Source organism: Lacibacter sp. (assembly GCF_057361365.1).
The window spans coordinates 173,015-230,685 of the sequence record NZ_JBMQSG010000015.1; the positions used below are offsets into that span (position 1 = coordinate 173,015).

The 57,671-nt window shown below is 39.8% G+C and carries 48 protein-coding genes, 2 tRNA genes and 1 riboswitch (1 of these 51 cut by a window edge); of the genes, 19 read left to right on the forward strand and 31 right to left on the reverse strand.

Going from position 1 to position 57,671, the window contains the following annotated elements:
- A protein-coding gene (locus tag ACO1QW_RS14540) for a hypothetical protein (RefSeq protein ID WP_486259721.1) crosses the window boundary here: on the forward strand, positions 1–1,236 show its end. It extends 1,800 nt beyond the left edge of the window; 1,236 of the gene's 3,036 nt are visible here — the last part of the coding sequence; its start codon lies beyond the left edge, outside the window; its stop codon occupies positions 1,234–1,236.
- 332 nt (positions 1,237–1,568) lie between these two features.
- On the opposite strand, the gene ACO1QW_RS14545 is transcribed toward ACO1QW_RS14540, so the two are convergent.
- On the reverse strand, positions 1,569–2,399 hold the full coding sequence (locus ACO1QW_RS14545; RefSeq protein WP_486259723.1) for a sugar phosphate isomerase/epimerase family protein: 831 nt from the start codon (positions 2,397–2,399) through the stop codon (positions 1,569–1,571).
- 185 nt (positions 2,400–2,584) lie between these two features.
- On the opposite strand from ACO1QW_RS14545, the gene ACO1QW_RS14550 reads away from it, so the two are divergent.
- The 3 genes from ACO1QW_RS14550 (at position 2,585) to ACO1QW_RS14560 (ending at position 4,146) form a co-directional block, all read left to right on the forward strand.
- Positions 2,585–3,139 carry an RNA polymerase sigma factor gene (locus ACO1QW_RS14550; RefSeq protein ID WP_486259725.1) on the forward strand — a complete coding sequence of 185 codons (555 nt, stop codon included), beginning with the start codon at positions 2,585–2,587 and terminating at the stop codon, positions 3,137–3,139.
- A gap of 11 nt (positions 3,140–3,150) precedes the next feature.
- Complete coding sequence (locus ACO1QW_RS14555; protein ID WP_486259727.1) at positions 3,151–3,513, forward strand: hypothetical protein; 363 nt, start codon at positions 3,151–3,153, stop codon at positions 3,511–3,513.
- A 237-nt stretch (positions 3,514–3,750) separates the two neighbouring features.
- Complete coding sequence (locus ACO1QW_RS14560) at positions 3,751–4,146, forward strand: Hsp20/alpha crystallin family protein (protein ID WP_486259729.1); 396 nt, start codon at positions 3,751–3,753, stop codon at positions 4,144–4,146.
- 77 nt (positions 4,147–4,223) lie between these two features.
- On the opposite strand, the gene ACO1QW_RS14565 is transcribed toward ACO1QW_RS14560, so the two are convergent.
- From ACO1QW_RS14565 to ACO1QW_RS14595, 7 genes are all read right to left on the reverse strand, one after another.
- Positions 4,224–5,333 carry a BamA/TamA family outer membrane protein gene (locus tag ACO1QW_RS14565; RefSeq protein WP_486259731.1) on the reverse strand — a complete coding sequence of 370 codons (1,110 nt, stop codon included), beginning with the start codon at positions 5,331–5,333 and terminating at the stop codon, positions 4,224–4,226.
- Complete coding sequence (locus tag ACO1QW_RS14570) at positions 5,334–6,848, reverse strand: NAD(P)H-hydrate dehydratase (protein ID WP_486259733.1); 1,515 nt, start codon at positions 6,846–6,848, stop codon at positions 5,334–5,336.
- An 81-nt stretch (positions 6,849–6,929) separates the two neighbouring features.
- On the reverse strand, positions 6,930–7,388 hold the full coding sequence (locus ACO1QW_RS14575) for a hypothetical protein (protein ID WP_486259735.1): 459 nt from the start codon (positions 7,386–7,388) through the stop codon (positions 6,930–6,932).
- Positions 7,389–7,432: 44 nt separating this feature from the next.
- On the reverse strand, positions 7,433–8,590 hold the full coding sequence (gene nhaA / locus ACO1QW_RS14580; protein ID WP_486259737.1) for a Na+/H+ antiporter NhaA: 1,158 nt from the start codon (positions 8,588–8,590) through the stop codon (positions 7,433–7,435).
- 64 nt (positions 8,591–8,654) lie between these two features.
- Positions 8,655–10,553 carry an OstA-like protein gene (locus ACO1QW_RS14585; RefSeq protein ID WP_486259739.1) on the reverse strand — a complete coding sequence of 633 codons (1,899 nt, stop codon included), beginning with the start codon at positions 10,551–10,553 and terminating at the stop codon, positions 8,655–8,657.
- A 6-nt stretch (positions 10,554–10,559) separates the two neighbouring features.
- On the reverse strand, positions 10,560–11,552 hold the full coding sequence (locus ACO1QW_RS14590; RefSeq protein WP_486259740.1) for an MlaD family protein: 993 nt from the start codon (positions 11,550–11,552) through the stop codon (positions 10,560–10,562).
- A gap of 219 nt (positions 11,553–11,771) precedes the next feature.
- Positions 11,772–12,740: an N-acetylmuramoyl-L-alanine amidase family protein gene (locus tag ACO1QW_RS14595; protein WP_486259741.1), complete on the reverse strand. Its 969-nt coding sequence runs from the start codon at positions 12,738–12,740 to the stop codon at positions 11,772–11,774.
- A gap of 55 nt (positions 12,741–12,795) precedes the next feature.
- Here ACO1QW_RS14595 and ACO1QW_RS14600 point away from each other — a divergent pair, with 55 nt between their 5' ends.
- On the forward strand, positions 12,796–15,624 hold the full coding sequence (locus ACO1QW_RS14600) for a putative LPS assembly protein LptD (protein ID WP_486259743.1): 2,829 nt from the start codon (positions 12,796–12,798) through the stop codon (positions 15,622–15,624).
- A gap of 5 nt (positions 15,625–15,629) precedes the next feature.
- On the opposite strand, the gene ACO1QW_RS14605 is transcribed toward ACO1QW_RS14600, so the two are convergent.
- Entirely contained in the window at positions 15,630–16,373 is a 744-nt protein-coding gene (locus tag ACO1QW_RS14605; RefSeq protein WP_486259745.1) for a lysophospholipid acyltransferase family protein, read from the reverse strand.
- Entirely contained in the window at positions 16,370–17,047 is a 678-nt protein-coding gene (gene ung / locus ACO1QW_RS14610; RefSeq protein WP_486259747.1) for a uracil-DNA glycosylase, read from the reverse strand. Before ung ends, ACO1QW_RS14605 begins: the two co-directional genes overlap by 4 nt.
- A 76-nt stretch (positions 17,048–17,123) precedes the next feature.
- Between ung and ACO1QW_RS14615 the strand changes: the two genes are divergently transcribed.
- The 8 genes from ACO1QW_RS14615 to ACO1QW_RS14650 all read left to right on the forward strand — a co-directional run bounded on the left by ACO1QW_RS14615 (position 17,124) and on the right by ACO1QW_RS14650 (position 24,422).
- Positions 17,124–17,197: transfer RNA gene (locus tag ACO1QW_RS14615), tRNA-Arg, on the forward strand.
- A gap of 16 nt (positions 17,198–17,213) precedes the next feature.
- The gene (locus ACO1QW_RS14620; RefSeq protein ID WP_486259749.1) at positions 17,214–17,459 is read left to right on the forward strand and encodes a GIY-YIG nuclease family protein; all 246 of its coding nucleotides are present in this window, start codon (positions 17,214–17,216) and stop codon (positions 17,457–17,459) included.
- Positions 17,441–17,512, forward strand: a tRNA-OTHER gene (locus ACO1QW_RS14625). Before ACO1QW_RS14620 ends, ACO1QW_RS14625 begins: the two co-directional genes overlap by 19 nt.
- A gap of 107 nt (positions 17,513–17,619) precedes the next feature.
- On the forward strand, positions 17,620–18,354 hold the full coding sequence (locus tag ACO1QW_RS14630) for an ImuA family protein (protein ID WP_486259751.1): 735 nt from the start codon (positions 17,620–17,622) through the stop codon (positions 18,352–18,354).
- 3 nt (positions 18,355–18,357) lie between these two features.
- On the forward strand, positions 18,358–19,860 hold the full coding sequence (locus ACO1QW_RS14635; RefSeq protein ID WP_486259753.1) for a Y-family DNA polymerase: 1,503 nt from the start codon (positions 18,358–18,360) through the stop codon (positions 19,858–19,860).
- Between the two features lie 15 nt (positions 19,861–19,875).
- Entirely contained in the window at positions 19,876–23,058 is a 3,183-nt protein-coding gene (locus tag ACO1QW_RS14640) for an error-prone DNA polymerase (protein ID WP_486259755.1), read from the forward strand.
- 304 nt (positions 23,059–23,362) lie between these two features.
- Positions 23,363–23,785: a hypothetical protein gene (locus ACO1QW_RS14645; protein WP_486259756.1), complete on the forward strand. Its 423-nt coding sequence runs from the start codon at positions 23,363–23,365 to the stop codon at positions 23,783–23,785.
- Positions 23,786–24,047: 262 nt separating this feature from the next.
- A complete protein-coding gene (locus ACO1QW_RS14650) occupies positions 24,048–24,422 on the forward strand; it encodes a hypothetical protein (protein ID WP_486259758.1) in 375 nt (124 codons plus the stop codon).
- Between the two features lie 240 nt (positions 24,423–24,662).
- Here ACO1QW_RS14650 and abc-f read toward each other — a convergent pair whose 3' ends face one another.
- The gene (gene abc-f / locus ACO1QW_RS14655) at positions 24,663–26,639 is read right to left on the reverse strand and encodes a ribosomal protection-like ABC-F family protein (protein WP_486259759.1); all 1,977 of its coding nucleotides are present in this window, start codon (positions 26,637–26,639) and stop codon (positions 24,663–24,665) included.
- 267 nt (positions 26,640–26,906) lie between these two features.
- Here abc-f and ACO1QW_RS14660 point away from each other — a divergent pair, with 267 nt between their 5' ends.
- Positions 26,907–27,488, forward strand: coding sequence for a DUF3347 domain-containing protein (locus tag ACO1QW_RS14660; RefSeq protein ID WP_486259761.1), 582 nt, complete (start codon positions 26,907–26,909; stop codon positions 27,486–27,488).
- 206 nt (positions 27,489–27,694) lie between these two features.
- The gene (locus tag ACO1QW_RS14665) at positions 27,695–30,058 is read left to right on the forward strand and encodes a TonB-dependent receptor (protein ID WP_486259763.1); all 2,364 of its coding nucleotides are present in this window, start codon (positions 27,695–27,697) and stop codon (positions 30,056–30,058) included.
- Positions 30,059–30,156: 98 nt separating this feature from the next.
- On the opposite strand, the gene ACO1QW_RS14670 is transcribed toward ACO1QW_RS14665, so the two are convergent.
- The gene (locus ACO1QW_RS14670; protein ID WP_486259765.1) at positions 30,157–30,948 is read right to left on the reverse strand and encodes a glucose 1-dehydrogenase; all 792 of its coding nucleotides are present in this window, start codon (positions 30,946–30,948) and stop codon (positions 30,157–30,159) included.
- A 362-nt stretch (positions 30,949–31,310) separates the two neighbouring features.
- Between ACO1QW_RS14670 and ACO1QW_RS14675 the strand changes: the two genes are divergently transcribed.
- Entirely contained in the window at positions 31,311–31,703 is a 393-nt protein-coding gene (locus tag ACO1QW_RS14675; RefSeq protein ID WP_486259767.1) for a GreA/GreB family elongation factor, read from the forward strand.
- 90 nt (positions 31,704–31,793) lie between these two features.
- On the opposite strand, the gene ACO1QW_RS14680 is transcribed toward ACO1QW_RS14675, so the two are convergent.
- The 3 genes from ACO1QW_RS14680 to ACO1QW_RS14690 form a co-directional block, all read right to left on the reverse strand.
- On the reverse strand, positions 31,794–32,765 hold the full coding sequence (locus ACO1QW_RS14680) for a 5,10-methylenetetrahydrofolate reductase (protein WP_486259769.1): 972 nt from the start codon (positions 32,763–32,765) through the stop codon (positions 31,794–31,796).
- Between the two features lie 103 nt (positions 32,766–32,868).
- Positions 32,869–33,246, reverse strand: a complete 378-nt coding sequence (locus tag ACO1QW_RS14685; RefSeq protein WP_486259771.1) for a VOC family protein — start codon at positions 33,244–33,246, stop codon at positions 32,869–32,871.
- 108 nt (positions 33,247–33,354) lie between these two features.
- Positions 33,355–33,639 (reverse strand): hypothetical protein, encoded by a 285-nt coding sequence (locus ACO1QW_RS14690; protein ID WP_486259773.1) that lies wholly within the window; start codon positions 33,637–33,639, stop codon positions 33,355–33,357.
- A gap of 94 nt (positions 33,640–33,733) precedes the next feature.
- On the opposite strand from ACO1QW_RS14690, the gene ACO1QW_RS14695 reads away from it, so the two are divergent.
- Both ACO1QW_RS14695 and ACO1QW_RS14700 read left to right on the forward strand, forming a co-directional pair.
- A complete protein-coding gene (locus ACO1QW_RS14695) occupies positions 33,734–34,423 on the forward strand; it encodes a hypothetical protein (protein WP_486259775.1) in 690 nt (229 codons plus the stop codon).
- 112 nt (positions 34,424–34,535) lie between these two features.
- On the forward strand, positions 34,536–35,726 hold the full coding sequence (locus tag ACO1QW_RS14700; RefSeq protein WP_486259777.1) for an MFS transporter: 1,191 nt from the start codon (positions 34,536–34,538) through the stop codon (positions 35,724–35,726).
- A gap of 76 nt (positions 35,727–35,802) precedes the next feature.
- Here ACO1QW_RS14700 and ACO1QW_RS14705 read toward each other — a convergent pair whose 3' ends face one another.
- From ACO1QW_RS14705 to ACO1QW_RS14745, 9 genes are all read right to left on the reverse strand, one after another.
- Positions 35,803–36,117, reverse strand: a complete 315-nt coding sequence (locus ACO1QW_RS14705) for a hypothetical protein (RefSeq protein WP_486259779.1) — start codon at positions 36,115–36,117, stop codon at positions 35,803–35,805.
- A 76-nt stretch (positions 36,118–36,193) separates the two neighbouring features.
- Positions 36,194–36,823, reverse strand: a complete 630-nt coding sequence (locus ACO1QW_RS14710) for a hypothetical protein (protein ID WP_486259781.1) — start codon at positions 36,821–36,823, stop codon at positions 36,194–36,196.
- Between the two features lie 102 nt (positions 36,824–36,925).
- The gene (locus ACO1QW_RS14715) at positions 36,926–37,486 is read right to left on the reverse strand and encodes a restriction endonuclease (protein WP_486259783.1); all 561 of its coding nucleotides are present in this window, start codon (positions 37,484–37,486) and stop codon (positions 36,926–36,928) included.
- 131 nt (positions 37,487–37,617) lie between these two features.
- Positions 37,618–38,058, reverse strand: coding sequence for a hypothetical protein (locus ACO1QW_RS14720; protein WP_486259784.1), 441 nt, complete (start codon positions 38,056–38,058; stop codon positions 37,618–37,620).
- Positions 38,059–38,185: 127 nt separating this feature from the next.
- Entirely contained in the window at positions 38,186–40,582 is a 2,397-nt protein-coding gene (locus tag ACO1QW_RS14725; RefSeq protein WP_486259786.1) for a ribonucleoside-diphosphate reductase subunit alpha, read from the reverse strand.
- 31 nt (positions 40,583–40,613) lie between these two features.
- The gene (locus tag ACO1QW_RS14730) at positions 40,614–40,976 is read right to left on the reverse strand and encodes a four helix bundle protein (RefSeq protein ID WP_486259788.1); all 363 of its coding nucleotides are present in this window, start codon (positions 40,974–40,976) and stop codon (positions 40,614–40,616) included.
- A 69-nt stretch (positions 40,977–41,045) separates the two neighbouring features.
- Entirely contained in the window at positions 41,046–42,017 is a 972-nt protein-coding gene (locus ACO1QW_RS14735) for a ribonucleoside-diphosphate reductase small subunit (protein ID WP_486259790.1), read from the reverse strand.
- 115 nt (positions 42,018–42,132) lie between these two features.
- Positions 42,133–42,408, reverse strand: a riboswitch (cobalamin riboswitch).
- Positions 42,409–42,527: 119 nt separating this feature from the next.
- A complete protein-coding gene (locus tag ACO1QW_RS14740) occupies positions 42,528–43,799 on the reverse strand; it encodes an NRAMP family divalent metal transporter (RefSeq protein WP_486259791.1) in 1,272 nt (423 codons plus the stop codon).
- Between the two features lie 127 nt (positions 43,800–43,926).
- Positions 43,927–45,024, reverse strand: a complete 1,098-nt coding sequence (locus ACO1QW_RS14745; RefSeq protein WP_486259793.1) for a D-TA family PLP-dependent enzyme — start codon at positions 45,022–45,024, stop codon at positions 43,927–43,929.
- A gap of 208 nt (positions 45,025–45,232) precedes the next feature.
- Between ACO1QW_RS14745 and ACO1QW_RS14750 the strand changes: the two genes are divergently transcribed.
- A complete protein-coding gene (locus ACO1QW_RS14750; protein WP_486259795.1) occupies positions 45,233–45,700 on the forward strand; it encodes a hypothetical protein in 468 nt (155 codons plus the stop codon).
- Positions 45,701–45,755: 55 nt separating this feature from the next.
- On the opposite strand, the gene ACO1QW_RS14755 is transcribed toward ACO1QW_RS14750, so the two are convergent.
- The 7 genes from ACO1QW_RS14755 to ACO1QW_RS14785 form a co-directional block, all read right to left on the reverse strand.
- The gene (locus ACO1QW_RS14755) at positions 45,756–47,408 is read right to left on the reverse strand and encodes an ATP-dependent DNA ligase (RefSeq protein WP_486259797.1); all 1,653 of its coding nucleotides are present in this window, start codon (positions 47,406–47,408) and stop codon (positions 45,756–45,758) included.
- Positions 47,401–48,438, reverse strand: coding sequence for a ligase-associated DNA damage response exonuclease (locus tag ACO1QW_RS14760; protein WP_486259798.1), 1,038 nt, complete (start codon positions 48,436–48,438; stop codon positions 47,401–47,403). The genes ACO1QW_RS14755 and ACO1QW_RS14760 overlap by 8 nt, the downstream gene beginning before the upstream one ends.
- Positions 48,439–48,579: 141 nt before the next feature.
- Positions 48,580–48,711: a hypothetical protein gene (locus ACO1QW_RS14765; protein WP_486259800.1), complete on the reverse strand. Its 132-nt coding sequence runs from the start codon at positions 48,709–48,711 to the stop codon at positions 48,580–48,582.
- Positions 48,712–48,714: 3 nt separating this feature from the next.
- Positions 48,715–49,242, reverse strand: coding sequence for a hypothetical protein (locus ACO1QW_RS14770; RefSeq protein ID WP_486259802.1), 528 nt, complete (start codon positions 49,240–49,242; stop codon positions 48,715–48,717).
- Positions 49,243–49,442: 200 nt separating this feature from the next.
- Positions 49,443–50,024, reverse strand: a complete 582-nt coding sequence (locus ACO1QW_RS14775; RefSeq protein ID WP_486259804.1) for a hypothetical protein — start codon at positions 50,022–50,024, stop codon at positions 49,443–49,445.
- A 40-nt stretch (positions 50,025–50,064) separates the two neighbouring features.
- Positions 50,065–52,362, reverse strand: coding sequence for a translocation and assembly module lipoprotein TamL (tamL, locus tag ACO1QW_RS14780; protein ID WP_486259805.1), 2,298 nt, complete (start codon positions 52,360–52,362; stop codon positions 50,065–50,067).
- Positions 52,359–57,395, reverse strand: coding sequence for a translocation/assembly module TamB domain-containing protein (locus ACO1QW_RS14785; protein ID WP_486259807.1), 5,037 nt, complete (start codon positions 57,393–57,395; stop codon positions 52,359–52,361). Before ACO1QW_RS14785 ends, tamL begins: the two co-directional genes overlap by 4 nt.
- Between the last annotated feature and the right edge of the window lie 276 nt (positions 57,396–57,671).

Consider the following 57,671-nt stretch of genomic DNA (forward strand, 5'->3'; position numbering starts at 1 on the left):
GCATATTCTCCGACTGGGGCTTTGCCTTTGGATGGTGCGCCTGGTGGAACGGTCGATGTCGCAAAAAGGTTAGGGGATAAAAATTCACGTAATCTCGTTGTGCCTTTAGGATTAAGTATTACCAATGTGAACTATACACTGCAAGAAAAAATTTGTTTTGTTCCCATTACGAGTTCATTGGACATTACAACAGCTGATAATACCTCATTGTTTGCAACCTATAGTGGGGGAGTAAGTCCTGGTAATCCTTCCCGTGCACAAACATTTAAAGCACAAGAATCTTATCCAGGGCCCGGGAGCACAACATTGTATAACAAAGAACATCGCTTCTTTACAGCAAGAAATGCCAATTGGGTATTTAATGAAATGGAGGGCATTACTCCAAACGATTTAAACTGTTCCAGCCAATGTCAGCCTTCTGGATTTACAATAAATGGGCCGAGTTCATTTTGCAATAGCGACAATTATTATTTTGAACAACTTCCATCAAATGGAGCAGTTACAATTACATGGTCGGCCTCTCCATCTGGTATAGTTACGCTCACCACAAATCCTGATAAAAGTGTTACCCTTACAAAAATAGCCGACGGAAATGTAACACTTACTGCCACACTCACAGGTTGTAATTTTACAAATAATGTTTTCACTAAAGCAATTCATGTTGGATCATATACTGGTTCAGATTATCGGTTAGATGCTAATGGCTCTATAAGCGGTTATTTGCCGTGGTGTCCAAATAAGAGTTATGGTTTTGCAGTTACTAATATGACGCCTGGAGCCACTGGATCTAATTATGTATGGTCAATACCCCAAGGGTTTACACAAAATTATATAAGCGATTATCTGTGCGTGGTAAATTCTCCAAATGGAACAAGTCCTTCCACAGGAACGATGAATGTTTCCTTTACAGATGGATGCGGCGGCACTATTACTAAGTCTATGTTTGTTGCGTATTCTTCAAGTGCCTGCAATACAACTAATCCTTGCTTTATTGTTTCACCCAACCCTGCACCATATTATGTGAATGTGAATGTAGCTTCAAGTTGCAGTGGTAGTACATACATCAAGCAAATAGAATTAGTTCAGGCTTCTACCGGAACATCAGTCTTTTACCAAAATTATAGTTACACAAATCTTACTTCCACAACAATAAATCTCTATAGCTTTATTGCAGGAACTTATTATGTGAGAATATATGATGGAACCAGTTGGAGTTCTTATACGATAATACACTAAACCTTACAACAAGTATCAGGGCAGCGAGCCATTGTGCATGTTGCCCTGATTTTTCTTCATCCCAGAGCTTACTCATTTCTGCCGCCTTTCAAGGAAATTACAACAGTAGGCCTTATCCCCTTCGTGATTGATAATCGGAAGCTGGCGTAGAGATGGGGGTAGGTAGTAAAGTGTGCTGGCTTCTTGCGGCTGTATATAATTTTATATAAACGCTGGCAATATGCAGGTCAGACAAAGAAGCCAACGATCATTTTGCGTCGCACAATTGCGCAGCTCAGTTTATAACCTGCGGTTTTGCTAAACCCCGGAGGTTTGGCCACAAAGGCGAAAGCTTATTTTTTAGTTGTCCTTATAACTGCTCTTATATATCCAATAGATTCAGCAATACCCATAAACGGGTTCTTCATATCTCTTTCATGTTCCAGGCTCAGCATTCCTGAATAACCTGTTTCCCGCATCATTCTTACAAAAGAAGGATAGTCGATAATGCCACGGCCAACTTCTACAGAATAGCCTTGTTTCGTTGGTGCAGTTACATCCTTTAAGTGCATATCAAATATCCTGCTGTGATATTTTTTCAGATCGGCAACCGGATCTTTTCCATTGCGGGTATCGTGGCCGATATCAAGGCAAATACCCATACGTGGATCGAGATCTTTAATATGATTCCAGGCATCTTCTGCATCGGGATAGGTTTTTATGTCGGGCCAATGAATATGGATGGCGTACTTCATATCATATTCCTGCACTTTTTTATTTACGTAAGGCAATAACTCATAATTCGGAACACCAACGATCAATTTTACACCAACACGTTTTGCATAGTCGAATGCCCGGTCAACTTCTGCTTCAGTTTTCATATAAATGGGACCAACAGCGTATGCAGTAACAGCTTTTTCTTTCAGCTTTGCATGAAAGGCAGCAATTTGTTCGGCGGTACTATTCAATGGTAAATGAAAATCTTTCACACAGAGGTAATGGACATCGGTCCGTTGCATGGTAGCAAGAGCTGTATCAATTCCAAAATTGACAAATGTATAGCCTGCAAATGCCAGTTTAAACTTTTCGTAGGTATCAATGGCAGGCTGCGGATCGGGTCGGTTTTGAGCACTGATGAAACCGCAGGAAAAGTAAACAATTAATAAAAGGAAATTTTTCTTCATTTGCCCTAAAACTAAAAAACATTTGCCGATAGCAGAAGCTTTTACAACCTAGTTCATAATTTTTTGGCGTCGAACCGGGCTATGTCGGTCTGAAAGTTTGCCTTTCATCCGGTTTCCAATTTTTCCTGCATCTTTAAAGTAAAATCAATCAGCCTTCGTTCTTTCTTAAACAAATGTACGATGGCATGGAGTCAATGGCTCATCAGCAAACGATCATATCAACCATAAGCAACTACAGCAGGCAGTTGTTTGGTTTTATACGCAGCCGTGTAAAAACGAACGAAGATGCCGAAGACATTCTGCAAGATGTGTGGTACCAGTTCAGCAATTTGCCGGCTGTGGATGATATCAATAATATTGGAGGATGGTTATACCGGGTAGCCCGCAACCGTATTATTGATAAATCACGAAAGAAGAAAGATGCGTTGCTGGATGATTACAGTTATGAAGATGATGAAGGTGTCAGTTTCTTTTCATCCATACTCCGGAGTGATGATGAAGATGCTGAAACGCAAAGTATGCAGCGATTGTTTTGGGATGAATTGATGGATGCGCTGCAGGAGCTTCCGGAAAAACAACGAAACGTATTTGTCTGGAACGAACTGGAAGATATGACGCTGCAGGAAATAGCCGACCGTGAAAATGAAAATATTAAAACCATTATCTCCCGCAAGCGGTATGCAGTATTGCACCTGCGCACCAGGCTTGAAACATTGTACAACGATTTTTTAAACAATTAATATTATTAACGATGATGAGGAATAAGAATAAAAAATGGATGGCCTTTATACCAGTGCTGATCGTAGCAGCGGTATTTGTGTTTGGTTGGCTCGTGATGTTTTTGTGGAATACGGCATTGGTGCCGGCCACAGGTTTTCATGTGATCACATTCTGGCAGGCAATAGGCATACTTGTATTGAGCAAAATATTGTTCAGTGGTTTTGGTGGAAAAGGAAGGCATAGAGGCGGCCCAGGCTGGAAACAGAACTGGAGCAATATGACTGATGAAGAAAAAGCAAAGTTCAAACAGGAGTGGTGGAAGCGTTGTGGTCATTATCCAACAGAAAAAGAAATAAAACCGGAAAGTAAACCCACACAGGAACAAAGTTTATAAAAGCATTTATCACGGTGAAGCCCGAACAAACTGTTCGGGCTTTTTTATTGTTATGAAGTGTCATGGTTACAGCCGTCGAAATGTTTTCTTTAACCCGGTTCTTACAAACCGGGTTATACAATGAAGAAGTGTTGGTTTTAGCCATGAATAATTTTTAGACATTAATGAGTAAAGTATTTTTTTTAACTGACCGTCTTTTTTAGAGTAAACATTTTTTCTAACAAAAAAGAAATGACTATGTATCACCAGTCACACGCCGCAAAAGGCGATCATTACGGAAGCAGCAAACGGCACCTGCTTTACCGTTCAATGCAACGAGCCGCAGTTAATATTTACAAAACCGAAACCAGTTATGAAATGCTGGTATTTGCACCAGGCAGAATTAAAGAACATTTTGCGGTGAATGTAAAAGGAAATGAATTAACAATTTCCTACACACCGCCAGATGGTTTTCCAAAATTTGATTGGGTCTTGCGTGAATACAGCCGTGGTGGTTTTGTACGTACGTTTACGTTAGATGAAACCATTGATGCTTCTGCTATTTCAGCTAAGTATGAAGATGGTGTATTGCAGGTGAGCTTACCTGTTATTGCAGGAACACAAACAAAACAACAGGAAATCAAGATTAGTTAAGTTGGTTGGTTTTTCCCGCCTGCTGTCGGGCAGGGGTTAAGTTCAAAGGCAGTTCGTTTATACGGGCTGCCTTTGTTTTAAAACGCTTCTCCAAACTGAAGGTAAAAACCATTGTTGCCTTTACCATTTCCAAAACCATAGTCGAAACGGATATGCAGTTTTTCGTTTTTGTTTACGGCAAAACGAAGTCCGCCACCATAGGAATATTTTATACGTTGCAATGAAAGTTTGCTGAAACGCCCAGCCACATCGCCCATGCCGGCAAAGCCAACAGCACTAAAACGTTTGTATAAATGGATGCGGTATTCTGTTTGTAAACTCAGCAAATGATCATCCCTGTAACGACCGCTGTAAAATCCACGCATACGATCGGCGCCGCCAAGTGATGCAATACTTCGTATGGGAACATCGGCGCCTGTATTTAAAAAGATATATCCTTGCAATGCAAGAACCTGTTTTCTTGCAATCTGCTTAAACCATCTTGCATCGGCAATGATATTGTTGAAACGATGATCAGAAAATAAAAGGGAAGAATAATGCGTGCCTTGTAATGAAAATAAATGTCCTTTGTTTGGCCAGAATGTATTGTTGCGTGTATCCCAAGAAAAACTTAATCCCACACCTGATACCTGGTAGGGATTGCGTCCTGCAACATCCTGCTGATCGAACAAACCTCCCGGCTTTGTATTAATGTTGATGACACGTTGAAAATCGTAGATCAATCCTGCAAATAATTTTTGTGCGAGTAAACGTTCACCATGCAGTCGCACATAGAATTGTTTGAAAATATATTCTTCTTCGTTGCTGTTGGGCGTATGATTTCCCACTCCCCAAAAACGATCAGGAAAAGAACTGAATGAAAAATGGCTGTTGAGAATATATTTGTCTCCGGGGAAGAAAACGGGTCCGCTTACAGTAAACAAAAATTGTTTACGCAATGAATAACTTCCAAGAAAACGAATAGATGAAGTGCGTGTGGTGGAATCTTTTTTTCTGGTTGTATAAAAGGTATAACTGCCGCCTGCGCCAAACGACCAATCTGTTTCAATGGAACGGGAAATAACCGGCAATGCAATTAAATGACTTTTGTTTATTGATGAATCATTTTTTGTTTGTGATAAAGAATCAAACATTAACAGTAGAAATAGCAGCAGATATTTAATTTTCAATACATACTTCAGCTGCATCTATAAAATTGTTTGAGACAGTTGAAGAAATACATTGCCGAGATGTTGGGTGATATCGCTTGCCAGCATTGCTTCCTGCGATAATTGTTGAGCGGCCATATCACCTGCTGCACCGTGAATATATACGCCAAGTATGGCTGCATCCTCCGCATTATATCCTTGTGCCAGCAAACCGGTTAAAATGCCCGTTAATACATCACCACTTCCGGCAGTTGCCATGCCTGCATTGCCGGTACTATTAAACCATGCATCGCCGTTAGGGCTAGCAATAAATGTATGATGACCTTTCAGCACAATTACACAATTTAACTCTTCTGCTTTTTGCAGTGCCAGTTCTTTGCGTTCAAAATCATTATTTGTTTTGCCAAATAAACGTTCAAATTCTTTCGGGTGAGGAGTGAGGATGCATTCTTCGTGCAAATGTGCAGTAAGATCTTTTTTGATCGATAAAAGATTCAATGCATCTGCATCAAGCACGATTGGCTGATGTGCGGTGTGCAACAGGTTCATCAATACTTCAGCTGTTTGTTCATGCAACCCAATGCCCGGGCCAATACCTATGGAAGTATACTTCGACATGTCGGCCGGCATTGTTGAAAGATGTTGCTCTTCATGATCCAGTTCAAGCATTGCTTCAGGCACCGTCGATTGCAAAACAGTATAACCACACTTTGGTGAATGCGTTGTAACTAACCCTGCACCACTACGTAACGCTGCTTTTGTACATAGAACTGCTGCGCCGTTTTTTCCATAGCTACCAGCCATGATCAACGCATGCCCATGCACACCTTTGTGTGAAAACGTTTTTCTTTTCTTATAAACAGAATGAATGATCTGCGGATCGATGAGTTGATGGTAGGCAATTGTTTCGTGATAGTATGCCGGGTGCAAACCAATATCAAGCAAATGAACTTCACCAAACCAATCGGCATTTTCCTGCATCATGAAACAGAGTTTATACAGCTGGAAGCTCAGTGTATGATCGGCTCTCATGCATGTATGTTCTTTGCAACTTTTGTCTGCAAACATTCCCGTTGGTATATCAATAGAAATTACAGATGCAGGGGAGTTGCTGATATGTTGCACGAGTTGAAGCATCAAACCATCGATTGGTTTGTTGAGCCCTGTGCCCAGCAAAGCATCAATGGCTACATCATCGGCAGTTAATGCAGGAAAGAAAACAGCTGATTGAATAAAATGAATATCGGAAGTGTAACTATGCAGTCGTTCAAGATTCTGTTGGAAATCATCCGTGCCCTTTGCACCGGTTTCAAAAATGTAAACTGATACAGCAATGCCTTCCTGTAATAAGATTCTTGCAATGGCCAAACCATCGCCGCCATTATTTCCTTTGCCACAGAAAATATGCAGTTTCTTTTTTGAATACTGATGCTGCAGTATCCATTTACTACAGGCTGTTGCAGCACGTTCCATCAGATCAATGGAAGCGACCGGTTCATTTGCAATCGTAAATGCATCCCAGGCCCTGACCTGGTCGGCAGTAAACATTTTCATCGTCTAAAGTTACAATAGCGTTCATGAAAAAGAAAAGGCCCGATGAAGATCAGACCTTTTACCGAAACCAAGAGAACGAAATTATTTTTTGAGAAACGAGAATCGAACCGATACTGCAACGGTTGCTGCACGAAAACGAACCGATTGAATAAAGTTTAATTCAGGTTTCCAGTCGATAGATAAATTAATTGGAACGTCAGTAAACTGGTAATCGACACCTGCAATGCCTGCTATACCTAAGTTATCGTCGCCTTTAAAACCCACATACGCACCGCCGCCATAAAACCAATGCATGTTAGGCACTGCGTTAATAGGTTTAAACACTTCATACAAGGCGCCAAGTGCAATAGGATCAGTAAGGTTCACGATAGCTTCTACTGCCTTACCATTATTGAAATGATAACGATAAGTAAAACCGGTTGATACAACCTGGTCGGCACTACCTAAGCGAACACCGACCTGGTGACGGTATTGCGCAGACGCAGATAAACCAACCACTGAAAGCAAAAGAATAAAGAGAAGCTTGCGTAACGACATCATATTTTAAACGTTGAACACAATCACCGAAAATGATGCCAATGATGTTATTGTTTTTCTTTTATGAAAAATTTAAACCAGGCATATCCAAGAATGATTGCAATGACTGACGCTACCATAACGGCCATCTTACTAATATCCTGTGTGAAAGAATCCTTAAATGCAAGCATTGAAATAAAAATACTCATGGTAAAACCAATGGCTGCAAGCAAACCCAGACCGATCATGTGTCTCCAGCTGATACCTTCTGCTAACTCGCCCAGTTTGAATTTCACCAATAACCAACAGAAGGAAACAATTCCTACAGGTTTGCCAATCAGCAAACCGAACATCACTCCAAGACTCAACGAATTAGTTAAGTGGCCAACGAAACCCGACGGAATGAGTATAGCCGTATTAGCCAAGGCAAATATGGGTATGATGAGAAAGTTGACATAGTTATGAAGCGCATGCTCAATACCGTTCAATCGTTTAACAGGGATAGTAAATGCAAACAATACACCGGCTATTGTTGCATGTACTCCCGAATTGAAAAAGCAAAACCACATGACAATCCCCAATAAAAAATGCAGGGGGCCAAAAGGCAGTTTAAACCTCGTCCATAAAAGGAGTGCTGTAAAAATGAACACACCTATAAATAAATAGAGCAAATGAATAGTGCTGGTATAAAAAACAGCGATGGCAACAATGGCGCCCAGGTCATCGATGATGGCGAGTGCAGTCAAAAATATTTTCAACGCAACAGGTACACGTTTACCCAATAACGAAGCAATGCCTAGTGAAAAAGCGATATCGGTTGCCATTGGTACACCCCATCCATTTGCATAGTTTGTTCCGCTGTTAAACAAGGTGAAGATGAGAGCGGGTACAATCATACCACCCAAAGCGCCAACAACAGGCAATATCGATTGTTTTAAAGAAGATAATTCTCCATTCACCAGTTCACGTTTTATTTCCATGCCCACCTGGAAAAAGAAGATGGCCATGAGTCCATCATTTATCCAATGCAAAACTGAATGTGGCAGAAAAGATGATACATGCACTTCAGTATTCCAAAATGAAAGATAACCCGTGCCCCAAATACTATTGCTGACGATCAATGATATAATTGTACAGACCAGCAACATAATGCCAACGGCCCGACTGTCGTGAATAAATTCGAGTAGGGGAGAAATGAAAGCCCGCTTCAGGAAATGGAAAGGCATTCACGAAGATAACCCAACGAAGTGAAGAACTTGTAAGTTTTAAGTTCTAAAGTTTTGAGTTTTCTTATAGAAACAATTCCAATTTCGTTTTTGGTCGTTTACTTTCGAACCATTGAAAGTTCTGTAATTTTTTCTGATCCTCGGGTAACTGTCGAATGGGGTAGGTGGTGCCTTTTACTGAACTGGTGAATTTAACTTTCTGCGGACTTCGTTCTTTAAAATACATATCGATCATATCGGCAGTGGTGCGATTCATACCAACATAAGCACTGTCATCGTCCTGTGCGTAATAAATACTTTCGGCGCTTCCTTTTGCTTTAACAAAATCAAGTTCACCATTAATGAAATAACCATTGATGGTGCGTCCTTTGATCTGATTAAAGAAGTTTGCATTTTCTCTTACATTCTGCACCAATAAACCATTTTCAAAAACGTAAAGTCGTTTTGGCTTTTTGTTTTCCGTGAAAATAAAAATCGTATCGCCGCTTACCTGGCTGCCTTTACTCCATGCAATAGGATCATGAAAGAGTTGAAATATGCTATCCACTCCAGAATAAAATAAACTATCGGCAACAGCTTGCAATGAATCATTAAAAATACGCACATGCCTGAATGCAGTAATAAATCGCAGCGTATCTGTTTCCTCTTTCGGTCGTATTTTTTTGATCGTTGATGAATCAATAACAGCAATAACGCTACTGTCGGCAACCGGCATTTTTGTTGAATCACCTAATACAAGTACTGGCTTTACTTTTAACGTTGGGGGAGGATTAGTGATGTTATCTTTTTGTGCAACGATCACTGGTTTTTTAACAACGGCTGCAATTGTATCTTTTGTATTTACAACAGCAAAGCTATCGGTAATAATAACAGCAGAATCTTTAATGATATTGTTTGAATCGTTGGTTAAGATTGAATCAACCTGGATAATTTGTTTTCCTTTTAAAGTGTCAAAAGCACTGATATACCCGCTTTTCATACCGGCGAGATCTCTCATCAATCCCGAGTAAATGGTATCGGCAGCAATAAATACGGAATCTTTATTCTGCACTACCACCATCACCGGTTTTTCAGTAGCGAGAAAATTCTTTTTCTCCTTATTGAAGAACACCCTGTTGGCAAAGAGCAGTGCACCTTGTGCCGTGTCTTTATATTGTACATTTCCCTTTGCTTCACCAAAACCTGTTTTGTCATCAAATGCAAAATCATCGGCAATCATGGTTGAAGTGCTGTCCTGCATGCGTGAACGACTGCCGAACTTTGCTTTCTTCAATTTCAGATCATAATAACCTTCTCTTGTATTAATGATTGATTGACCACTTTTGATCGTTGTTGGTGCAATAAACGTTGCCACCTGGCTGCTGGTATTATATAACAGTGAATCACTTGCCAATGCCACTTCAGGATCGCTCATTTTTACATTGCCAACAAAATAAATGTCTTTGATATCGGCATAATAAAAACCTTCTTTACTATAGAGCGTGGTTTGTTTGCTTTCAATACGTCCGCCATTGCGATAAGTGCCCACTTTGCCATTCATATCGTAGTCCATCTCATCGGTGTACAACGTGCTGTTGCCATCGCTGAGTTTTACTTTTTCACGAAAGGTGGCAATTTTTTTTGCACCATCGTATTGCATGTATTGGGAATAGATGTTAACAGAATCGGCATCGTTAATATGTACGTTGCCATAGGACTGCATAAAGTTTGTCTTTTCATTATACACTACGCTATCGGCCCAAAATAGAGTCCGGCCCTGGCGTATATGCACATTACCTACAAGTATCTGTAATTGGGTTGCAGAATCAATTGTTTTAAAATCGAAACGATTGGTTTTAAGGATTTCAACCACCCTTACCGTATCACTTGTTTGTGAGGGGCGGGGTGGAAGTGTTTTTTGCTGGGCAGATAATACACTCACAGAAATAAGCAAACAGCACAATAAACCAATGCGAACAAACACGTTCAATTATTTTTGATTGTTATAGATGCTATCGGCCAATGGAGCTTTTAATGGTTCAGTTTTATCTTTTTTTCCACCAAAGACAGAAACATTTATATAACGCTTAGGATGCAGTTTAAAATCATCGAGCAAAATATTTAAGCTGCGGGTTGTATTCTGCAGGTTATTATAAAGCTTCGGATCATGAATGAGCAAACCAAGTGAACCATCCTTGCTATTGGCTTTCTGCAAAATTCCTTGTAATTGTGTGATGCTGTTGTTAAGATTTGTAACTGTTTCCTTTAACTGAAGTTCAGATAGCTTTTGAGAAGTGTTCTTAAAGTTATCGATAGTGGTATTCAACTTTTCGTTGTTGGTATTAAGATTGGTGGTAAAGGCTTCAACATTGGTTAATGTTTTTGACAAAGCACCGTTTTTACTGTTGAGCATTACCGATAAGTTGTCGGATGTTGTTTTCAGGTTTGCAATGGTATGACGGAGGTTCGATTTCGTGTTTTCATCAAACATGCTGTTTACATTCCCCAACAATAGTTTCAATGAATCAACCGCCTGCTTCACATTCGCCATTACCGGATCAATGCTGTTTGAAAGCTTAGATAGAAGATCGGGGTTTTCACTACTATGCAACGTATCACCTTTTGCAAGAAAGGTATTGGAGTTACCCGGTAAAATGCTGATGGATGAATTACCTGTAAGGCTGGCATTAATGACCGCCACTGAATTGCTGGGGATATTTATCTCGTCGAGGAGGTTAATGGTTACAACCACTTCGCTCACATTTTTATCGAGTTTATCGATTTTATAAACATTGCCGATACGATAGCCTTTTATTTTTACCTGGTTAGCCGGTTCAAGTGCTCCCACATCGGGGAAACGTGCATACAACACGTTTGATTTTTTTAGAAGTGTTTTTCCCTTCAAAAAATTAAAACCAAGTATCAAAAGGGTAACAGCTATAACGGTTAAGGCGCCTACTTTGGTTTCGTTTGAAAGTTGCATGTTTGATTAGTTGCTTTTTAGCCACCCCGGTACTTACCAGGATTACTCGACATAAAAATCTTCAAAAACGGCTGATGCAGCTGTATGAAAACATTATGGCTCTTTTCATTAATTGGTGAAAGAAAAGCAATTTGGTTGCCTTCCCTGAGCCAAAAATAAGAAATGTTTATCCGCCACAGCTAAGATGGGAAGAAACTGCTGTTAAAAATTGTAAACTAATTACTTACGGGAATTATTAGCCGCATTTTGCAAGGCTGGTTTTTCTACCAGGTCTTTGTAGCGTTTAATAGAGCGGGCAATGCTTTCAACCATTTGTTGCTGGCCTTGTTCGCTGATGAGGTATTCTTCTTCAGGGCGATGTGATAAAAAACCCAGCTCGATCAGAATACTCGGCATGGCAGTAGCCTGTAACACCCAAATACCTTTCTGTCGTTGCTTTACACCACGGCTGAAGCGGCCGATGCCTACAAATTCTTCTTCAACAATAGAAGCCAGTTTTACGCTGTTGCCAAAAAACTGCTTGGTCCATAAAGCTACCTGCTGCTTAACAATGGGGTCGTTAATGTTGGCATTAATGGTACCATCATCTTCTTCATTACTGAAGATGTCGCCGTTTTCAAGAATAAAATCTTCTTTATCGTCTTGCTTGTGGGCAGCAAACACATAAGTTTCTGTGCCGTGTGCAGGGTTGGCGTGGTAATAAGTTTTATAAACCGGAACTGTTCTTGTTTTCTTTACACGTTTTTTGCTTTTGCCTTTACCCGTAGTAACGTAGTAGGTTTCTTTACGTGAACCTTCCCTAACCACCTCCCGCAACTTGGGTACGAAATTACAATGGATGGACACGAACAAATCGCCTTTATTATTATTGGCAAATTCAGCCCGGGCTTTGTTTTCAACAAAATAAATGGATGGTCTTGATTCAAGAATTTTTACATCGGGCATTTCTTTCTGAAGAATTGTTACCAAGCGTTTGGCTACTTCATATGAGATCTGGTCTTCCGATACTTCTGAACCAAAAGATCCATGACGTGCGCCAACCGTTCCTTTAAAACCGTGACCGGCATCAATTACAATCGTCCTGATTTTTCCTGCAGCAACTGTATTATTTTTCTCACTGGTGAAAGAGAAAGCCACCACACCCAACATAAGCAAACAGGCGATTCCGGGAAACCAGTTTTTGTTCATAGTTCGAATTTCGTTTTTGAGTTAGTAATTCAAAAGCAACATTCACAGTTCGTTAATGCATTTGTGGCTATTTTTGTCGCCACCATATATGTTCCAACGCCGTAAAGTTAATCATAAATCTGTTTTCATCGTAGCTGTTGCAGTATTGCTATTCTATGGCCTAACGGTAAGTGGTCGTTCTTCATTTTATTCAACGTCGCATTTTTTTGAAGCTTTAACATTTTCAGGTGCTGATACAACACCCGTTAAACCAACAAAGCAACCCATCAACAAACCTGTATTACAGACGAGAGAAGGTTCTTCATCGCCGCAAAACAGAATGTTAATTGACACGGTACCAATAAAAAAAGATTCAATCACACTTGTCGATTCTTTACAACGTAAAGATTCATTGGTGCAGAAGATCGATACGTTTGATTTTAAAATATCGAAAGATTCCATTGATGCCCCTGTTGATTTTGAAGCTGAAGATTCAATGGTGATTGATATACCCGGCAAACAGATCTTTCTTTATAATAAAGCATCAGTGAAATTTAAAGATGTTGAATTAGGTGCTTCCGTTATAAAGCTTGATCAGCCTACGCAAATACTTACAGCTTATTCTACCAAAGACAGTGCAGGTAAGCGAATTGGTGTGCCGGCATTTAAACAAGCCGAGAGTGCTTTTACATCTGATACCATCCGGTATAATTTTAAAACACAACGTGGTTTAACTATTGGCACTTATACACAGGAAGGGGAGATGTTTATTTATGGAGAGAAAGTGAAACGTATTAGTCCAACTGTGTTTTTTGCAGAAAGGGCAAGGTTTACATCCTGTAATTATGATACGCCACACTTTGCTTTCAGAGCACGTAAAGTAAAATTCATCAGCAACAAAGTGGCTGTTACAGGTTTGGTTCGGCCCGAATTTGAAAATATTCCAATACCACTTGGTTTACCGTTTGGTTTATTCCCCATGAAGCAGGGAAGAAGAACGGGCTTACTGCCACCTCAACCCGTTGCCAACGACCAATTGGGTTTTGGTTTAGAAGGATTGGGTTATTATAAAACGATAGGAGAATATTGGGATGCTACCATCAGGGCCAATGTTTATTCATACGGTTCTTACAGTTTGTTTCTTTCACCAACCTATCGTAAACGTTATCGTTATAGTGGCGGGTTTAACCTGAGTTATCTTAATACCAAAATCGGTTTTAAAGGCGATCCCGATTATATACCGGCAAGTCGTAACTTTTCTGTTCAATGGAATCATGCATTGGATGGTAAAGCAAGACCCGGACAAACATTTAGTGCAAGCGTAAACGTTGCAACCAGTTTATTCAACCGCTATTTCCCGAATAATGCAGCACAGAATTTTAATAATACTCTGCAATCATCTATTGCATATCAACGCACATGGATAGGTAAGCCATTTAATTTATCTGTTACTGCAAATCATAATCAAAACACCAACCAGAAACTGTATAATATCAGCTTACCTGATGTTGGTTTTACCGTCAACACGCTTTATCCTTTTCAGAAAAAAGAATTTGTTGGCTCACCAAAATGGTACGAAAAATTAGGTGTGTCGTATAATGGTACATTCCGCAACCAGTTCTCATTTACTGATTCAACTTTTACACTCAAGCATTTACTCGATACGGCAACATGGAGTGCGAGGCACAGTATCCCCATTCAACTTTCATTGCCAGCATTAGGACCATTGCAGGTTGGGCCGGCAATAAGCTACGATGAAACATGGCACTCACGCACTTTTGTGCGGCAGTGGAATCCTGCAACAAAATCGGTTGAAACAATCAGTAAAAAGGGATTTTACCAGGAACGTCAAATGAGTTTCGGTTTAAACTTCAGCACAGCTGTGTTTGGGAAACTTGATTTTAAAAAAGGAAATGTAAAAGCACTGCGTCATGTTATTCGTCCAACATTTGGTTTAGGATACCGGCCGGATATGAATAAGAGCAAATGGTATTTAGCGCAGGTTGATTCAACCGGCAGACAAATGTGGTTCGACAAATTTAATGGTACGCAGGTTAGCAGTATTCCCGATGGACGTTCAGGTTCTATCAATTTAGCAATTGATAATAACCTGGAGATGAAAGTGCGTGATAAAAAAGATACATCCGAAGCAGGTGATAAGAAGATCCGTCTTATTGATGGTTTTGGTGTGAGCACCAGTTATAACATGCTTGCCGATTCATTTGCATTGAGTGATTTCAATTTTTACCTGCGTAGTAATTTATTTGAAAAGATCAGTTTAACAGCCGGTGCAAACGTATCGCCTTACCAGGTTGATGAACAAACAGGCTTCAGGAAAAGACAATATGCGTGGCAAGGCGATAAATTTTCCCTGGGTCGATTTACAAGTGGCTTTGTATCGGTGAGTACACAGTTCAGAAGTAAACCAAAAGATGAGAAGAAAGAAAAAGAAAAACAGGAAACAGAACGCAACAGGCGTAACAATGGTGATTATGATGAGCAAAGTCGTGAACTGAATGCAATACAACGTAACCCGGGTGAGTTTGCTGACTTTAATATCCCCTGGAGTTTGAATCTTAGCTATTCATTAAATCTTACCCGTCAATTAAAACGTGATTACTCAGGATTCGAAACATTGGTAACACAGTCGGTGAACTTTAATGGCGATTTTAATTTAACGGAGAAGTGGAAGGTGCAGGCCAATGGTACATTTGATATTCAAACAAAAACATTACAGTATTTAACTACATCGCTTTCGAGAGATCTGCATTGCTGGCAGCTGGCGATCAATATTACCCCGGTTGGTATATATCGTTCGTTCAGTATCAGTATTAATCCTAAATCCGGATTGCTGCGTGATCTAAGAATCAATCGTTCAAAATTCTTCTACAATTTACCTCAGTAAGAACGTTATTTTCTTGATTCAATATAATTCCATATCAATTCGTAAACATGTTCACGAAGTTGTTTTACATCTTCTTTGCTGAGATGATCCGTTGGTATAGGATCAAGAAAATGCATTTCAATTTTTGAAGGCCAGAAGTAAAAGGTTTTGTGTTGCGGTAATACTTTTTTAGTGTTGAATAACACAGCAGGAACAATAGCTTTCTTTGTTTCAATAGCCAAACGGAATGCACCATCTTTAAATTCTTTCAATGGCTGCGTAGTTTTATTACGTGTTCCTTCAGGATAAATACACATATGCAAACCCATATCAAGCACACGCTTCATATAGGCATAACTTTTTAAACGGCTTTCTTCACTCTTACGATCAACCAACACACTTCCACGCCTGTAAATGATTCCGAACAAAGGAATCTTCGCCATTTCAATTTTTGCAATGGTTTTATTGGCACCAGGTATGCCGGGCGATGTAACAGGAACATCCATAAAAGAATTGTGATTGCACACCACCACGTAGTTCTCGCCCTTTTTAAATTTTTCTTTTCCTTTTATTACTAAGCGAATACCGGCCAGTGGTAACCAAACACCCATCCATATTCTGGACAGTGCGATAAACCAACGTGTGCGTTTAGGTTCAGGTAACAATCCCATTGCCCATGTTGGTATTAATATGATGAGCATGGTAGCAATAAACGTAAGCATCGCCCACAAAGCGAAAATGCGACCGAGGATATTTTTTAAAACGTTCATGGCAGTTTCCAATCTATTGGTTCAAGTCCTTCTTTTAATAACAGCTCATTCGTTTTGGAAAAATGTTTGCAACCGAAGAAACCTTTATCGGCACTAAATGGCGAGGGGTGCGCTGCTTTTAATACATGATGTTTTGTTTCATCGATCAGCACTTGTTTTTCCTGTGCAAACTTTCCCCACAACAAAAACACAACTCCTTTTTTATGATCGGAAATTGTTTTGATGACCGCATTAGTAAACGTTTCCCAGCCGATTTTTGAATGACTGGCGGGTTCGTTTGCTCTCACCGTTAAAAAAGCGTTGAGCAATAACACACCTTGCTGAGCCCATTTAGTTAGGTTACCGTTCTTCGGCGGCATACCTACGCCCATATCTTTTTCTATCTCTTTATAAATATTAATGAGGGAAGGAGGTGGTTGAATGCCATCCTGCACAGAAAAACAAAGTCCGTGTGCCTGGCCCGGTCCATGATAGGGATCCTGGCCAATGATGACCACTTTTACCTGGTCGAAAGGAGTTTGTGTAAAGGCATTAAATAGAAGTGAGCCTGGGGGATAAATGGTTTTGCCCTGTATTTTTTCTGTTTTAAGAAAGGCTACGATCTGCTGAAAATAGGCTTTGCTGAATTCCTGTTTCAATTCTTCTTTCCAACTATCTTCTATCTGAACATCCATGCACAATACGTTTGGATGCAATGGTACAAAAAATTACCTTTGCTGCCGCTCTTGCAAAAAGGGTGACATCCAGCATGGTCCGGTAGCTCAGCTGGATAGAGCATCAGCCTTCTAAGCTGAGGGTCATTGGTTCGAATCCAATCCGGATCACAAAACACAAATCCCGTTGAATAACGGGATTTTTTTTAGTATCAAACTACATAAATATTATGTCGGCTCCACACCCGATCTACATAGGCGTGTGCATGATCATAATCGGGGAAAAGAAAAATTTACCAGAACAGGGGCACCTTGGAAATTGGTTTATGCTGAGCCATTTGAAGAGTTAGCCCTTGCCCGTAAAAGAGAATTAGAAATTAAAAAGAAGAAAAGCCGAAAATATATTGAGTTGCTGGTTAGCTCAGCTGGGTAGAGCATCCCGATTTCCAAATCGGGAGGGCATTGCAACGAATCCAATCCGGATCACAAAAATGGACAAATCGATTTTCGGTTTGTCCATTTTCATTTTTGGGGTTATTAATTGAGGATAGTAAAAACTAAAAGTTTTAGTATTTATTTTACCTTTGTCTCCCATGTCTCCGGCAAATGCACATATCATTGCAGAGCTACAGAAAGAAATTCTGTTGCATGCCGCTTCAAAGCAGCAGTTGAAAGAGGCTGTTTTGCCGCCCGGGATCAGTTTTTTAAAAGAACATTTACCGCTGGCGGTTTTTCCCACAGCTGCTGTTCACGAGTTTATTTATAGCCGGGAGGAAGATGTTGCAGCCACAAATGCTTTTATCAGTGGATTATTGTCTACCTGTATTTCAGCAAAAGGAGTAGTTGTATGGATCAGTTTAAGGCCAAGGGTTTTTCCTGCAGTTCTCCCGTTATACAATCTCGAACCTCAACAGGTCATTTTTATTCATCCTGCAAATGAAAAGGAACTTTTATGGGTTACAGAAGAAGCATTGAAATGTGAGGGGTTACGTGCAGTGGTTGCCGAACTGAATCATTTAAGTTTTCCAAACTCACGACGATTACAATTAGCAGTTGAAAAGAGCCATGTGAGCGGTTTTATTTTAACGCCGTCTACAAAAACAACTACCAATGCCTGTGTTAGCCGATGGCAAATAAGTTCATTACCAAGTGAACAAAAGAATGGTTTACCCGGCGTTGGATTTCCAAAATGGAAAGTAGAATTAAGAAAGATGCGTAATGGTAAACCCGGCGAATGGGAAATTGAATGGACGGGTAATCGTTTCAGGGAAGTACAAGCAGCTGCTATTTCTTTCAACATAAAACAGTTGCATCAGAAAACGGGGTGAGCCATGCAGCAACGATATGTTACGATATGGTTTCGTTATCTAAAAACGGATTGGTTCACTCGTCGACAGCCATCGTTAGCAACAACGCCATTTGTGTTGTATGCAAAAGATCATGGTCGCATGATTGTAACAGCTGCAAATCAACTGGCAGAACAAGAAGGTATTTATACAGGAACAGTATTGGCTGATGCAAGAGCAATTGTTCCTTCCATTCAATCGATAGAAGAAAAGCCTGCGCAGTTTGAACAACTCATCACGCATTTTGCAGAATGGTTTATCCGTTATTCACCTGTGGTTGCAACTGATGGAATTGATGGTTTGGTCATCGATGCATCAGGTTGCGCACACTTGTGGGGTGGCGAAGAAAAATATTTGTTGCACATTACTGATCGGTTAAAACAATCGGGCTACAGTATTCGTATGAGCATGGCTGGTACCATTGCTGCATCATGGGCAGTTACACGTTATGGCGATAATTTTTCAATTATCAGTAATGGCAATGAAGCAGAAGCCATTTTAAAATTACCTGCACAAGCCTTACGCATCAGCGACGAAATAACAGCACGCTTATACAAACTAGGATTGAAACAGATCGGTAGCTTTTTTCAAATGCCATCTTCTGTTTTGCGCAGGCGTTTTGGTAAAGAATTAATTCAACGCATTAACCAGGCATTGGGTTACGAAGAAGAATTGATTCAGCCGGTAATTGTTACATCGGCTTATGTGGAACGTTTGAATTGTTTTGATCCTGTTGGCACAAGGGCTGGAATAGAAATAGCCTTAACAAACTTGCTTACACAATTATGCAAACGGTTAATGCTGGAACAAAAAGGTATTCGTTCGGTTGCATTCACAACTTATCGTGTTGATGGTAAGGTACAGTCGTTACAGATTGGTACGAATCGATCAACACTTAATGAACAACATCTCTTCAAACTCTTTTACGAAAAACTCGAAACAATTGAACCGGGTTTAGGTTTCGAACTATTTATATTGGAAGCAACAAAAGTGGATGTTTATTTACCTGTACAGGAAAAATTATTTAACACAGGAGGCGGTTTGCAAGATCCTCATCTTGCGCAATTGTTAGACAGGCTGGCAAATAAAATCGGGGTGCACAAGATTCATCGCTATTTGCCCGATGAACATTATTGGCCGGAGCGTTCATTAAAAAAAGCAAACTCACTTGATGAAATGCCCGCTACTGATTGGAATATTAAACGACCACGACCGGTACTGTTACTCACAACTCCGGCTTCAATTACCGTTGCTGCACCTGTTCCTGATTATCCGCCGATGTTGTTTCGGTACAAAGGCAAGGTGCATAAGATCGTAAAAGCAGATGGCCCTGAACGTATGGAACAGGAATGGTGGTTGCAGGAAGGTGAGCATCGGGATTATTATTATGTTGAAGATGAAGAAGGTTATCGTTACTGGCTGTATCGTGAAGGACATTATGAAGCAGATAAAACTGCTGGCTGGTTTCTGCATGGCTATTGTGCGTAATGAAATGAATAGAAAATGGATTACACAGAATTACAGGTAACAACAAACTTTACATTTTTGCGTGGCGCCTCTCATCCGGAAGAAATGATGCGGCAGGCGGCACAACTTGGCTATACTTCTATTGCAGTAACAGATACCAATACACTTGCAGGAATTGTGCGGGCACATGCAGCAGCAAAGAAATTGAACATTCGTTTAATACCCGGTTGTTTACTTCAATTACTTGACGGCCCTTCATTACTCGTTTTCCCCACAACAAAAAATGGATATGCACAACTCTGCGAGCTATTAACACTCGGTAATCGTCGTGCAGAAAAAGGGGATTGTCATTTGTATAAGGCTGATCTGTTTGCATTGTTGAAAGAAGTTGTGTTGATTCTACAACCGCCGCATCAATTGAATCATCTGTTTGAATTAGAAGAAAGTTTTACAGAAGCTGTGAAAGAATATCAACATCATTTTGGTGAAAGGTTGTATATGGCACTGCAACGTAGATATCATGGCGATGATCAGAAATTACTTTTTCGTATTACACAACTTGCGACTTCTTTTAATATTCCTACTGTTGCAACCAATGATGTGTATTATCATGAACCTGCACGCAGGCAATTGCAGGATGTGCTCACCTGCATTAAAGAAAAATGCACCATTCATACTGCGGGATTTAAACTCTATCCGAATGCTGAACGCTATTTAAAAGATGAGGATGAGATGAAACGTTTGTTTCGTCAATTCCCCGAAGCGATATTACGTACACAGGAAATTGTAAATGCCTGCAAGTTTTCTCTTGATGAATTGAAATATGAATATCCTGAAGAGATCACCAGTGAAGGACGCACGCCACAGGAAGAGTTAACTTATCTCACATGGAAAGGAGCAAATGATTTTTTTGGCGAACCTCTTCCTGAAAAAACAGTGAATGCCATTAATCATGAACTGAAATTCATTGAAGAAATGAATTATGCCGCTTATTTCCTCACGGTGTATGATATTGTACGGTTTGCAAGAAGTAAAGATATTTTATGCCAGGGGCGTGGATCGGCAGCCAACTCAACTGTTTGTTTTTGTTTAGGCATTACTTCGGTGAATCCTGAAAAATTCGATTTGTTGTTTGAACGTTTTTTATCTGCTGCAAGAAATGAACCGCCGGATATTGATGTGGATTTTGAACATGAGCGAAGGGAAGAAGTGATCCAGTATATCTATGAAAAATATGGAAGAGATCGTGCCGCTATAGTTGCTACTGTTACTCAGCAGCATCAAAAAGGCGCTATACGTGATGTAGCCAAAGCAATGGGTTTATCGGTTGATACCATCAGTAAAATATCAGGTTCGGTTACACATTACAGTAACGAAGGATTTAATACAAATGCAACTTCAAAAGAAATTGGTTTGAATGAAAATGATCGGTACCTGCAGAAAGTATTTGAACTAACCAACCAGTTTATTGGTTTCCCACGGCAGCTTGGGCAACATACAGGTGGATTTGTTATTAGTCGTCATCCTTTATCAAAACTATGTCCTGTTTTAAATGCCAGAATGGAAAACCGAACCAATATTGAATGGAATAAAGATGATATTGAAACATTGGGTTTTTTAAAGATTGATGTGCTGGCACTTGGTATGCTCACCTGTATCCGTAAAACATTTGATCTTGCAAAACAACATTATGATCACTACTGGACACTCGCAACTATTCCGCAGGATGATCCTGCAGTATATGAGATGATCAGTAATGCCGATACTATTGGGGTTTTTCAAATTGAAAGTCGTGCACAACAAACAATGTTACCACGTTTGCGTCCACGCACATTTTACGATCTTGTTATTGAAGTAGCCATTGTGCGGCCTGGTCCTATACAAGGAGATATGGTACATCCTTACCTGCGCAGAAGAAATGGCGAAGAGAAAGTAGAATACCCATCAAAAGAACTGGAAGATATTTTAGGACGAACATTAGGTGTTCCCTTGTTCCAGGAGCAGGCCATGAAAGTAGCGATCGTTGCTGCAGGATTTACAGCAACAGAAGCAGATCAGTTGAGAAGAAGTATGGCTACGTTCAAAGCAAAAGGAATGGTGTCCGACTTTGAAAAGAAACTTATCAACGGCATGTTGCAACGGGGTTATCCAATTGAGTTTGCACAACGCATCTTTCGGCAGTTAGAAGGGTTTGGAAGTTATGGTTTTCCTGAAAGTCATGCAGCCAGCTTTGCACTGCTTGTGTATGTTTCATCGTGGATCAAATGTTTTTATCCCGATATCTTCGCCTGTGCAATACTTAATAGTTTGCCTATGGGTTTTTACCAGCCTGCACAATTGGTGATTGATGCGCAAAAGCACGGAGTAGAAGTAAGACCTGTTGATATTAATTTTTCGCAATGGGATAATACGCTCGAAGAACAATCAGGAAAATACAAAGCACTTCGTTTAGGTTTCCGGCAGGTGAAAGGTTTGCAGCAAGAAGAAATAAAATTATTATTAGCTGCAAGAAATAAACACTTTACTGATATTTTTTCGCTAACAACTCTTGGTTTATCAGATGCTGCATTGGAAAAACTTGCCGATGCTGATGCATTCCGTTCTGTTGGTATTGACAGGAGGGAAGCGCTTTGGCATCTTTCAGTAAAAGATAAACCTGTTGCACTTTTTGAAAACAATCGTGAACAGGAGCAGCAGATTGCATTGCCTCTCATGCGTGAGGCCGAACATGTAATGCAGGATTATGCATCAACTTCTTTATCAGTAAAAGCTCATCCTTTACAGTTTATCCGTGAAAAACTTACGATGCTGCATGTTTTAAGAAGTATGGAATTAGCCAAAAGGAAAAATGGTGATACAGTAAAAGTAGCAGGCATTGTTATCGTTCGTCAACGTCCTGAAACAGCAAAAGGAGTTTGGTTTATTACCCTGGAAGATGAGACCGGGTTTTCGAACCTGGTGATCTTTAAACCTGTGCAGGAAAAGTTTAAAAAGGAAATTGTTCAATCAAGAGTATTAATGGTGGAAGGTAAGTTGCAGATTGAAAGTAATGTGATTCATGTTATGGTAAGCAGGTGTTATAACATCACAAGAATGTTGCATGGGTTATTAGTTAACGACCCCAACCAGGTATTGCTTCCCCGGTTTTCGCATATCGATGCCTTGAAAAATCCAAAGCCACCTGAAAAGATTATTCCTGATGCAAGGAACTTCAAATAAGGTGAATGATCCCACTAAAACGTGATCTCTGTAAGGCTAGTAAGCCTGTTCCCTGAAGTTTTTCATGCTGTCGGAAAAATACTACAACCTTGTTACTTAAATTACTTCTATATTTATATCCGAACGATTGCTGGCTCACCTCTAAGAACCAACCGTACCAATCTCCTCCGACAAACATCCGCTACCCAATTTCACCCAACCTTTTCATTTGTTGAGCTGTTACAGCTATATCCAATTCTACTGAAAACCCGCACTATCTATAGAAAGGCCATAATCCAAATTGCTTATATAAAAAGATAATGGAATGAAAAAGGTTTTAGGTTTTTGCCTGTTTATGCTTGCAATGAATTCGGCCCGTTCGCAGGTTTATTTACAAGGTGGTGCTGGGGTTACAACAAATGGAAATGCAGGTGCCGATCTGCAGGTTGGTTATTCCTTAAAAAAGAAAATGACTGTTGGTATTGGTTATTTTGCATTAATTGATAATGCACAGCCTTTATTAATGAATCTTCAGGTTGGTTATAAAATTTCCAAAGCCGTTCGGATGTATGGTGGTTATGTACGTAAACAGGTATCAAGCAGTCACACTGCGCAAAATGCAAACTCCTGGATAGGAGGTATTGAGTACAATACCAAGCGCTTCAAAAAAGGAAATTTTTACTATTCAGCGAATTATATTCCACATTATTTCTTTGTTTGCGTGGGTATGAAATTTAATTACAAATAACGCAAACCCTTTGCTGCAGTGCATTTCAGGAGAATATTGGATGCTTCAAAGAAAAAAAGATTAAAATAGTTTCAGAAAAACTTGCAATTGTAAAAGAAGACAGTAATTTTACGGTCAGAATTGAATCCGGCCCTAACAAATTTTCTCCACCGATTTAATTCCCTTTTTAATATCTCATATCCGGAAGCCCCTTCCAAAATTCCTCTATTAACCAAATTGATTCCATTCCTATACCTAAGGTTGTTTTATAATCAATTTGTATATGAAAACGAAATTTGTACCTGTAATTGCTACACTTATGATCCTGCTGTTTATTAACACAGGCACCTCCGGAACTATTTCTATTAAACAGGTTTGGCCGAAAGTATATGATGTTCAGTTTGAACAGCAAGGTTCTTCTGTAGTGCTGTTATGGAAAGCTGATAATGAACCCAAAGACATTTACTACGAAATAGAAACCAGTGCAGACGGGAAGGCATTTAAAACTTCTGCCATTGTATTAGGTGGCTTTGCTAGCGATCAATATTATACATACAAGTACAAAGCAAAGAAACTAACCTCCGCAAAAACATTTTACCGCATTAAACAAATGAACAATGATGGCACTTACAGAATTGTAAGCGAGCAATCATTCTAAACATATTCAACGAACTGTTGGTTCTCTTATAGGTAAATACGCCGTCCTTATTCTTAAGGATGGCTTTTTTTTTAAAAAAGTTGAAAATGAAAAGTAAAAAGTGAGAAGGGATTGTCACTTTCAGAATGGATTCAATAATTAATTTTTTTCCGTAAGACCAAGCTGTTGGTAGAAAATGTAAGTAATGATTTTTGTGACGTTATTGTCTATTCACTATTGCCCATCACCATTCACATCAATTCACCCCAATTTACTTTCCATCTCCATCACTTTCTCAAAAGCTGCTTCGTATTCTGTATTCAGCTGTGTTAACTCTTTACTCAGCTTTTGGTAAGACATTTCTGTTTGTTTGAATTTGTCTTTGTCAGAATAGGTAGCAGGGTCGGAGAGTTGCGCCTCCATTTTATTTTTTTCAATCGTAACAGCATTCATCTTTTCTTCCAGCTGTTGTAAAATGCGTTGCTGTTTTTGCAATTCCTTCTTCGCTTCTTTATTGATGACCTGTTTTTGTTCTGTAACCACAGGTTGTTGCACGACAGGTTTTTCTTCCATCACTTTTTTCGCTTCTTTCTTTTCACTAACAGCTGCAGACTCTTTACTATCGGCTGCTTTCCTGGCCATCCGTTCTTTCCATTCTAAATATTCGGTGTAGGTGCCTTTGAATTCTTTGATCTCTTCATCCACAATTTCCCAGATTTTATTGGCTGTTTGCGATACAAAGAAGCGATCGTGACTTACAAGGATAATACTGCCCTGGTATTTATTCAATGCTTCGATCAACAATTCAACCGAGTGCATATCTAAATGGTTCGTCGGTTCATCGAGCATCAGGAAGTTGGCTTTACTTATGATCGTTTTCGCCAAAGCGATCCTTGCTTTTTCACCACCACTCAATACTTTGATCTTTTTATCGATATCATCGCCACCAAACAAAAAGCAACCAAGCAGCGTACGTAATTCCTGGTCCGTTTTCTGTGTGCTGCAGGTTTTTAATTCATCAAGCAGAGTATGATTCAATCCTAGTGATTCCAATTGATGCTGTGCATAAAAACTCTCATCAACATTATGTCCCCATTTACGTTCGCCTTCAAACGATTCAACACCTGCAATAATTCGCAGCAGGGTAGACTTACCCTTACCATTCGCACCGATCAAAGCTATCTTATCGCCACGTTCTATTTCTGCTGTGGCATTTGTGACGATATGATTCGCTCCGTAATGTTTGGTAACATGTTTCAATTCACACAATACTTTGCCCGGCATTTTATCAACCGAAAAGTTGATGCGTATATTCGGACGATCATTAGTCGGTGCTTCAATTACATCAAGCTTTTCTAATTTCTTAATGGCAGTTTGTGCAGCAGCAGCTTTACTTGCTTTTGCACGGAAGCGTTCAATAAAACGTTCCTGCTGACGAATAAAATCCTGTTGATTTTCAAAAGCCTTCATCTGCAGTTCCATGCGTATTTCTTTCTCCTGCTGGTAGAAAGAATAGTTGCCTCCATAAATATGCAAGCCTTGCTGAAATACTTCCACAATTTTTGTCACCATGCGATCAAGAAACCAACGGTCATGCGAGACGATCACAACGGAACCCTGGTAGTGCAGCAGATATTTTTCTAACCACTCAATACTGGGAAGATCAAGGTGGTTTGTCGGTTCATCGAGTAACAACAGATCAGGTTGTTGCAGGATCATTTTTGCCAACAGCACACGCATACGCCAGCCACCACTAAATTCTTTATACGGACGTTGCAGATCGGCATTGGCGAAACCAAGTCCCTGTAAAATTTCTTCTGTTTTATGATGGATGTTGTAACCATCCAGCGTATCCATTTCGTGGAGCTTATCAGAATAAAGATGGAGCAGCGCTTCATCTTCATGATTCTTTTCTAACTGGATGCCCAGCTCTTCAATTTCTTTTTCGAGCAACAGCACTTTTTCAAAAGCACCCAACGCCACCTGTAAAATCGATTCGCTGGTATCAAAACTCAGCAGATCCTGATGGAGGTAGCCAATGCTGGTGTTGCGGCTACGGATCACTTCACCTTTTGAGGGCTGGTATTCGCCCACAAGCAATTTCAACAGGGTTGATTTACCCGTGCCGTTATACCCGATCAAACCAATACGCTCATTGGGATGGATATGCCAGGTCGAATCTTCAATAATTGCTCTCGCACCAAACTCAAACGTTACATTCTGAAAACCAGCTAACATAATTCTTGCTTAAAAATGAGCCGCAAAGATAAGGTTAAGTACGAGGAGAGAGGTAAGAAGTACGGGATAAGAGGTACGAAATAACCGCCGTCAGGGCTTATAGCCGCTGGCGGCGGTTCAGTCGTGCTGCAAACCTCATAGGTCTTATCTTTGCCAAAATTTTTTCATGAAATGAGCCATCATTAAATATTCATTTTTTTGTGAAACAGGAATTGATATTTAATTGGGGCGAATAACATGTGGCCAAAAACAATAAAAAATATGCACATGAAAAAGACTTTGCTTATCCTCACTGTTATCCTTTCAGCGGTAGCCTGTAAAAACAAAGAAGAAAAAACTGACGAAACCATTACCACGCCGGAAGCGAAAACTTCCGCAGGTTATGCGTACAGTGAAACCTTTAATCAATCCATGAACAGTGTGTTATCGGCGTATTATAACCTGAAAGATGCGTTTGTTGCAAGTGATACAGTAAAAGTAAATGCAGCAGGTGTTCAATTGAAATCATTACTCGATAGTTTAAAGCTTGATGAAGTGCAGAAATTTGATACACTTGGTTTCACAAGCATTAACGGTCGTCCCGGCGATGTCGCTGCAGAAATTAGTGGTATGCTTGGTGAAAAAGAACTGGAGAAAAAAAGGGAATCGTTTGAAATGGTATCGAATGCGTTTTATGATATGGTGCGAGTAATTAAACCTACCGGGGCAACAATTTATTATCAGTACTGCCCGATGGCATTTAACGATAAAGGTGCATACTGGTTAAGCAATGCCGATAGCATTATGAATCCTTACTTCGGAAAGAAAATGCTCACTTGCGGTGAAGTAAAAGAGACGTTGAAATACTAAAGAAAGTTCTAAGTTTTAAGTTGTTTAGTTCTGATCATGTATTTCTCAACTAGTCGTATATATAAAACTTTCAGGCTGTTTATCCCCTCCCTGGAAGGGCAGCAGGTTTTTACGCAGCGTAATGATTGAATGGGGTGGGTTTTTATTCAAACAATTATTGCCGATTACTTGTAATAGAGGAGATTTTAAAACGGGAAACATTCCGCATGTATTTTTTCAAACCTATTATCGCCTTATTGATTTGTGTGGGAGTTACTTTCACAACTTCAGCGCAGGAGAAATTTACCATCAGCGGATATGTGAAAGACAGCACCAGTAACGAAACCATTATTGGTGCCACCATTAGCGTGAAAGGCCGCAGCAAAGGCATCAGCTCCAACCAATACGGTTTTTATTCCATCACACTTGATAAAGGCAACTACACACTAACGGTATCGCATGTAGCTTTTACAGCCAAGGAAATAGAACTCGATCTCACCACAAATACACAGCTCAATTTTGATCTTGCTCCACGTATAGCCATTGCGCAGGAAGTGATCATCTATTCAAAAAAGCGTGACCTGAATGTGAAAAGCGCACAAATGGGCAAGTTTGAACTAAGCATGAACCAGATCAAATCTGTTCCAGCATTGGCTGGAGAAGTTGATCCTATTAAAGTCTTGCAATTATTACCAGGTGTGCGCAACGCAGGCGAAGGCAACAGCGGTTTGTATGTGCGTGGTGGAGGTCCCGATCAGAATTTGATTTTGTTGGATGATGCAGTAGTGTACAATCCCGGTCATTTGTTTGGTTTCTTTTCCGTGTTCAACAGTGATGCATTAAAGAATGTGAGTTTGATCAAAGGCGGTATGCCTGCAAACTACGGAGGCCGTATCAGCAGCGTGGTGGATATTGCCATGAAGGAAGGAAACAATAAAAAGTTCCAGGTGGAAGGTGGAATTGGAACAATCTCCTCTCGTGTTTCCATTCAAGGTCCTGTTGTAAAAGAAAAAGCTTCGTTCATTATTTCTGCACGTCGTACTTATGTAGATATTCTTGCAAAGCCGTTCATTAAAAAAGAAAGTGACTTTTACGGAAGCGGTTATTATTTCTACGATCTCAATACAAAGTTCAATTATAAATTTTCGGAAAAGGATCGATTGTATGCAAGCGGTTATTTTGGAAGAGATGTATTTACATTCAACAACAAAGAACGAAGTTTTGGTGCACGAATTCCCTGGGGTAATTCAACAGGCACGGTACGTTGGAATCATGTGTTCAACAGTAAATTGTTTTCAAACACGTCGCTTGTTTGGAACGATTATCGTTTTGCTTTTGGCGGCACACAAAGCGATTTCGAGATCAATCTTAATTCAGCCATTCGTGATGTGAGTGCAAAAATTGATTTCGATTATTATCCTGTTACGGGTCATCAATTGAAATATGGTATCAATTATACGTATCATAAATTCAATCCACAAACCACCAGTGGCAAAAGTGGTGATGTGGTATTTGAGCCGCAAAGTGTAAATAATAAGTTTGCACATGAAGTGGCAGCTTACCTCATGGATGATTGGGAAATTAACGATCAACTAAAGATCAATTATGGTGTGCGGTATAGTTTGTTTGAGCAGGTTGGACCGTATACTTTGTATGTAAAAGATGCAGATGGTAATAAGCTCGACAGTACCGTTTATGGAAAAGGAAAAGGCGTGCAATACTATGGTGGTTTTGAACCTCGTGCCACCCTTCGATATGCCTTGAATGATGAAACATCAATTAAAGCTGCAGTTACACGAAACCTGCAGTTCATTCATTTGGTAAGCAATGCAGGTACAACATTGCCCACAGATATATGGGTGCCGAGTACGCATCGTGTAAAACCACAGATAGGCTGGCAGTATGCAGCAGGGTTCTTTAAAAACTTTTCCGACAATACATGGGAAACATCAGTGGAATTGTATTACAAAACCATGCAGAACCAAATTGAATACAAAGAAGGTTACACACCCGGTATTGGCGATCCCGAAGAAAGTTTTGTATTTGGGAAAGGCTGGAGTTATGGCGCTGAGTTTTATGTAAATAAAGCAAGAGGCAATTTCACCGGGTGGATCGGTTATACTTTATCATGGACATGGCGACGGTTTCCACAATTAAACGATGGCGATAAATATCCGGGTCGTTATGATCGCCGGCATGATTTGAGTGTGGTGACAAACTATCAGAAAAATAAAAAATGGAAATACTCGGCAGTGTTTGTATTTGGTACAGGTAATGCGTTTACGTTACCTGAACGTTTCTTTTTGGTTGATGGTGTGCTAACGCAGCAGTACAGCCGCATTAATCAATATCGTTTACCATCATATCATCGTCTTGATCTTTCAGCTATTTATACCCCGCAGCCGAAGAAAGTAAAGAAGCTGAAAACAGAGTGGGTGTTTAGCGTGTATAATGCATACAGCAGGCAAAATCCTTATTTTATTTATTACGATCAAACGGGTAATCCTTACCAGGGGACATTAGAAGTGGAAGCAAGACAGGTATCATTGTTCCCCATTATACCAAGTGTAACGTTGAATTTTAAATTGTAGAGCTACAGCTGTCATCATCTTTCTTATGTAGTTTAAAAAAAGAGCCATGCATTAAGCACGGCTCTAAACCTTAAACCATCGAACCTGTTTTATGCCGATCACACAAAACCATAAGAATTTGACTGCCCGCCATCAATAGCAATTGTTTGCCCATTGATATACGATGCTTCATCGCTTAACAGGAAGTTCACCAGCTTTGCTACTTCCTCTGGAAGACCTAATCGTTTTGTTGGATTGAACTGTGCATATTCATTCTCCGCTTTCTTTGGATCTTCAGAATTCACTTGTTTAAATGCTTCAGCTACCATTGGTGTGAGAATAGCTCCCGGTGCAATTGCATTTGTAAGAATATTGTAACGTCCGTATTCAAGCGCTGCGTTCTTTGTAATACCCGTAACAGCATGTTTGGTTGCAACGTAAGGTGTTTGATTCATAACGCCTCTTATACCGCCAACAGAAGCTACGTTTACCACACGTCCATATTGTTGTTTTACCATTATGGGTAAAATGTAGCGTAAACCATAGTACACACCGAGCAAATTAATATCGATCACTTTTTTAAATACGTCAAGATCATATTCTGTTAATGAAGCCTGTTTACCTTCAATACCGGCGTTGTTATAAAATCCATCGATGCGACCATATTGTTTTACCGTTTCATCAACATAATTTTTCACGTCCGCTTCTTTAGAAACGTCGGCTTTGATCGTTAATACTTTTGTTCCAGGAAATTGTTTTTTGATATCATCCTTTGCATCGGCAAGTGCTTTTTCATTGTAATCGATCAATGATAGTAACGCACCATTCTTTGCTGCTTCAATTGCTGCTGCCAATCCAAGGCCCATCCCCGCACCGGTGATGAGCACAACTTTGTTCTCCAGTTTTTTCATTGCCTTAAATTTTATCGTGATAGAAAAGCCTGCTTTATGTCAGGCAGTATGCAGATGTTGAGGCTGCATAAGAATTACAATGCAAAGGTAGAACGGGGGGAGAGGGTGGTCCAATGACATATATCAAGTAATGCATGAACTTTATTTTTTATTCACCAAGTAAATGTTAAAACTGCCCGATTCTCCTGGTATTTTGCAGCATCACAAAAAAATCAGGTGTTTTAGTTTTTGCATTGAGTTATCTTTGTCGCTTATGCATTACTGCAGCAGATACATATTTATCTTTCTCCCTCTGCACCCTGTTGGTTGTTGATAACTGATAGGGACTTCCTTTTTTATTTTTTTCATTAAATACAACAATTATGAACAACGAATTGAACCCAGTGGTTCTTTGCGAAGAAGATTTTTCTAAGCTGAAACAACTTGTGTCGTTCACCGGAGCCGGCACATCATCTGAAATGAGTCTTGCTCACGAAATAGCAAGAGCTATTATTGTAAAGAATGATTCATTTCCACCTAACACTATCCGCATTGGATCAAAAGTGAGTATTGAAGATGCAGAAACAAAGAAGCTGCATGAGTTTACCATTGTGATGCCCTCGGCTGCTGATATCAAACAAAAATTTGTATCGGTACTTTCGCCGATGGCGGCGGCTATAATCGGATTCCGAAAAGGAGAAGAAGTAGTTTGGAAAATGCCTTCAGGTTTAAAGCGATTGCTGATTAAAGACGTGCTTACGCCAATGCCGGTATAAAGTAATGGTGTTAACTGAAGCGTCGCCTGCTATATAAATAAAACCCCTTGTAAAATCTACAAGGGGTTTTATTTATAAAAATATCATTGCTTATATTTCTGCTGCAACTGTTGCATCAGTATGCGTTTTCTTTTTAACCGGCTTTAAGCGTGCCGCAATCGTGTTCAGTATTTCCGTTGCCGCATCTATCTCATCTTTTTTATTGGAAATACTTTCTACGTTAAAGCCAACCGGGATGTTTTTCTGTGCAGCAAATTCTATTATTTCATTTGCTATCACTATCGATGTTTTTACAGATGATTCTAAAATGTCCTTTGCATTTTTCAAATCGTTGTACAACCACTTTGGTACTTCAATACCCAGCCATTTCATAAACTCAAGCGTTTTAATGGAGCCACACGGACTAAGGGTAAAGAAAATCGGCTTCAACTCGTAGTTATTTTCAATGGAATCATAATAATAATCGGAGAGAAGATTTTTTGATTCGTATACATTGTAAACACATTGCGACACGAAGAAGCTGCAACCTTTTTCTGTTTTAGAAAAAATTCGTTTGTGTTCGTCGCCTTTTTTAGAATGTCGTTCAGGAATGGTAATACCACCCAGCATTAAATGCGTATGAAAATCTTTTCGCAGATCGTATGCATCGGTCAATGCAAAATTGGTTTCTGCAATTTGCGCACTGGAAGAGGCACCTACAAACACAAAGTTTTCAAGCTGATTGTTTTTGCAAAGCCATTCATTAAACGTTTCTTTTGTTTGATTGGCAATGCTCTTGTAAATAATCCCGGGCACATTTATATTGCCGAGGTAGTCACGGAAATATTCTTCCGGCGCAACAGTTTGAATAAAAGGAAACGTGCGTTGCTCATTGGTACGCTGACTTTCATCCTGTATATCGTATAAGATCAGTCCATCAATTGCGAGATTGTTAATACGGGCAGTTTGTTTGCCTGCAATGATCTGCAGTTTTTCTTTTTCAGTGGTGATTTTGGGAGGCGCAAAACTATAAAGAAGTAAGCCGTTTTCACGTGCTTCAATTTTTTCTTTTAAGGATCTCATTTGTTATTGAGGCTGGTCGTTTAGTTGTCTGTAATGAACAAATGTAAGCCTTGACAGGCAAACGAATGATAGGATAGGAGCGGGCGGCAAATGAGTACTAAGCTCAATCTTTTGGTTCCCATAATTGAATTTTGTTTCCTTCTTCATCAAGTATGTGCACAAACTTGCCATAATCATAGCTTTCAATATCGTCTAAAACTGTTACGCCTTCTTTTTTAAATTCTTCCACCAATGCTTCCAGGTTTTCAACCCGGTAGTTGATCATAAAATTGCTGGTTGAAGGTTCATACATCTTCGCTGCTTCTGAATTAAGATTCCATTGCGTGATGCCTTTATTTTTTCCTTCGGCATCTTGGTACCATTCAAATGATGCGCCATATGGGCCGGCATCTATTCCCAGGTGCGTTTTATACCACTCTTTCATTTTGTTGGGATCTTTGCATTTGAAAAAGATTCCGCCAATGCCTGTTACTTTTTTCATGTGTTCTTTTTTATTGTTTTTATGTCACGTAGTAGAAACAATAAAATTATCTGCACTCCTGGTATAAATTAGCCCGATAATTTTCATGTTTATTCCTACTGATTGCTTTTAAATTCCTGAGTTTTTGTTTTTTGTAAAATGACTTTGAATTTTTGCGCCGATGAATGAAAACAAAAATCCATTCACGATGGCTGCAAGCAATACAATTCCCGGAGGAACTTCATCTTCGGGTGGAATCCGGTTGAGGAGCAGAAATTTAAAGCCCAACAGGAAACCAATTAATCCAATAAGAAAACCGCTGATGATACCTGTTTTGTTTTTCATCATTAAGGAATGAATGTTTACATAGAAAGGTACAAATTTATCGTTTTGGATCTTGTGTGAAGTTGCCATGTATATTGGGTTGAAGCAGGGAAGGGCAGGTATAAACTGCCCTTGCTTTATCTCGCACACTATTTGTTTTAATAACGGCAGGGAGAGATGAGTTATGATAAAGAGGACAACCAGCCGTGGCTCCGCAACTACGCAAAGCCGAAAAAAATGCCTGAAGAAATTCCTGTATTATTTCAGAAAGGGCTACTCCGATGCAAAGTACATTTCCTGGGAGCGTGAGTATAAAGAAGCAGCTCACCGGCAATTCCAGGAACAGTTAAATAAACACGCTTTCAAAGCACTGATGGAGAAAGCTGATTACCGAAGCATTGCAGAAATAGCGGTAAGAATTGAATCAAGGACAAACCTGTTGTTTTCATTCGAGAAAATGGCATTGCGTGATGCAGTGAAGCCGGAGGAAGCCGCAAAGGCGTTTGCAACCGGCTTGTTCGACTATGTATATGGTTCCGGAAACTTAAAAGAACGTTTCACCCGTTTTGTGGCTGTTGTAGAAAATCTTCCCCGCAAGCAAACACGTGTATTAACCTGGCCGTTGGTGACCGTATTTGGATTTCTGGCGAATCCTAAAGAGCACATTTTCCTTAAACCAACTGTTACAAAGATTGCTGCAAAAAAATATGATTACGATTTTAATTATGTATCGAAACCAAACTGGAATACGTATGAAAGTTTATTACAGTTTGCAAAGCTTATAAAAGAAGATACAAAGAGCTACCGGCCGAAAGATTATATCGACCTGCAGTCTTTTATCTGGGTGTTGGGTTCCGAGGAATATCCTGATTAAATACTTTTCGTTGTTTGTTCGGGCGCTAGCGATCCACTTGCCCGAACGCTTTCACAAGTTAGATCGAAGAAAATATTCTTTCGATTCATTAGCTTGCAGCCCAATTTTATTCATGCAAAAAAAGCGAAGCGTTGTCTCTACAAAAGAAGTGATTGTGTTCACTTCCTGTTCAATGATACTCACTGCACTCGGTATTGATATCATGCTGCCGGCCTTAGGAGCTATCCGTCAGCATTTCGGTTTGCCCGATAACAGTCCGGCAACTGCAAACCTGATCTCTTACTTTTTCATGGGACAGATCACACAATTGTTCTTTGGTTATTTAACCGACAGGTATGGCCGGTTGCCCATTTTGCGCCTTGGCTTTGTGATTTATATTGTTTGCGGAATAGCAACTGTGTTTGCACCCGCTCTCAGCATCATGCTTTTGCTTCGATTTTTTAGTGGTATGGGCGCAGCAGCAGTATTAATGACAGCCATTGCTTCTGTTCGTGATCAATATGCCGGTAGTGAAATGGCGAGAGTGATGAGTTTTGTATTAACGATCATGTTGCTTACACCTGTAATAGCACCTGCATTGGGATCATTTGTGTTGCTTCACGCATCGTGGCAGGTTGTATTTCTTATTCCGCCCTTGTTTGCCATTCCTGTTTTTTTATGGTCGTTCCGTTTAGCAGAAACACATTCTGCAGAAGCACGTTTGAAAACAGGATTTATCAAGAGCATGCCGCAGTTATGGTATGTACTCACCAACCGGCTTTTTATGCGGTATTGCGTTACCGCCACCATTATCTTTTCTATACTTACTGCTTATGTATCAAGTTCTGAACGGATCATAGGAGAGTTGTACATGCAACCTTCCATGTTTCCCTGGATATTCGGAACAATTGGTGCAGTGATGGCCGTGTTCGCATTAAGCAATTCTTATTTTACCAAACGCTTTGGAGCAAAAAAAGTGTTGCGTTTCTTTTTAACTGCTTACTTGCTGGTATCAGTGCTGTTTGTAGCATTGCATTACATTATCGATAATCCACTTCCGCTTTGGTATTTTGTTGTGTGTATTGGTTTGTTGATGGCGTTTACCGTTGCAGCCGATCCCAACAGCAGTGCATTGGCACTGGAACCCATGGGAAGCAAAGCAGGAATTGCAGCTTCGGTATATGGTACGTTGTTTTTCTTTGTTGGTTCTTTAATTGGAACAGTGATCAATCACTTCATGATTGCAAATGTGCTGCCTTTAGCTGTTGCCGCATTAATGGTGAGTGTTGTTGGAATGATCTTAGTCTTTAGCGAACGGAAGTGATAATAGAGAAATGATTGATGGGTATTAAGTGATTTACCTGCACAAGCAGAGACACGAGCCTAAAAGCGTTACATAATCATTTCCAGAATTTCCACCATCTATACCGATTATTCGGCTCGTTGTATAAGTCTGATTTACCAAGTCTTTCTAAGGCAATTTTTGTTGCTGTTTTGACAATGAGATTGTTGTTTAAATTACTGGTAGGGTAATTTACTTTCGAAATTATTAAGCCCGCTCGCAGAAATCCAGCTTGAGTTAGTTCAAGGATCCACTCTGCATCATTCCTTGAAAGTTGAAATTCATGTTGAATCTTTTCAATAATTAATACGTCTTCTTTTATTCCTTCTTCCCAAAGATCAGCGATTCTTGATATTAGTCTCTCTTGACTCATACATGTAAAAATAAACTGTGGATCAAAATAACAAAAGTGGCTTGTTTCCTCCAGCCGAGAAGAGAAGGCAGAATTTCTAGGCCAATTCTTCATTGACTATTTGAAATTTATTTCCTTGTTCGTCAATTGCGTAAATAAGGATAGCATCAAAGGCATCATCAAAGGCATCTTGCAAGTTTAATGTTAAGCCGTTTTCCAGTTCAATTGTTCCAATAGTTGTTGATGACTCAATCAATTCTTGTTTTGTGCTTTCGTTATAAAAGGCCAAAACGACTATTTGGAATTTGTTCTTCGGTTTATATAAGTTGGGCGACTCTCGACGAATATTTTTTTGATCTGCGTAAGTATTGCATATAAAGGCATCCCACCCATGAAACATTTTGTCAAAGAGCAATATTTCTTCACCGCTAGCTGTGTCCTCGATTATGATTCGTAAGAGATCTTTTTCGGAATCAATAATGGTTTCATCATTCATTAAAGTTCCATAGTATTTGATCTGGAATAAACGATTTTTCGTTGATGATATCAGTTGACCAATCCATTGAATGTTGGGATAGTTTATTTTAAAGTTGCCCACAATATCTGAAGTAACCGTAGTTAAATGTTCACGCAGATATTTTGGACCTTGTAGCTTAACAGATAGCTCCGGCTCCGGATTCTTGTCCGAATTGGCACTTTCCTTTTTGAAAAAATTGAATATCCCCATAAAGACTTTTTTTTATCGGTGCCGACACCAATCTTTAGTTTGTTATTTATTTAGGTTGGAAACACCGACCGCTAGGAAAAGAAAACAAGTTTTGGCATAACATTATTTGCTTTCTTGATCAGTATTTCCAAAAAGAAACTCTCCTAACGTTTCAAAATAATCCTTTTGTAAAAATGTAGTCATAGTTCCTCTTGTATATTGTCCAACGTATTTTGGTATATCTGCCCAAGGAGGAGGATCGTATGTTTGTTCCCCCTGCGATTTTGTAACGTAAGTGTATCGGCCTTCGATAACTTTTATCAATGCTATTCCGTGTTCTTCGGCGAACTTGTAAGCTCCTGATTGAAATCCGCTTGTAGAAAAAATCATCCCTTTGTGTGTTCCTGTTGCTCTTAATTTGTCATAAAGTAACTGAACAACATCACGTTTAATATCATTTTTATGCCTTTTGCATTCGACTAAAACTTTAATAGAAACTCCTAGTACCTCAAATTCAGCATATATATCAATTTGATAGTCTCCATCGCTTTTAAGTAGATGAATGTCATGCTCGGCTTTGAAGTCTTTTAGATTTTTACCTGCACCTTCTAAATAATCTTTAACAAGTAACTCGAATTCTGCAGGAGAAATATTTGCTTTGATGTTATCTGGTATCGAAGGCATTTCCTAAGTTTTGGTTTGGCTTTTGTATTTTTTCACTCGTTGGTGTCTTTCACCAAAGCGTAGTTGATAAAGTTTATTTAGGTTCGTTGGGTCACCATCTGATAAGAAAGTCAAGGAAATTTGCTGACTGACTAAGTGTCAATCGAAAAATCTGTCAGCTTTTCACCCTCGATGAATAAAGTAAAATGTGCAAATGGTTCTTTCAATTCTTCAAATGTTATGTTCCAGTACGCTTTCTGCTCAAATATTAGAATTGTCTCTATGGCTACAATTTTGAACTTGTCGCTCCACTGAATGAAATCTATAAGCAAGCCAGCTTCTTTAAACTCCGTAACAAACCGTTTGGTTATTCTATCATCCAACTTAAGAAGTCCTGTTTGCCACTCTTCTAAAAATTTTAATTGATCTGCATCAGGCTGAGTCGCCGTCCCCCGAACTGACAATAGTATTTCACCACTTTTGTTGTTCCATGTATTTCTGTTCCCCTTGCTATAAACGAGGGTAAATAATCCGAGTGGACTATCAAAAGTAACTTTCGGCTTTGATTTGAATAAGTTTGAAAATAGTCCCATAGGAAATCTCATTTGTGCTCACTAAAATATGCGCCACATACGATAAATCCAAACTTCTCAAAGGTTTCAAAACAAAAAAATCCCCTTGCTTCATAACAAAGGGATTTCTATTTCAACATGTATTCAATTACGAACCGCAGCTGATACAACCGTCCTGCATGCTGCAGGTTGGGCCATCAACCTGTGTAGGTTCAATGTCGGTTGTGGTTTGTACGTTGTTTGTTTTTTCGGTTGAAGGAATCACCGGGCTGATATCAGCACTCGCTTGTTTCTCTACGGTAAACTGCACCGCCTGTGTTGCTGCCTGTGTGCGCAGGTAATACATGCCTGTCTTCAAACCTTTCTTCCATGCGTGGAAATGCATGGAGGTAAGTTTAGATGCAGTTGGATTATCAACAAACAGATTCAACGATTGCGATTGACAGATGTAAGCTCCACGATCTGCAGCCATATCAATGATGTTGCGTTGCTTGATTTCCCAAACTGTTTTGTACAGTTCTTTAATATCAGCAGGTATTTCATCAATGTTCTGGATCGAACCATTCGCTGCAATGATCTTGTTCTTCATGTTGTTGTTCCACAAGCCAAGGCTCACCAGGTCTTTCAGCAAATGTTTATTCACGATAATAAACTCACCACTTAATACACGGCGTGTATAAATGTTTGACGTGTATGGTTCAAAACATTCGTTGTTGCCAAAGATCTGCGAAGTAGAAGCAGTAGGCATTGGTGCCAGCAGTAACGAGTTACGTACGCCAAATTGTTTTACTTCTTCTTTCAGTGTAGCCCAATCCCAACGGTCGGTTGGTGTTACGCCCCACATATCAAATTGGAAAATACCTTTCGATACCGGCGAGCCTGCAAAGGTTTCATAAGCACCTTGTTCTTTCGCCAGGTCTTTACTTGCTGTCATTGCAGCGAAGTAGATGGTTTCGAAAATATTTTTGTTCAGCATTTTTGCGAGGTCGCTTTCAAACGGCAAACGCAATAAGATGAACACATCGGCCAAACCCTGCACACCTAAACCAATAGGACGGTGACGCATGTTGGAGTTTCTTGCTTCTTCAACAGGGTAGTAGTTATAATCAATGATCTTGTTGAGGTTCTTTGTTGTTTGATAAGTTACCTCGTACAATTTTTCATGATCAAATTTTCCATCGATCACAAAACGTGGAAGCGCCAATGATGCAAGGTTACATACAGCCACTTCATCAGGACTTGTATATTCCATGATCTCTGTACACAGGTTGGAACTTTTGATGGTACCAAGATTCTGCTGATTTGATTTGCTGTTGGCAGCATCTTTATATAACATGTACGGTGTACCAGTTTCAATCTGCGATTGCAGAATGGCGAACCAAAGATCCTGCGCCTTGATTGTTTTTCTTGCTTTGCCTTCAGCTTCGTATTTGTTATAAAGCTTTTCAAATTCTTCGCCCCAGCTTTCACTTAAGCCCGGTGCTTCGTTGGGACAAAACAAACTCCATTCGCCATTTGCTTCCACACGTTTCATAAACAGATCGCAGATCCACAATGCAAAGAACAGATCTCTTGCACGCATTTCTTCTTTACCATGATTCTTACGCAGATCAAGGAATTCGAATACATCTGCATGCCATGGTTCGAGATAAATAGCAAATGCGCCTTTGCGTTTGCCACCGCCCTGGTCAACATAACGTGCAGTATCGTTAAATACTTTCAGCATGGGAATGATACCGTTACTTGTACCATTGGTACCACCGATATAGCTACCTGTTGCACGGATATTATGAATAGCCAAACCAATACCACCTGCACTCTGCGAAATTTTTGCCGTTTGTTTCAGTGTATCGTAAATACCATCAATGCTGTCTTCTTTCATGGTCAAAAGAAAGCAAGAACTCATTTGTGGTTTTGGTGTACCAGCATTAAAGAGAGTAGGAGTAGCATGCGTCATCCAACGTTCACTCATTAAGTGATAGGTTTTGATCACGCTTTCAATATCTTCTTTGTGAATACCCACTGCCACACGCATGTACATGTGTTGCGGACGCTCAGCAATTTTTCCATCGATTTTTAAGAGGTATGATTTTTCCAGTGTTTTAAAACCGAAATAATCAAATGCAAAATCACGATCGTAAATGATGGTGCTGTCGAGCAACTCAGCATTCTCTTCAATAATGCGCATCACATCTTCAGCAATCAACGGTAATTTTTTACCGGTTGCTTTATCAACATAGTTGTAAAGGTTTTTCATGGTTTGTGAAAAACTCTTGATCGTGTTCTTATGCAGGTTGCTCACCGCAATGCGTGAAGCAAGAATTGCATAATCAGGATGTGTGATGGTGAGTGATGCAGCTGTTTCTGCTGCGAGGTTATCGAGGTCGGTTGTAGCCACACCTTCGTAAATACCTTCAATTGTTTTTTTGGCAACGTCAATAGGGTTCACCATGGAGCTAAGGCTGTAACTCAGCTTCTCAATCCTTGCTGTAACCTTATCGAATTTTACCGATTCTGTTTTGCCGTTCCGTTTTACTACAAACATAATGGGGGATGTATGATTTGTGATGTATGAATTATGATTTTTGATTGTTCGTCTTTACTGTTTTTACCGTAGCAACAAAAATGCTCACCAGTTCGTTTGCTTCTTTGAGTAAGGGCTCCGTAATATTCGCAGCAATTAATTTCGCTTCCGTTATTACTTCTAACCAATACATACTCTCGTCTGCTTCTTCTATTACTATTTCCAGTTTATAAATAAAATCAGCCGTTGACTTTGCTCTGCATGCGGCCCGGTAATTTGCACCTACAGAACCTCCTGATCGGATGAGCTGTTTTGCCAATTCAAATCCCGCTGTCGTTTTAGGAAGTTGGTCGCAGATCCTTATTATTTCAACATGAAATTGTTTGGTCCTGATTTTCAACTCTTCCTTTGTCATAGTGCTATTCTTTAATTGTTAGCTCGGATTTGCGACATATCATAAATCCTACATCACAAATCCGAAATCCTAAAAATCTTCTTCTGTTGAAAACACCTGCGTTTCGCCACCGCCCATCACACCTGCTTTCTGGTAATCGCCTACACGCTTTTCAAAGAAGTTTGTTTTTCCTTGCAGGGAGATCATTTCCATAAAGTCGAATGGATTGGTAGCGTTGTACACTTTCGCACAACCTAGTTCTGTTAACCAACGGTCGGCAACAAACTCGATGTATTGCTGCATCAGTTTTGCGTTCATACCAATCAATGCAACAGGCAATGCTTCGGTGATAAATTCTTTTTCGATAGTTACTGCATCGGTAATGATGGTGCGTACTTGTTCTTCGCTGAGTTTATTTTTCAACATGCTGTAGAGTAAGCACGCAAATTCGCAATGCAAACCTTCATCACGGCTGATGAGTTCATTGCTGAAGGTTAAACCGGGCATCAACCCACGTTTCTTCATCCAGAAAATAGAACAGAAACTTCCGCTGAAGAAAATTCCTTCCACTGCTGCAAATGCAACAAGGCGTTCAGCAAAACTTCCGTTCTCGATCCAACGCAAAGCCCATTCTGCTTTTTTCTTAACAGCTGGTACAGTATCAATAGCGTGAAAGAGTTTATATTTTTCCTGAGGGTCTTTAATATAGGTATCGATCAACAGCGCATACGTTTCGCTGTGGATGTTTTCCATCATGATCTGGAAACCATAAAAACATCTTGCTTCGGGCAACTGCACTTCGCTCATAAAGTTCACCGCAAGATTTTCATTTACGATACCATCGCTTGCTGCAAAAAAAGCGAGTACATGCGAAATGAAATGACGTTCACCGTCGTTGAGGTTTTCCCAATCTTTCAGGTCGCCGCTTAAATCAATTTCTTCCGCAGTCCAGAAACTTGCTTCGTGCTGCTTATAATGTTTCCATATTTCAGGATAGTTGATTGGCAGAATAACAAAACGGTCTTTGTTTTCCTTTAACAGGATTTCTTCTTCGTGGTTCATGTGCTTATTTACGTTTTGACTTCGGGAGACAAGTATAGTGCTGACAGGACAGGCCACATTTGAAGTGGCGAATACGATCAGTACAAATGCTTTTCTACCCGAAAGCTTTGTGACTTAAAATTTATTTCCTCCGGCAGGTCTTCTGACTTGTTCTCTGCTGAGCACCTTCCCATTCCGCTTCAGGCGGAACAGTGGTTTTGTGGAAGCTGGCAGGTGAGTGGTGAATTATGAACGGTGAATAATGTTACCAAAAAGGAAACATGCACCATTGACTATTGACCATTCACAAAAAGAACTCACAGCTACGGGGATAGCTCAGGATTTACACCTGATTCCCTTTTAATGCAATGTGCTGAAAAGCATATTGTCAACCGAAACGGACTGTAAAATAAACCCCATTCACCTGAATGAACAGAACTTGTTATTCACGTGGTGTTGAAAAAAAAGAAAATTGTGAATAGCTTTCTTACAGGTATGCTAAAACAAGAAATTAATTTTGTATTGTGGAACTTAAGCCGTAAAAAACTGCAGGTACAATAACGCACCTGCACAGGCGGTCATAATTGCAAATGCAGCGAAGCCCAGGATATTTTCTGAACGGGTGTTTACATTGTCGCCCATAATTTTTTTATTGTTGGAAATATGCAGGATAATGGCAATGAGCACAGGAGCGGTAATGCCGTAAAGGATGGCGGTGTAAATAAGTGCTTTTATCGGTGATATGCCAATATAATTAAGCGATAAACCAAGTATAAGTGAAATAGCGATGATGACATAAAAGGCTTTTGCTTCATGAAATTTTTTATCGAGCCCTTCCGTCCAGCCAAATGTTTCGGTGATGATGTAGGAAATAGAACCACTTAATACAGGTATAGCGATAAGACCCGTACCGATAACACCAATGGAAAAAAGCAGGTAGGCTAAATTTCCGGCGAGTGGTTTTAATGCACTGGCGGCTTGTTCAACCGTATCGATCTGGTGAACACCTTCTTTAAACAAAACAGTGCCGGTGGTAAGGATAATGAAATACATCACAAGTCCTGAAAACGTCATGCCCGTATCAACATCTTTATTGATGCTATGCACGAGTTTTTTATCAACAACTAAATGTTTGCGTTTGTGATTCATTTCTTCCACTTCAACCGAAGCCTGCCAGAAAAATAAATAAGGCGAAATAGTTGTACCGAGAATGCCAACAAGCAGTGCAATAAAATCTTTATCGAATTTAATGACGGGAATAAAAGTGGCTTTAAAAATTTCACCGATATCCTGCCTGTATAAAAACGGAACAATAAAATACACCAGCATTACAATGCAGAGATATTTTAACACAGCCGCAATTTTTTTATAAGGCAGGTAAATGATAAGTCCGAGCAATATCACTGTAAACAGCACACTAAAATACGTGGCATCAATAACAGGAAACAACAGGTTGCCCACAGCACCCATGCCCGCAATATCAGCACCAATATTCATTACAATAGCAGGGAAGCTGAACAACAGCATAAGATAAAGCACCGGCTTTGGATAGTGTTTTTTTAAGGTGCCAGTTAAACCCTGCGATGTAACTACGCCGATGCGTGCACACATTTGCTGAATGATAGCCATCAGCGGAAATGCAACAATGGAAGTCCATAGTGTGGATAAACCATAAGCTGCACCTGCCTGCGAATAAGTTGCAATGCCCGAAGGATCATCATCACTTGCACCGGTAACTAAACCGGGGCCAAGTTTTTTCCAGAATTTTATCAGTTTGTTTGAAGAGCCGGTTTTATGCTTCATGCGGGTAAAAGTTGCGGGTATATGGCATAAGGTACAACAAGAACATGTAGCTGTAACTGATCTTATTCATGTAAATTCCTTATTGTTATTGGAATAAAAGGAGGGAACAGTTTACCTGAACTGGATCTTACAATTTTATTGACCTGTCTCTTGCAACAACTTTCCAGGTGGCGATTGCTTCATTGTTTTCAACCACCACTGCTTTTTCATACAATGCAACAGTTGGACAAATATGAACAGGTACTCCGTACAACACATTACCTACTTGAAATGCTTTGCTGTCGGCAACTTTTAACACTAAGTGTTCTTCACTTTGTGAAAAGGGTGTTGCATCGGGGGTATTTAAAAAATGAACACGTGGAAATGGATTTTCTGCGGCTACAGATTTATGCCCAAGATCGGTGGTGATGGTTTGTTCATCAACAATGGAGATCACTCTTGTAATCACGAGCGCAGCATATTCAAAAGGCTCATCGGGTACCTGGTGTTTGTATCCCCAATCCCAATAAACAAATGTGCCGGGACTGCATTCAACATTTCGTTTGAGATGTGTTGGAAAAGTAGGTGAGCCACCGGCAACAATGGTAACAGGTTGTTTCAGATCTGTTTCAATTTTATTTGCAAGCACAAGCACTTCATCAAAAGCTGTATTGCTCTTTTGCTGACGTTGAACAGGATCAGTATCTCTTAAATGTCCATCGTATGCGTGCAAGCCTTTGAACTGAATGCCGGGCAGGTCGAGCAATTGTTCAGCTAATGTAAATGCATCAGCAGGTTTAATACCACTTCGGTTCATACCAGTATTTAGATCAATAAATACATTGATGGTTTTGTTATCGGCTGTAAAAAGTTGAGACAAAGCAGTTGCCGTAGTAATATTATCGGTTAAACAGCTGAATATTGTTTGTGGATATTGCTGTGTTAATATTAATAAACGTTCTGCTTTGGGCCCAACAGGTTGATAGGCCAGCAGCACATCTTTTGCATGTAGCATGGCCAGCATTTCAGCCTCGGCAATGGTAGCACATTTGAATTTGCTGATACCAGCTTTCATCATCATTGCACATACTTCCGAGGTCTTGTTGGTTTTCACATGCGGCCGTAGCAAATTCACATCTTTAATCATGTTCACTGCATGCGCAATGTTTTGCTGTATACGTTCTTTATAAAGCACCAAGGCTGGTGAATCGATTGTGTTGATATTGTTTATCTCGTACCAATGCATATAAAAGAATTGAGTCGTTTAAAACTACTTGATTGCTGGAAATCAGCCAAACAGGCCATAGATAAAACTCCGCTGCGGGGCAGGAGTGTGCTACCATTACATTACATCAAGTAACAGAAGCGTTTGGTCAAACAAATTAGAACAGGGCCAAAAGCTTTCCCAGTTTTGTACTGTCATTTATCTACCTCATTTTTTAAATTGAATAGTTATGAAAGCAAAACATTTTTTAGCAGTTGTGTTCATGGTTGCATCCAGTTCATTTATTTATTCATTCGTGAAACCCGCAGCCGGCGGTGAAGGTTTCCAGATCTATGTTGATGATAAACTAATACTGCAACAGTTTAACCAGGAGATGAAAGAGCTCAAGAATATTCAGCTGACAGCAGCCAATAGCAAAAGCGAAATGAAAGTGAAATATTATCATTGTGGTATGGCGGGCAAAAGCCGTATTCTTGAACTAAAAAACTCCGATCAAAAAACAGTGAAGCGCTGGCAGTTTGATAATAGCGAGGGAAAAGATTTTTCTGTTACTGTGCCTGTAAAAGAAATTCTCGATTCCCAGGAGAAATTGGGTAACGGTACTATCTACCTTTATTACAGTTCAAAAGAAACACCACAAGGTCGTTTGCTGGCAGGTATTGTGCATGGGAATAAAAATTCAGTTACAAGTAAGTAAATAGATTGGATGAAATGAAAGAGGGGAGCGTCATGTTCGCCTCTTTTTTATTATATCACTTCCCATACATATTCAAGATAGCTTTCAAATCATCAAGCGTATTTATCTCATCGGGCTTTTTATCTTTTCGCCAGCGGCTCATTCTCGGGAAGCGTAGTGCTACACCGCTTTTATGTCGTTTGCTTGCAGCGATGCCTTCAAACGCAATTTCAAAAACAAGTTCAGGCTTCACCGTTCGTACCGGGCCAAACTTTTCCAGTGAATTTCTTTTTACAAAATTATCTACCTCCGCAAATTCTTTGTCGGTTAATCCTGAATAAGCTCTTGTAAAAGGAACCAATTGATCACCATCTTTTACAGCAAAGGTATAAGCCGTGTATAAGTTACTTCTTCGTCCTGCTCCCTTTTGTGCATAGATCATTACACAATCAATTGTCAATGCATCTATCTTCCATTTCCACCAGTCGCCTCTTTTTCTTCCTACCTGGTAAATGGAATTTTTTCTTTTGAGCATCACACCTTCGCTATTCATTTCACGTGAATTATTCCTGAGCGCTGCAAGCTCTTCCCATGTTGAAAAATTTATGATGGGAGAAAGCTGAATTGCTTTGTGATTGATGTTTTGTACAATCTCTTCCATTTTCGATCGTCTTTCTTCCAGCGACTTTTCCCGCCAGTCTTCGTAATTATATTCGAGCAGATCATAAACAAAAAAACTAATTGGCGCTTCGGTCAATTGTTTCTTCGTAATATTTTTTCTGCCGATCCTCGTTTGCAACACAGCAAATGGCAAGGGCTTGCCATCCTGTGCGGGAATGATCTCTCCATCCAAAACAATTCCATCAGGCAGCAAATCATTTAAAATAAAATACTCTGGAAATTTTTCTGTCATCAGTTCTTCGCCACGGCTCCACACAAATAATTTGTTATCACGTTTTATCATTTGTCCACGAATACCATCCCATTTCCATTCGGCCTGCCATTCAACAGGATTACCGAGTGTTGCCGGCTCATCTTCCAATGCATAGGCGAGGTAGAAAGGGTAGGGCTTTGAATGATCCACATCCACAACTTCCGTATTCAGCATATTTGCAAACGAAGTGGTGGAAGGATCCCAGTTGCCACTGATGCGATGTGCAATAACAGATGAAGAAAGTGCTACGATCTTTGTAAGTGCATTCACCATAAGACCTTGCGAAACACCAATCCTGAAACTGCCTGTAATGAGTTTATTAAAAACAAATCGCTCTGCATGATTCATTTGTTTCCAGCTCTCCAGGATAAATCGTTTTTTAACCGACTCATCTTCTTTTTCTATCTCGATAAATTTTTCTAAATAATACGACAGGCTTTCTCCTTTACTGGTTTTATTTTCAGCTTCGGGTAACAGCAATGCAATTGTTTCAGCGAGATCGCCAACGGTGCTGTAACTTTCAACAAACAACCATGATGGAATTTTTGCAAGTTCAATACACCAACCTGAAAGCAGGGTAGTGCTTACAATACGTCTTGGTCTTCTCCCCGAAAAGATAGCGATCACCCACACTTTATCTTTATCTTCTGCAGTGGTAAAATATTCAGCCAGTGCTTCAATCTTATCATTTGTTTTTGTGGAGCCGCTCACCTTAAACACCAATGCAGCAAACATAGCAAGACCATCGCTTTGCAATGCCACACTTTCTTCATCTATTATTTGCTTTTCACTCATGGCTTTTAGGTGTTTCGTTTTCTTCTTCTTTTCCTGCATCTTCATCTTCTGTTCCGTATTCTGTTTTTACTTCTGCGGCGATTGCAATGCCTTCTTCATTTAAATAACGACTGAAGCTTGCCTGGAAGCCATGTGTTACAAAAACTCTTTCTGCTCCTGTTGCTTTTACGGTTTGTAATAACCCTTGCCAATCGGCATGATCGCTTAGTGCAAAGCCTGCATCTGCATTTCTCCTTCTTGCATTTCCTCTTACCTGCATCCATCCGCTGCAAACGCCAACTGAGTAGGGTGTAAACTTTTTCATCCATGTTGTTCCATCTGCACTGGGTGGGGCAATCACCACCGCACCTTTCAACAGTTCCTTTGGCGTTTCAGGTGTTATTCTTACAACAGGAGGTAGCTTGAATCCATGATCGATCAACGTTTGTTGTGTATTAAAGATGGCACCATGCGCATAAATAGTTTCTGTAGTATCTTTTATGTGTTGTAACACTCTTTGCGCCTTACCAAGACTATAGGCCAGCAGCACGCTTGTTTTCCCGTTTTCTTTATTGCGAACGATCCAGTTGATCATGTTCTCAAAAATTTCCTGCTGAGGTTTCCATTTGTAGATCGGTAAACCAAATGTTGATTCGGTAATAAAGCTGTTGCATTTCAGCACTTCCAGTTTTCCGCTAATGCCGTCGTCTTCCGTTTTATAATCTCCGCTTACTACCCACACTTCTCCATTGTATTCCACCCGCACCTGCGATGAGCCAATGATGTGCCCTGCGGGATGAAGTGAAACTTTTACTCCGTCCATCGTTACCGTTTCTCCCCACTCAATACTTTCGTAATGATGATCGCCGAGGCGTAGCTGTAATATTATTTTTGTGTGATGATGGCAGAGATAATATTTGCTGCCAAATCGTGCATGATCGCTGTGGGCATGTGTTATCACGGCCTTGTCCACAGGCTTCCAGGGATCAATATAAAAATTGCCCTGTTTACAAAACAATCCCTTATCGGTAAATTGAATGAGGTTCATCATTGATTAACTACAACAATCGTACAATTAAAATTGTGGAGAGATTGTAATTACAGATAACAACTCTTGGGATGAAAATGTTCTGTGATGTAAAAGGAGAAAGAAAAATGATTCATTAAGGTGGACCACTGCGCAGATGACGATTTATTCAAAACTTAGTTGCTTCAGATATTTCGCTGCAAATACTTCAGGTTTCTTTTCGTCAAAACGATCATAAACGCCGCCATCTCTTTTCCAAAGTTCTTCCAATGCCTCAAAGTTTTTGTTAACCACCATGTCTTAATCGGGATTATTAGTTAATCTGGCAATTACCAGTCGGGTGACATGAAAAAAAGAAATCGGAATGATTTTGCCTGTACTGTCGATCCAAAAATCATCAGCTGTGTTCATCAGTTTGTCCAATTCTTCCAGGCTCGAATACTTTGCACAAAACGGAACAAAGGCCTCTTTGTAAAAAGATTTGATTTCTTCAATCACAGACAATAGACCGTTTTCTGTGTCAAAATAATTATAACCCCCACCTGGATCGTAAGGATCGAATAACCGACCGGAATTAATGCCCGTTATGGATGGTTTTATCTCGTACTTGGCTCTTGAAAGAGGAACATGTGCATCGATCTGCTTTAAAATTTTAACCACGCTCTCAATACCAAAGCTGAACCCGTAAATAAGTTTATACTCATTGTACTTTTCCGTGAAGCAATAGAAATTATAAAAATACTTGCCATCATCCATTACAAATTCAGCAACCATTTCGCCTTTTGCCGCAAGCATTTTATAATTCAATGGAAATAAGAAACTATTCATTTCCGATTTGACAATTTTTCTGATGGTAGGTTTATCGATCATATATGTTAATGGCAGGTAACACTAAAATATAGGTCACTCCCCATAAAACCAAAATTCATGTGTATGATTATCAGTTTTTCAAACCTTGATAAATGGGCATGAATAATGGGCACTAATGATCCGCAAAGAGTGAACACTTGCGCCAGAAAGAAGTTTTGTCAATTGCAAAGAGCAGATTTGACATTGTTTGTATTATAAGCTTTTAATGCTTTATACTCTTTTGAATTTTCATTGAATTCGCAAGAAGAACAGGAAATTACCTTTTGATTTTCCATTTGCTTTATAGTTCGGTCATTATGTACATATGTTCTGTATTCTGTTTTTGTTACCGGGCAGTTAGCACATCCACCTGTAGTAGTGTTGTAAATAAAAATAAGCTTGTCATCTTTAAAATAGTATTCCGATGTTGACGATCCATCGCCAATAAATCCCCAGTCTATTGCTATCTTAACTACTTTTTCTTTGTCAGTGAAATAGGTGGCTGTGGCATCTGTATCGCAGAAGAATTTATACTTTTTAGCCGTCAAACTCGTCGAGTTAATTTTCGTGAACTCTTCCCGAATGTCGAGAACTTTTTGTTCACTTGTATGTGTCGTGGTGTCAACCGGATCAGCCGATTTTATTGAAGTATCGCTGCCAATTTGGTTTTCTTTTAAACCTGGTTCTTTTTGTTTTGCTTCATTTTGATCACATGACAAAAGAATTAATGAAACGGCAAACGATAAAATGATATGTCGCATAAATAGGTTAGTTATTCCAGTAGTTGAGCAAACAAAAGTACTAAAATGGATAACCTATCGCCAGGTTAAACACCAGGTTTTGTTTGCGCCAATCTCTGTCTTTGAAATCTACCTGGTTAATAACGTATGGTGGTATTACCCATGGCTTGCGGATAGGAAAGCCTACATCAAATCTTATCACAAACAAGGTAATATCTAAACGCAAACCTACACCCACATCAACTGCCATCTGGCTTAAGAATTTACCACTGAATTGTGAGCCTGGTTTTTTCGTACGTGTTGAATCATTTACGAGCCATATATTACCTGCATCAATAAATAGAGCGCCATATAAAGGCCCGGTAATATGTGGACGATATTCTGAATTCAATTCCAGTTTTATATCACCTGTTTGGTCGGGAATAATTTGCGTTGCACTCACAGGAAAATAAGTACCCGGCCCAACAGAACGACTTCTGAAACCACGCAGACTATTATTTCCACCAACAAAGAATTGTTTTACATACGGCACCTGTGTTGAATTGCCATAAGGAATACCAATACCAATGTCAACACGATTTACCCATGTTGATTTCAAACCAACTTTCAGGTAATGTCTTACATCGGCACCAATTTGAAAGTATTGTGCAAAAGGAACAGTGCCAAACCGTACAGTATCGCCACGCTTCACATTTGCTCCCGTGATAAGTCCGGCAATGTTACCCGATAGATCAGCAGTACCCATAAAGTAAATGGCTGATTTCGGCTGCACGTTATTGGCAAGTTGGTTATATAAAAACTGGTAACGGCTTCCTAAAATAAACTGCGGTTCAATGGCTCTTTCCAAACCGGGGATGCTTGCCTGCAATACTTTGTATTCTTCAGTAACATTCAATGGCTCTGCATAAGTGATAGCAATTGGAAAAAACTCTTGTACTTTCTGTAAACTTTTCTTCCAGCTAAAACCATATTCAAGACGATAGGAGTTGAGCGTATATAATTTTTGCCGGTCAAGTATATCATAACCTAACTTAAAGTTGGTGCGTGGGGCATAAGGGCCCGTATGTTTTATCTTGATAAAAGGCATCGAAAAACGTGGCACCACGTAAGCAATTTCGCCACCAACACGGTACGTGTTATATCCTTTTAATGCACCACTAAACTGCACATCGCTGCCAACATACCCCGTTAATTGTAATTGCGATCCATTACCACGAATATTTCGATTGAAATAGTTGAAGTTTACCTGCGAGCCATTCAGATTATTGGAGCGACTGATCAGTGCAACTTCAGCCTTTAACGATTGTTTGGGCTGCGGCGTGAGATAGTAATACGCATCGAGCCTGGGCGTATCAAGACCGGGCACTGGTTCAAACCTGTTCTTTACAAATTTGAAAAGATTAAGATTGATCAACCGGTTTAATGTTTGGTTATGATCCGTGCGGTTATATATTTCACCGGGTTGAAACTGCATGGTTTCTTCAAAAAGAAATGGCTGGTATTTTTTACGACGATCAACAATATAATATCCTTTGTAATATTCACCCATTGTTTTGAGTGTATCCACACGATCGGCATTTAACCTGTAACCGGTGTAGATGTACACGTTGTTAATTTTGTAAATCTCCCGTGCCACATCAGGAGTTTCATTTTTCACCACCACAAACATGTTCACCTGGTTGTTGCCAATGGTACTATCGGTACGAACCAACAAATGATCGGGACTGAAGAAATAAAATCCTTTTTCTTTTAATGATGCATCAATGCGTTGCCGTTCTGCTTTTATTACATCTATGTCAAATGGCTCACCTTGTTTTAATAAAGTAGTAGGTGCCGTTAATGCAATTGTGCGTGAAAGATCGCTGCTGTCGGTTGGGAATTGCACCTGGTTGATCTTGTATTGCACACCTGTAGCAGCACGATAAGCGGCCTTCACCGTTTTTCTTCTTACAATGGTATCGCCGGTAACTTTTCCCTTGAACCATCCTTTGTTCACTAAATAATTTTCCAATGATTTCGTGTTGGCAATAAGATCTAACTGGCTGGCCAAAACCGGGGGCTCACCGTATTTATCACGTATGTTTTTAAACAATCCTCTTTTTGAATTGCGAAACATATTGTAGATAGAAAGTTTGGGACGCATTCCAAGAATGCTGCTGTTTGCTTTGGGCTTTGTTAATCCTTCTAAACTTTTTTTGAGTGATTTTTTTTGACGTGATGTAAGCGAGGGGCCCTCTACCGTTATATCGGCCCCGATATATAATTTTTCATTGTCGGGCAAGTGACGTGTACCCCGGCAGGCCATCAAATAAATGATGAAACAGGTTGTAACAAGAAATAAAGAAAACCGGTTTGTCATAATCTGTTTGTGTTTTGAGGAGGGTTTGGCATTCGTGTTCTTTTCCTGCGCAATAATTGCATAAAGCGATCGTAGTCGACAGAAAAAATAAAGCTCACACCTGTTTCAACAATATATCCATCAACAATACCCTGGTATTCATTCTGCCTGTAAAATCGTATCATATAACGTCCATCCTGGCTGAGCTGATAATCAACAGCAACGTTGCCTGCAATATTATTGCCTTGTTGATTTGTGTTTTGCGGACCTTCTAACTGGAAGTTACTGCCCACGCTTATTTTTAAACGGTTACTCAATAGCCGCTTACTTAATCCAACGTTCAGATCTGTTCTTGCCTGGCGACTACCGGTTGTATAATCATCAATTGACACAACATCGAAGTTGATATCAACACCACTCACTAATCCGGCAGCAAGCTGGTTCAATTGTTCTGTAAGTAGCTTGCTTACACTTTGACGTGCATAGGAATTAAAGCTAAACGAATTGCCTTCTGACTCAAATGGATTTTCTGCAACAAAACGATTTAAAAGCAATAAGGAAAATACTTGTTTGTTAATCTCGCCTTCATCTTGCCGGATAACATCTAAACGTGATTGCACCGCAGTAACAATATCATTTGATACACCATAGTTTTTCTCGGGTAAATTAATGTCGAAAGCAATGGTGGGTTTCAACAACTCACCCGTAAGATCAAGGTGTACTTCAAACGGAAGTCGTTGCAAATAAATATTCCGGTTAACATCAGAAGGGAGTTGTGAAGAAACAAGATCGAGTGGGGCAGTGTTGGCTACATAAATTGCTTTAATATCCATTTGCCCTGTTGTTGGTTCGCCCTGCCAAACAATATTACTTCCTGGTTGAATTTCGAAACGACGACGTAGGAAATTAAATGATAGTTCGTAAGCACCTCTGTCCAATACATAATTACCGGTCAAGGTTATTTTACCACTGGGGTCAATGCCTGCACTTAATAATGCTTCTCCCTGCACATTCAACAGATCTCCGTTGGCTTCATCAATCACCACGTTAAACATGGCCTCTTTTTTCACTTCAATGGTAGCTGCTACATCAAAACCAATTAGTCCGCTCCTATTAAGTGAGTCATAAGGCGCCAAAAACAGCGAATCATTTTCAGGCGCATCCATATCTACAAATTCCACAATGCCATTTCGTTGAGCAACGCCCACATCTTTTTGCGGCACAACAAAAGTTAAACTGGTTCCGTCGTTAACGGTAATGCTTCCGTCCACTCTTGGTTCAGCTTCGGTTCCTTCCACAATAATATCTGTAGTTATAGTCAGCTTGCCGTAATAAATCTTTCCGGGGCCTTTAACGGTGTTCAATACCTGGAAATTGGTTGCTCTTACCTGCAAGGCTAATTCATAATTAATAAAATTGTCGGTGTACGCTCGTCCTGTTACTGTAAGATTATTACCTGCAGAATCCTGCATGGTGAAGTTTCGGAAGACCAATGCATTGTTTGAAATCGATACTTTCTGATCGGCAATACGAAAACGGGTGCCAAGTATCGTTGGGACAAAACTTGCGTTGTTGAATGATGCATCACCCGTTATAGCCGGATCAGTAAGATCGCCTTTAATATTAATTGTTCCACTGATGGCACCTGATGCATCAGTTAACACCTGCGCCATGGCTCCTTTCAGTGATGCCAATTGCAATTGCCGGATGTTTGCTGTAAGGTCGGCGTTAATATCGTTTTTTGTTGGTGTAAAATAACCGGTGATTGTTACATCGTTGCCACGGCCGGTGAGGGTTGCAGTTGTATTATGACGATTGTTAGGTCCTTCTGTAACCTTTATGTCTACATTGCCAATGGTATCTTTTTGCATACTCAGATCATTCACTTGTAGGTTACCCGTGAAGGAAGGGATTTGCATGATATTGCTCACAACAAGATTTCCATTTAGCAAACCATCGACAGGTATCGAATCATTTTTGATAAATCCTGTAATTGTAGCTAAACGAAATTGTGAGAAGCGTACATCTAATGATCCTGCATTTACGTCGGCATTTTTAATACTCAGTTGCTGGTTGTCTTTTTGCAACACAAAATTGTTTGCTGTAATATTTTCTTTACTGAAGTTTATACGGTTGACCGCTGCCACTGTCCAAACTTCATAATTCAACAACAGGTTATCCTGGTTAAGACTAATGCTGTAGTTACCACCGGGACTTGATGTTAACAATCCACCTAGCCGGTATTTTGTTCTTCCGCTGCGATCATCGGTGGAAGCTATAAAGCGAAGATTATTATTCAAAGCAATACCGTCAACCTTTGTATTATAAAGTACCATGGTTTTACCGCTCTTGATCATGGCACTGCTGGCATTAATTTGTAAACCACTATCGGCGGTAACTGCTTTTACATTTAACTGGCTGAATTCATTTCCCTGGAAAACCAACGATGGAATTTGCGCTGTTGCATTGAGACCTGCACCGGTAACAAAACTTCCTTCTGCTGTAATATTATCAAACGAAGTAAGACCCGGAATAAAAGAATTAAAAACAGGCGAGTAGTTTACTGCAAGATTAAATTTAAAATTATATGCGCCGGGTTTTGGAATTACACGGGCAGATGGGCCTAGCGAAAAATAAGGTTGTATGCTGCCCATAATAATATTCCCTAATTCATTCAACCGGTATTGACCACTTATATCTGCATTAGCAATATCACTTCTTAAGGAAATATAATTTACTGAATCACGGCTGCCGGTTTTAATTTGTATACTATCAAGCGGCAACCGGTCGGGGCCACTTACAAATAAGCCTTTCGTGATAACCAGGTCCGCATCTACATTGTTTGCTGTTATGTTAGCAATGGTTCCATCAACTTTACCACGAACGATCAACGGCCCTTTGGTTAAATTCAGTTCCTGCATTTTCACACTATCAACCATTCCGTTTATTTGATAAACTGAATTGGCCGATAATCCGCCCTTTATTGCGAGGTTCACATCTGCATTAGGATCATTTACATCTGCAATAACATCAAAGGCGGCATTGGCAATTGACCCATCGAGTTTAATATTTCGATAGCGGTATTGATTAATGCCGATAGAATTAACATCGGCAGTGAATACAGCGTTTGTATTTTCAGGAGTAGTGCCCGAACCTTTTACATAAAAATTGCCGGTTACTGTTCCAAACTGTTGGGGTTGTTTTAATAGATAACCAAGATTCAAGGCATTGGTGCGAACCCTTGCGTTATAACTCAAACGTGTGGGATCTGTAAGATTATTAAAGCGTCCGTTAACCGTTGCGGCACCCGCTGAAGTACTGACGTTGAGATTTGTTTGAATAGCACCTGCATTTCCCGACAGCGTACCACTAACATCAAACTCTTCCGGAATATTGATTTGATCTGTTGACAAACGTTTGCCCGTGAACAAACTGATGTCGGTTTGATTGCTGTGCAGTTTTCGAATGGTAAAATTGCCACCGGCAAGTTTTGGATTTGTAAGACCGGTTAATGTACCATTTGCATCGATCTGCGTATTGGATAATCCGCTGAAACGAAAATTGTTTACGAGTAATCGATCGAGTGTTCCGCTGCCGTTTAGATCAATTCGCCAGGTAGCATTAGGGTTTGCAAATGCTTTTTCCCTTCGCAACGCTGGTACAAAGTAGAGGATGTCTTTCACCTTTACATAGCTCTCATCAATATCTGCAGAAATAACAGTTCGTTCAAAGTGTTTTGCGAAGTCGTCTTTTGAAGCATATTTAAAATATGCAGCTTTCTTTATTTCGCTGCCTGGTGTTTTTATAAGCAGGTTATCAACATACGCTTCGTTATTTGAATAGAGTAGAGTTCCTTTTATTTCTTCTAAAACAAAACCACTTTTCTCTGTGAACGAACCATTGGTAATTGTTCCGCCAATTGAATCGTTGTTAAAGACAAGGTCATTAATACCAACGGTAAGATCGTTGGTGAGCATATGCGCAAAATCAATTCCGTAACCTTGTGGTGCCTGGGTATTATCGTCGAACTGGAAACCGTTTTTGTTGAGAATAATTTTTCCTGCACGTATATCCCAGCCTGCTTGTTGTTGTGCTACAATTTCCTGTTCCACTTCCTGTGCAAGTACTACTGCTTGTTCTTTTTTGTCGATGCGAATAACCACAGATGAATTAGAAAAATCAAATGCAGAAAAATAGAGCTTCCGATTTTGCATATCGATCAATTCCGGTTTTGTTTGCAGGTTGCCTACAACTAAATGAGCGTGAATAGCAGCTACATCATTATCGTAACGGAAGTTTACATTCTTAAGATCGATATTGCCCAAGGCGAGATGCAGCGGAGTTACTTCAGCTGCATCTGCAATGTCTTTGGCCAAAGGTTCAGGTGCTGCAATTGGTTTAAACTGTTTGATGATGACCTGGATATTTTCGCCATCAATAAGCGGTATATTAAAATCATTTTTGTACAGATCCTTTGAGTGCAAAGCTGTTTCTAACTCACCGGCATGAATAAACATATTGCTACCGGCCACTGCATCGTTGTATTTGATTTTTACATTTGAAAGGCGAATCTTATCAAGGTCAGCGAGAAGAACTGCAGTTGAATCGGTTGTCTTTGTTTTTTTTCCGGTAAAAGCGTCGAGAATAAATTGAAAATTGAAGCCGGAATCTTTGGCCTCACGGTAAACAGCACCCGAAATATCAATGAGTTCAAGACTTTTTACCTGCACCTGGTTCTTCAATAATTTCAAGTAGCTTAAACTGGTTTTTATCATTCCCCCGCTTAGCAAGGTATCTTTTCGGCGATCTTCAATATAAACGTCTTTAAGCGACATGTTGCCTGCGAGGTCAAATGAAATTCTTCCTATTTCAACTTTTGTCGCCAGTTTCTTTTCCAGGTAGTTCTCAACTTTTGTTGTGATCATTCGTTGAGCCGGTGGGGTAAGTACAAACAGAAATGCCGCCACAAGTAGCAGCAATAGCGTTACTATAGATTTCAGAATTATCCGGGCTGCCCGGGACTTTCCTGATCGTTTTGTTTCTGTTTGAGACATAAAGGGGGATAGTTTAATGGGAATTGCAAATACCAAGCCTATTGTTTTAATTTAATTTTTATTGCCATTTTTTTCTAAACCAACTAGAAAGGGGAAATTTTTTCCCAATCCCTGTAATTATTCTCAAAATGAAAGGTCAGTGAAACTCTTACTGGCAATGCTGTTGCAACGCTAATTTTCTTTGGCATTATTTTTAGTTAATCTCTTTCAGGGATTTTCCCGTTAAGAGAAATTTTATTTAGCCTAAAATATTTTCTATGTCTGCTCTCAGGTTGT

Bases quoted from the DNA above. Each gene is read 5' to 3' on its own strand.
- ACO1QW_RS14600 (WP_486259743.1), top strand. From the start codon at position 12,796: ATGCATTTGTGGCTATTTTTGTCGCCACCATATATGTTCCAACGCCGT.
- ACO1QW_RS14665 (WP_486259763.1), top strand. From the start codon at position 27,695: ATGTATTTTTTCAAACCTATTATCGCCTTATTGATTTGTGTGGGAGTT.
- ACO1QW_RS14760 (WP_486259798.1), bottom strand. From the start codon at position 48,438: ATGATGAACCTCATTCAATTTACCGATAAGGGATTGTTTTGTAAACAG.
- ACO1QW_RS14725 (WP_486259786.1), bottom strand. From the start codon at position 40,582: ATGTTTGTAGTAAAACGGAACGGCAAAACAGAATCGGTAAAATTCGAT.
- ACO1QW_RS14705 (WP_486259779.1), bottom strand. From the start codon at position 36,117: ATGAGTCAAGAGAGACTAATATCAAGAATCGCTGATCTTTGGGAAGAA.
- ACO1QW_RS14695 (WP_486259775.1), top strand. From the start codon at position 33,734: ATGATAAAGAGGACAACCAGCCGTGGCTCCGCAACTACGCAAAGCCGA.
- ACO1QW_RS14775 (WP_486259804.1), bottom strand. From the start codon at position 50,024: ATGCGACATATCATTTTATCGTTTGCCGTTTCATTAATTCTTTTGTCA.
- ACO1QW_RS14590 (WP_486259740.1), bottom strand. From the start codon at position 11,552: ATGCAACTTTCAAACGAAACCAAAGTAGGCGCCTTAACCGTTATAGCT.
- ACO1QW_RS14770 (WP_486259802.1), bottom strand. From the start codon at position 49,242: ATGAATAGTTTCTTATTTCCATTGAATTATAAAATGCTTGCGGCAAAA.
- ACO1QW_RS14545 (WP_486259723.1), bottom strand. From the start codon at position 2,399: ATGAAGAAAAATTTCCTTTTATTAATTGTTTACTTTTCCTGCGGTTTC.
- ACO1QW_RS14730 (WP_486259788.1), bottom strand. From the start codon at position 40,976: ATGACAAAGGAAGAGTTGAAAATCAGGACCAAACAATTTCATGTTGAA.
- ACO1QW_RS14700 (WP_486259777.1), top strand. From the start codon at position 34,536: ATGCAAAAAAAGCGAAGCGTTGTCTCTACAAAAGAAGTGATTGTGTTC.
- ACO1QW_RS14690 (WP_486259773.1), bottom strand. From the start codon at position 33,639: ATGGCAACTTCACACAAGATCCAAAACGATAAATTTGTACCTTTCTAT.
- ACO1QW_RS14660 (WP_486259761.1), top strand. From the start codon at position 26,907: ATGAAAAAGACTTTGCTTATCCTCACTGTTATCCTTTCAGCGGTAGCC.
- ACO1QW_RS14765 (WP_486259800.1), bottom strand. From the start codon at position 48,711: ATGGTGGTTAACAAAAACTTTGAGGCATTGGAAGAACTTTGGAAAAGA.
- ACO1QW_RS14630 (WP_486259751.1), top strand. From the start codon at position 17,620: ATGTCTCCGGCAAATGCACATATCATTGCAGAGCTACAGAAAGAAATT.
- ung (WP_486259747.1), bottom strand. From the start codon at position 17,047: ATGGATGTTCAGATAGAAGATAGTTGGAAAGAAGAATTGAAACAGGAA.
- ACO1QW_RS14740 (WP_486259791.1), bottom strand. From the start codon at position 43,799: ATGAAGCATAAAACCGGCTCTTCAAACAAACTGATAAAATTCTGGAAA.
- ACO1QW_RS14555 (WP_486259727.1), top strand. From the start codon at position 3,151: ATGATGAGGAATAAGAATAAAAAATGGATGGCCTTTATACCAGTGCTG.
- ACO1QW_RS14710 (WP_486259781.1), bottom strand. From the start codon at position 36,823: ATGGGGATATTCAATTTTTTCAAAAAGGAAAGTGCCAATTCGGACAAG.
- ACO1QW_RS14635 (WP_486259753.1), top strand. From the start codon at position 18,358: ATGCAGCAACGATATGTTACGATATGGTTTCGTTATCTAAAAACGGAT.
- ACO1QW_RS14720 (WP_486259784.1), bottom strand. From the start codon at position 38,058: ATGGGACTATTTTCAAACTTATTCAAATCAAAGCCGAAAGTTACTTTT.
- tamL (WP_486259805.1), bottom strand. From the start codon at position 52,362: ATGACAAACCGGTTTTCTTTATTTCTTGTTACAACCTGTTTCATCATT.
- ACO1QW_RS14595 (WP_486259741.1), bottom strand. From the start codon at position 12,740: ATGAACAAAAACTGGTTTCCCGGAATCGCCTGTTTGCTTATGTTGGGT.
- ACO1QW_RS14575 (WP_486259735.1), bottom strand. From the start codon at position 7,388: ATGATGTCGTTACGCAAGCTTCTCTTTATTCTTTTGCTTTCAGTGGTT.
- ACO1QW_RS14735 (WP_486259790.1), bottom strand. From the start codon at position 42,017: ATGAACCACGAAGAAGAAATCCTGTTAAAGGAAAACAAAGACCGTTTT.
- ACO1QW_RS14675 (WP_486259767.1), top strand. From the start codon at position 31,311: ATGAACAACGAATTGAACCCAGTGGTTCTTTGCGAAGAAGATTTTTCT.
- nhaA (WP_486259737.1), bottom strand. From the start codon at position 8,590: ATGCCTTTCCATTTCCTGAAGCGGGCTTTCATTTCTCCCCTACTCGAA.
- ACO1QW_RS14650 (WP_486259758.1), top strand. From the start codon at position 24,048: ATGAAAACGAAATTTGTACCTGTAATTGCTACACTTATGATCCTGCTG.
- ACO1QW_RS14640 (WP_486259755.1), top strand. From the start codon at position 19,876: ATGGATTACACAGAATTACAGGTAACAACAAACTTTACATTTTTGCGT.
- ACO1QW_RS14785 (WP_486259807.1), bottom strand. From the start codon at position 57,395: ATGTCTCAAACAGAAACAAAACGATCAGGAAAGTCCCGGGCAGCCCGG.
- ACO1QW_RS14680 (WP_486259769.1), bottom strand. From the start codon at position 32,765: ATGAGATCCTTAAAAGAAAAAATTGAAGCACGTGAAAACGGCTTACTT.
- ACO1QW_RS14670 (WP_486259765.1), bottom strand. From the start codon at position 30,948: ATGAAAAAACTGGAGAACAAAGTTGTGCTCATCACCGGTGCGGGGATG.
- abc-f (WP_486259759.1), bottom strand. From the start codon at position 26,639: ATGTTAGCTGGTTTTCAGAATGTAACGTTTGAGTTTGGTGCGAGAGCA.
- ACO1QW_RS14750 (WP_486259795.1), top strand. From the start codon at position 45,233: ATGAAAGCAAAACATTTTTTAGCAGTTGTGTTCATGGTTGCATCCAGT.
- ACO1QW_RS14715 (WP_486259783.1), bottom strand. From the start codon at position 37,486: ATGCCTTCGATACCAGATAACATCAAAGCAAATATTTCTCCTGCAGAA.
- ACO1QW_RS14605 (WP_486259745.1), bottom strand. From the start codon at position 16,373: ATGAACGTTTTAAAAAATATCCTCGGTCGCATTTTCGCTTTGTGGGCG.
- ACO1QW_RS14685 (WP_486259771.1), bottom strand. From the start codon at position 33,246: ATGAAAAAAGTAACAGGCATTGGCGGAATCTTTTTCAAATGCAAAGAT.
- ACO1QW_RS14565 (WP_486259731.1), bottom strand. From the start codon at position 5,333: ATGCAGCTGAAGTATGTATTGAAAATTAAATATCTGCTGCTATTTCTA.
- ACO1QW_RS14560 (WP_486259729.1), top strand. From the start codon at position 3,751: ATGTATCACCAGTCACACGCCGCAAAAGGCGATCATTACGGAAGCAGC.
- ACO1QW_RS14645 (WP_486259756.1), top strand. From the start codon at position 23,363: ATGAAAAAGGTTTTAGGTTTTTGCCTGTTTATGCTTGCAATGAATTCG.
- ACO1QW_RS14570 (WP_486259733.1), bottom strand. From the start codon at position 6,848: ATGAAAATGTTTACTGCCGACCAGGTCAGGGCCTGGGATGCATTTACG.
- ACO1QW_RS14745 (WP_486259793.1), bottom strand. From the start codon at position 45,024: ATGCATTGGTACGAGATAAACAATATCAACACAATCGATTCACCAGCC.
- ACO1QW_RS14755 (WP_486259797.1), bottom strand. From the start codon at position 47,408: ATGAGTGAAAAGCAAATAATAGATGAAGAAAGTGTGGCATTGCAAAGC.
- ACO1QW_RS14550 (WP_486259725.1), top strand. From the start codon at position 2,585: ATGGAGTCAATGGCTCATCAGCAAACGATCATATCAACCATAAGCAAC.